The 56,559-nt window shown below is 63.8% G+C and carries 53 protein-coding genes (1 of these 53 running past the window's edge); 27 read left to right on the top strand and 26 right to left on the bottom strand.

The window, feature by feature from the left end:
- On the top strand, positions 1–645 hold the end of the coding sequence (gene serS, locus AX756_RS05490) for a serine--tRNA ligase (protein WP_068309445.1). 648 nt of this gene lie to the left of the window's left edge; 645 of the gene's 1,293 nt are visible here — the last part of the coding sequence; its start codon lies off the left edge, out of view; the stop codon is at positions 643–645.
- A gap of 62 nt (positions 646–707) precedes the next feature.
- On the opposite strand, the gene AX756_RS05485 is transcribed toward serS, so the two are convergent.
- From AX756_RS05485 to AX756_RS05470, 4 genes are all read right to left on the bottom strand, one after another.
- A complete protein-coding gene (locus tag AX756_RS05485; protein ID WP_068309444.1) occupies positions 708–938 on the bottom strand; it encodes a hypothetical protein in 231 nt (76 codons plus the stop codon).
- 215 nt (positions 939–1,153) lie between these two features.
- A complete protein-coding gene (der, locus tag AX756_RS05480) occupies positions 1,154–2,620 on the bottom strand; it encodes a ribosome biogenesis GTPase Der (protein ID WP_068309443.1) in 1,467 nt (488 codons plus the stop codon).
- A gap of 200 nt (positions 2,621–2,820) precedes the next feature.
- Entirely contained in the window at positions 2,821–4,140 is a 1,320-nt protein-coding gene (locus AX756_RS05475) for a PQQ-like beta-propeller repeat protein (RefSeq protein ID WP_068309442.1), read from the bottom strand.
- Positions 4,141–4,245: 105 nt separating this feature from the next.
- On the bottom strand, positions 4,246–4,905 hold the full coding sequence (locus AX756_RS05470; RefSeq protein WP_068309441.1) for a hypothetical protein: 660 nt from the start codon (positions 4,903–4,905) through the stop codon (positions 4,246–4,248).
- A 247-nt stretch (positions 4,906–5,152) separates the two neighbouring features.
- Here AX756_RS05470 and AX756_RS05465 point away from each other — a divergent pair, with 247 nt between their 5' ends.
- The 3 genes from AX756_RS05465 to AX756_RS05455 all read left to right on the top strand — a co-directional run bounded on the left by AX756_RS05465 (position 5,153) and on the right by AX756_RS05455 (position 11,153).
- Entirely contained in the window at positions 5,153–6,424 is a 1,272-nt protein-coding gene (locus AX756_RS05465) for an efflux RND transporter periplasmic adaptor subunit (RefSeq protein WP_068309440.1), read from the top strand.
- A 22-nt stretch (positions 6,425–6,446) separates the two neighbouring features.
- A complete protein-coding gene (locus AX756_RS05460; protein WP_068309439.1) occupies positions 6,447–10,160 on the top strand; it encodes an efflux RND transporter permease subunit in 3,714 nt (1,237 codons plus the stop codon).
- Positions 10,161–10,445: 285 nt separating this feature from the next.
- Entirely contained in the window at positions 10,446–11,153 is a 708-nt protein-coding gene (locus tag AX756_RS05455) for an outer membrane protein (RefSeq protein WP_068309438.1), read from the top strand.
- Between the two features lie 252 nt (positions 11,154–11,405).
- Here the strand turns inward: AX756_RS05455 and AX756_RS05450 are convergent, their stop codons facing one another.
- The 3 genes from AX756_RS05450 to AX756_RS05440 all read right to left on the bottom strand — a co-directional run bounded on the left by AX756_RS05450 (position 11,406) and on the right by AX756_RS05440 (position 14,511).
- Positions 11,406–12,569, bottom strand: a complete 1,164-nt coding sequence (locus AX756_RS05450; protein ID WP_068309569.1) for a M20 aminoacylase family protein — start codon at positions 12,567–12,569, stop codon at positions 11,406–11,408.
- A 20-nt stretch (positions 12,570–12,589) separates the two neighbouring features.
- A complete protein-coding gene (locus AX756_RS05445) occupies positions 12,590–13,060 on the bottom strand; it encodes a MarR family winged helix-turn-helix transcriptional regulator (RefSeq protein WP_068309437.1) in 471 nt (156 codons plus the stop codon).
- Positions 13,061–13,212: 152 nt separating this feature from the next.
- Complete coding sequence (locus AX756_RS05440) at positions 13,213–14,511, bottom strand: DUF3422 family protein (protein WP_068309436.1); 1,299 nt, start codon at positions 14,509–14,511, stop codon at positions 13,213–13,215.
- A gap of 153 nt (positions 14,512–14,664) precedes the next feature.
- Here AX756_RS05440 and AX756_RS05435 point away from each other — a divergent pair, with 153 nt between their 5' ends.
- The 7 genes from AX756_RS05435 (at position 14,665) to rsmA (ending at position 23,441) form a co-directional block, all read left to right on the top strand.
- Positions 14,665–15,627: an NAD(P)-dependent oxidoreductase gene (locus AX756_RS05435; protein WP_068309435.1), complete on the top strand. Its 963-nt coding sequence runs from the start codon at positions 14,665–14,667 to the stop codon at positions 15,625–15,627.
- Between the two features lie 215 nt (positions 15,628–15,842).
- A complete protein-coding gene (gene lptF / locus AX756_RS05430; protein WP_082738949.1) occupies positions 15,843–16,973 on the top strand; it encodes an LPS export ABC transporter permease LptF in 1,131 nt (376 codons plus the stop codon).
- Positions 16,970–18,076: an LPS export ABC transporter permease LptG gene (gene lptG / locus AX756_RS05425; protein WP_068309432.1), complete on the top strand. Its 1,107-nt coding sequence runs from the start codon at positions 16,970–16,972 to the stop codon at positions 18,074–18,076. Before lptF ends, lptG begins: the two co-directional genes overlap by 4 nt.
- Positions 18,076–20,244, top strand: coding sequence for an LPS-assembly protein LptD (locus AX756_RS05420; RefSeq protein ID WP_068309430.1), 2,169 nt, complete (start codon positions 18,076–18,078; stop codon positions 20,242–20,244). Before lptG ends, AX756_RS05420 begins: the two co-directional genes overlap by 1 nt.
- A gap of 87 nt (positions 20,245–20,331) precedes the next feature.
- The gene (locus tag AX756_RS05415) at positions 20,332–21,573 is read left to right on the top strand and encodes a peptidylprolyl isomerase (protein ID WP_068309428.1); all 1,242 of its coding nucleotides are present in this window, start codon (positions 20,332–20,334) and stop codon (positions 21,571–21,573) included.
- A complete protein-coding gene (gene pdxA, locus AX756_RS05410; RefSeq protein ID WP_068309426.1) occupies positions 21,573–22,553 on the top strand; it encodes a 4-hydroxythreonine-4-phosphate dehydrogenase PdxA in 981 nt (326 codons plus the stop codon). The genes AX756_RS05415 and pdxA overlap by 1 nt, the downstream gene beginning before the upstream one ends.
- A 33-nt stretch (positions 22,554–22,586) precedes the next feature.
- Entirely contained in the window at positions 22,587–23,441 is an 855-nt protein-coding gene (gene rsmA / locus AX756_RS05405; RefSeq protein ID WP_068309424.1) for a 16S rRNA (adenine(1518)-N(6)/adenine(1519)-N(6))-dimethyltransferase RsmA, read from the top strand.
- Positions 23,442–23,694: 253 nt separating this feature from the next.
- Here the strand turns inward: rsmA and AX756_RS05400 are convergent, their stop codons facing one another.
- The gene (locus AX756_RS05400; protein ID WP_068309422.1) at positions 23,695–24,168 is read right to left on the bottom strand and encodes a DUF4188 domain-containing protein; all 474 of its coding nucleotides are present in this window, start codon (positions 24,166–24,168) and stop codon (positions 23,695–23,697) included.
- A gap of 453 nt (positions 24,169–24,621) precedes the next feature.
- Entirely contained in the window at positions 24,622–25,638 is a 1,017-nt protein-coding gene (locus AX756_RS05395) for a DUF808 domain-containing protein (RefSeq protein ID WP_068309420.1), read from the bottom strand.
- Positions 25,639–25,783: 145 nt separating this feature from the next.
- Here AX756_RS05395 and AX756_RS26005 point away from each other — a divergent pair, with 145 nt between their 5' ends.
- The gene (locus tag AX756_RS26005; protein ID WP_170307687.1) at positions 25,784–25,924 is read left to right on the top strand and encodes a hypothetical protein; all 141 of its coding nucleotides are present in this window, start codon (positions 25,784–25,786) and stop codon (positions 25,922–25,924) included.
- A 12-nt stretch (positions 25,925–25,936) separates the two neighbouring features.
- Here the strand turns inward: AX756_RS26005 and coaD are convergent, their stop codons facing one another.
- The 3 genes from coaD to AX756_RS05380 form a co-directional block, all read right to left on the bottom strand.
- Positions 25,937–26,437: a pantetheine-phosphate adenylyltransferase gene (gene coaD / locus AX756_RS05390; RefSeq protein ID WP_068309568.1), complete on the bottom strand. Its 501-nt coding sequence runs from the start codon at positions 26,435–26,437 to the stop codon at positions 25,937–25,939.
- A gap of 286 nt (positions 26,438–26,723) precedes the next feature.
- Positions 26,724–27,158, bottom strand: coding sequence for a CBS domain-containing protein (locus AX756_RS05385; protein ID WP_068309418.1), 435 nt, complete (start codon positions 27,156–27,158; stop codon positions 26,724–26,726).
- A complete protein-coding gene (locus tag AX756_RS05380; RefSeq protein WP_082738961.1) occupies positions 27,155–28,123 on the bottom strand; it encodes a LysR family transcriptional regulator in 969 nt (322 codons plus the stop codon). Before AX756_RS05380 ends, AX756_RS05385 begins: the two co-directional genes overlap by 4 nt.
- A 100-nt stretch (positions 28,124–28,223) precedes the next feature.
- Between AX756_RS05380 and AX756_RS05375 the strand changes: the two genes are divergently transcribed.
- The 9 genes from AX756_RS05375 (at position 28,224) to AX756_RS05335 (ending at position 37,323) form a co-directional block, all read left to right on the top strand.
- Positions 28,224–29,723 (top strand): CoA-acylating methylmalonate-semialdehyde dehydrogenase, encoded by a 1,500-nt coding sequence (locus AX756_RS05375; protein WP_068309567.1) that lies wholly within the window; start codon positions 28,224–28,226, stop codon positions 29,721–29,723.
- Positions 29,724–30,045: 322 nt separating this feature from the next.
- Positions 30,046–31,188 (top strand): acyl-CoA dehydrogenase family protein, encoded by a 1,143-nt coding sequence (locus tag AX756_RS05370; RefSeq protein ID WP_068309415.1) that lies wholly within the window; start codon positions 30,046–30,048, stop codon positions 31,186–31,188.
- Complete coding sequence (locus AX756_RS05365; protein ID WP_068309413.1) at positions 31,185–32,252, top strand: enoyl-CoA hydratase/isomerase family protein; 1,068 nt, start codon at positions 31,185–31,187, stop codon at positions 32,250–32,252. Before AX756_RS05370 ends, AX756_RS05365 begins: the two co-directional genes overlap by 4 nt.
- On the top strand, positions 32,249–33,124 hold the full coding sequence (gene mmsB, locus AX756_RS05360) for a 3-hydroxyisobutyrate dehydrogenase (RefSeq protein ID WP_068309412.1): 876 nt from the start codon (positions 32,249–32,251) through the stop codon (positions 33,122–33,124). The genes AX756_RS05365 and mmsB overlap by 4 nt, the downstream gene beginning before the upstream one ends.
- A gap of 220 nt (positions 33,125–33,344) precedes the next feature.
- Complete coding sequence (locus AX756_RS05355; RefSeq protein WP_068309410.1) at positions 33,345–34,448, top strand: AI-2E family transporter; 1,104 nt, start codon at positions 33,345–33,347, stop codon at positions 34,446–34,448.
- Positions 34,449–34,797: 349 nt separating this feature from the next.
- Positions 34,798–35,040 (top strand): twin-arginine translocase TatA/TatE family subunit, encoded by a 243-nt coding sequence (locus tag AX756_RS05350; protein ID WP_068309408.1) that lies wholly within the window; start codon positions 34,798–34,800, stop codon positions 35,038–35,040.
- 45 nt (positions 35,041–35,085) lie between these two features.
- Positions 35,086–35,580, top strand: coding sequence for a Sec-independent protein translocase protein TatB (tatB, locus tag AX756_RS05345; RefSeq protein ID WP_068309406.1), 495 nt, complete (start codon positions 35,086–35,088; stop codon positions 35,578–35,580).
- A gap of 10 nt (positions 35,581–35,590) precedes the next feature.
- Entirely contained in the window at positions 35,591–36,475 is an 885-nt protein-coding gene (gene tatC / locus AX756_RS05340; RefSeq protein WP_068309404.1) for a twin-arginine translocase subunit TatC, read from the top strand.
- Complete coding sequence (locus tag AX756_RS05335) at positions 36,475–37,323, top strand: ATP-binding protein (protein ID WP_068309403.1); 849 nt, start codon at positions 36,475–36,477, stop codon at positions 37,321–37,323. The genes tatC and AX756_RS05335 overlap by 1 nt, the downstream gene beginning before the upstream one ends.
- On the opposite strand, the gene AX756_RS05330 is transcribed toward AX756_RS05335, so the two are convergent.
- The 6 genes from AX756_RS05330 to AX756_RS05305 all read right to left on the bottom strand — a co-directional run bounded on the left by AX756_RS05330 (position 37,313) and on the right by AX756_RS05305 (position 41,844).
- Positions 37,313–38,050 (bottom strand): hypothetical protein, encoded by a 738-nt coding sequence (locus tag AX756_RS05330; RefSeq protein ID WP_068309566.1) that lies wholly within the window; start codon positions 38,048–38,050, stop codon positions 37,313–37,315. The two genes, AX756_RS05335 and AX756_RS05330, sit on opposite strands and share 11 nt — an antisense overlap.
- A 27-nt stretch (positions 38,051–38,077) precedes the next feature.
- Positions 38,078–39,229 (bottom strand): peptidoglycan DD-metalloendopeptidase family protein, encoded by a 1,152-nt coding sequence (locus AX756_RS05325; protein ID WP_068309402.1) that lies wholly within the window; start codon positions 39,227–39,229, stop codon positions 38,078–38,080.
- A gap of 87 nt (positions 39,230–39,316) precedes the next feature.
- The gene (locus AX756_RS05320) at positions 39,317–39,958 is read right to left on the bottom strand and encodes a protein-L-isoaspartate(D-aspartate) O-methyltransferase (RefSeq protein WP_068309399.1); all 642 of its coding nucleotides are present in this window, start codon (positions 39,956–39,958) and stop codon (positions 39,317–39,319) included.
- The gene (gene surE / locus AX756_RS05315) at positions 39,955–40,743 is read right to left on the bottom strand and encodes a 5'/3'-nucleotidase SurE (protein WP_068309397.1); all 789 of its coding nucleotides are present in this window, start codon (positions 40,741–40,743) and stop codon (positions 39,955–39,957) included. Before surE ends, AX756_RS05320 begins: the two co-directional genes overlap by 4 nt.
- A gap of 143 nt (positions 40,744–40,886) precedes the next feature.
- Positions 40,887–41,540 (bottom strand): SDR family oxidoreductase, encoded by a 654-nt coding sequence (locus AX756_RS05310; RefSeq protein WP_068309396.1) that lies wholly within the window; start codon positions 41,538–41,540, stop codon positions 40,887–40,889.
- A gap of 52 nt (positions 41,541–41,592) precedes the next feature.
- Positions 41,593–41,844, bottom strand: coding sequence for a hypothetical protein (locus tag AX756_RS05305; RefSeq protein ID WP_068309395.1), 252 nt, complete (start codon positions 41,842–41,844; stop codon positions 41,593–41,595).
- Positions 41,845–42,223: 379 nt separating this feature from the next.
- Between AX756_RS05305 and AX756_RS05300 the strand changes: the two genes are divergently transcribed.
- Entirely contained in the window at positions 42,224–44,035 is a 1,812-nt protein-coding gene (locus tag AX756_RS05300) for an SLC13 family permease (RefSeq protein WP_068309393.1), read from the top strand.
- Positions 44,036–44,305: 270 nt separating this feature from the next.
- Here the strand turns inward: AX756_RS05300 and purF are convergent, their stop codons facing one another.
- The 5 genes from purF to AX756_RS05275 all read right to left on the bottom strand — a co-directional run bounded on the left by purF (position 44,306) and on the right by AX756_RS05275 (position 49,436).
- A complete protein-coding gene (gene purF / locus AX756_RS05295; protein ID WP_068309390.1) occupies positions 44,306–45,793 on the bottom strand; it encodes an amidophosphoribosyltransferase in 1,488 nt (495 codons plus the stop codon).
- A gap of 247 nt (positions 45,794–46,040) precedes the next feature.
- Positions 46,041–46,643, bottom strand: a complete 603-nt coding sequence (locus AX756_RS05290) for a CvpA family protein (protein WP_068309388.1) — start codon at positions 46,641–46,643, stop codon at positions 46,041–46,043.
- A 41-nt stretch (positions 46,644–46,684) separates the two neighbouring features.
- Positions 46,685–48,046, bottom strand: a complete 1,362-nt coding sequence (gene radA / locus AX756_RS05285) for a DNA repair protein RadA (protein ID WP_068309387.1) — start codon at positions 48,044–48,046, stop codon at positions 46,685–46,687.
- Positions 48,047–48,089: 43 nt separating this feature from the next.
- Complete coding sequence (locus tag AX756_RS05280; protein WP_068309565.1) at positions 48,090–48,530, bottom strand: paraquat-inducible protein A; 441 nt, start codon at positions 48,528–48,530, stop codon at positions 48,090–48,092.
- Between the two features lie 126 nt (positions 48,531–48,656).
- Positions 48,657–49,436: an SDR family oxidoreductase gene (locus AX756_RS05275; RefSeq protein WP_068309386.1), complete on the bottom strand. Its 780-nt coding sequence runs from the start codon at positions 49,434–49,436 to the stop codon at positions 48,657–48,659.
- A 150-nt stretch (positions 49,437–49,586) separates the two neighbouring features.
- Here AX756_RS05275 and AX756_RS05270 point away from each other — a divergent pair, with 150 nt between their 5' ends.
- Positions 49,587–50,615 (top strand): Hint domain-containing protein, encoded by a 1,029-nt coding sequence (locus AX756_RS05270; protein ID WP_068309384.1) that lies wholly within the window; start codon positions 49,587–49,589, stop codon positions 50,613–50,615.
- 20 nt (positions 50,616–50,635) lie between these two features.
- Here AX756_RS05270 and AX756_RS05265 read toward each other — a convergent pair whose 3' ends face one another.
- Complete coding sequence (locus AX756_RS05265) at positions 50,636–51,259, bottom strand: ParA family protein (protein ID WP_068309382.1); 624 nt, start codon at positions 51,257–51,259, stop codon at positions 50,636–50,638.
- A gap of 395 nt (positions 51,260–51,654) precedes the next feature.
- On the opposite strand from AX756_RS05265, the gene AX756_RS05255 reads away from it, so the two are divergent.
- A complete protein-coding gene (locus tag AX756_RS05255) occupies positions 51,655–51,954 on the top strand; it encodes a hypothetical protein (protein WP_068309380.1) in 300 nt (99 codons plus the stop codon).
- A gap of 90 nt (positions 51,955–52,044) precedes the next feature.
- On the opposite strand, the gene AX756_RS05250 is transcribed toward AX756_RS05255, so the two are convergent.
- Both AX756_RS05250 and AX756_RS05245 read right to left on the bottom strand, forming a co-directional pair.
- Entirely contained in the window at positions 52,045–52,707 is a 663-nt protein-coding gene (locus AX756_RS05250; RefSeq protein WP_068309378.1) for a L,D-transpeptidase, read from the bottom strand.
- Positions 52,708–53,054: 347 nt separating this feature from the next.
- A complete protein-coding gene (locus tag AX756_RS05245; protein ID WP_068309376.1) occupies positions 53,055–54,020 on the bottom strand; it encodes a glycosyltransferase family A protein in 966 nt (321 codons plus the stop codon).
- Between the two features lie 122 nt (positions 54,021–54,142).
- Between AX756_RS05245 and AX756_RS05240 the strand changes: the two genes are divergently transcribed.
- From AX756_RS05240 to AX756_RS05230, 3 genes are all read left to right on the top strand, one after another.
- A complete protein-coding gene (locus tag AX756_RS05240; RefSeq protein ID WP_068309373.1) occupies positions 54,143–55,276 on the top strand; it encodes a carboxylate-amine ligase in 1,134 nt (377 codons plus the stop codon).
- Between the two features lie 77 nt (positions 55,277–55,353).
- Complete coding sequence (locus AX756_RS05235) at positions 55,354–55,791, top strand: hypothetical protein (RefSeq protein ID WP_068309371.1); 438 nt, start codon at positions 55,354–55,356, stop codon at positions 55,789–55,791.
- 16 nt (positions 55,792–55,807) lie between these two features.
- Positions 55,808–56,479 (top strand): DUF2161 domain-containing phosphodiesterase, encoded by a 672-nt coding sequence (locus AX756_RS05230; protein ID WP_068309370.1) that lies wholly within the window; start codon positions 55,808–55,810, stop codon positions 56,477–56,479.
- The last annotated feature ends 80 nt before the right edge of the window (positions 56,480–56,559 follow it).

Here is a 56,559-nt window from a genome sequence, read left to right as displayed (position 1 = left end):
GAAGATTCCTACCTGCTGCGCGAGGGCTGGTGGCTGATCCCGACCTCCGAGGTGACGCTGACCAATATCGTTAATGACGTGATCGTCGAGGAGGGCTACCTGCCCCGTCGTTTCACGGCCCATTCGCTTTGCTTCCGCTCGGAAGCCGGCAGCGCGGGCCGCGATACCTCCGGCATGCTCCGCCAGCACCAGTTCGAGAAGGTCGAGATGGTCTCCGTGACCCATCCCGACAAGAGCATGGAAGAGCATGAGCGGATGACGCGTTGTGCCGAGGTGATCCTGGAGAAGCTCGGCATTCCCTATCGCACGATCGTGCTGTGCACTGGCGATATGGGGTTTGGTGCGCGCAAGACGCATGACATCGAGGCCTGGCTGCCGGGGCAGAACATGTATCGCGAAATTTCCTCGGTCTCCGTCTGCGGCGATTTCCAGGCGCGCCGGATGAATGCCCGTTTCCGCCCCGAGGGCGGCGGCAAGCCGGAATTCGTCCATACGCTGAACGGCTCCGGCCTTGCCGTGGGGCGCTGCCTGATCGCGGTTCTGGAGAACGGTCAGCGGGAAGACGGATCGGTCGATCTGCCGGAAGCGTTGTATCCCTGGCTCGGTGGCAAGCGCCGCATCACGGCCGAGGGCACGCTCGTCTGAGAACAAAAGAGCCCCCGGAGAGCGATTTCCGGGGGCTCGTTTTCGATCCTTCCGAGCGGTAATTACTCGGCGATCATGCCATCTTCCTTGGCAGCGGCCAGTTCCTCGGCGCTGATCATGCCATCGGCATCGCCATCGAGTTCGGCAAACAGTTCTTTGCTGAGATCCGGATAGGCAGCCTGCATTTCCGCGAGCGAGTAGACACCGTCACCGTCGGCATCGTCGACCATGGTTTGAGCCATCGCCGGAAGGGCAAGAGCAAGCAGAGCAACGACGAAAGCGCTTTTCCGCATTTTTGGTTTTCTCCATGAAGACCCGCTATCTTGCGAGTGCAAAAAGAAGGTTCAATTACCTCCAAGCGGAGAAATGATAGCGAAACACGCCGGTTTCAAGGGGATCGCACGCCCCGTTCGAAATATTTCTCAGGCAGATTTTTGCGTTTATTTTCTAAGCCTTGCAACAAAACGTTCGCACTTCCGCAGAACCGACATCTTGTAGATCCATTTCCTCAGCGTTCGTCTGCCCGCCCCTTGCCCATATGCTTGCGTAGCCGGGACGGCGTGGACTTCTTCTTGTCCTTGTACGGGTTTTTGTCCGACTGGCTTCGGAAGGTCAGGCGGATCGGCGTACCCGGCATGTCGAAATCTTCCCGCAGCCCGTTGACCAGATAGCGTTTATAGCTTTCCGGCAGTTTTTCGGGGAAAGAGGCCATCACCACGAACCCCGGCGGGCGCGTCTTCACTTGGGTCATGTAGCGCAGCTTGATCCTGCGGCCGCCCGGTGCGGGGGGCGGATGGGCTTCGAGCATGCCCGTAAGCCATTGGTTGAGCCTCGCCGTCGGCACCCGGCGATTCCATACTTCATGCGCCCGCACGATCGCGTCATGCAGCCGGTCCAGGCCGCGGCCCGTCTTGGCGGAAACCGTGATCAGCGGCGCGCCCTTGAGCTGCGGCAGCAGGCGGTTGAATTCCTCCTTCAGCTCCGCCAGCTTTTCCTGTTTCTCGTCTTCGAGATCCCACTTGTTCACGGCCACCACGACCGCCCTGCCCTCGCGCTCGGCCAAGTCGGCGATGCGCAGGTCCTGCTGCTCGAAGGGGATTTCCACGTCGAGCAGGACGACGACCACCTCGGCGAATTTCACCGCGCGCAGCCCGTCGGAGACCGAGAGCTTCTCCAGCTTCTCCTGCACCTTCGCTTTTTTGCGCATTCCGGCGGTGTCGAAGATACGCATCGGCGTGCCCTTCCACTCAACCGGAATTGAAATAGCATCGCGCGTGATGCCCGCCTCGGGGCCGGTCAGCAGCCGGTCCTCGCCGAGGATCCTGTTGATCAGCGTGGATTTTCCAGCATTCGGGCGCCCGACCACGGCCACCTGCAAAGGCTTCGACCGAGAGAAAAGCGGCCCTTCGCCCTCGGCGGCCTCTTCCTCGGTCAGCTCGATATCGGTCGCCGGCGCCTGTTCGAAGGCACGCGCCTCGAAGGCATCGGCCAGCGGCATCAGCACGGCGTGGAGATCGGCCATGCCCTCGCCATGCTCGGCCGAAATCCGGATCGGATCGCCGAGCCCGAGCGCATAGGCCTCCAGAACGCCCGCATCGCTGGCATTGCTCTCGGACTTGTTCGCGGCCAGCAACACATGGGCCGACTTCTTGCGCAGGATCTCGGCAAAGATCTCGTCGGCCGGGGTGACGCCTTGGCGGGCATCGAGCATGAACAGGCAGATATCGGCCATCTCCACCGCCCGTTCGGTCAATCGACGCATACGGCCCTGCAGGGACTCGTCTGTCGCTTCCTCAAGCCCGGCCGTGTCAATGACAGTAAAGCGCAGGTCTCCAAGCCGGGCCTCGCCTTCGCGCAGGTCACGGGTCACGCCGGGCTGGTCGTCCACGAGGGCAAGACGTTTGCCGACGAGACGATTGAACAGGGTCGATTTGCCCACGTTTGGGCGGCCCACGAGGGCCAGGGTGAAGCTCATAATGCGCTCACAGACAGGAGAATCGGATCAGACCCGCTCCTTTAGACGGTTTCTTCGGCTGGTTGAAGCCTTTTCAAGGCAAGGCCCTGGCGGACACTGCGCCACCCGGCGGAACAGAAACAAGGGCTTTGACCGCGAAGTCGTCCGCCGGAGGCACGATCCGCAGGATCGTTGGCGCGCGCGCAGCGCGCGCGCCCAGCTTAGCGGTAGGCGAGCAGCTGCCCCTTGGTGTTGACGAGGTAGAGCGTCTGGTTGACCACAACCGGGTTGGTCGCCGCCCCGCCAGGGATCTCCACGGAGGACAGGAGGTTGCCGTTGCGGGGATCGAAGCTGCGCAGGTAGCCATCATCGGAGGCCACCAGCAGGCGCCCGCCGGCGAGGACCGGACCGAAACTCGCATAGACATCGCGGTATTTGCGCGGTTTCTTCTTCTTGAAGCCGGGCAGGTCCACGGCCCAGAGGAGCTCGCCATTGGAAGCGTCGAGCCGAACAAGCTGCAGCAGGTCGCTCACCGCGAAGACCGATCCCCCGTCGACCCAGACCGGGCTCAACGCGCCTTCGTTCGCTGTCCAGATCCGCGAGCCGCTGCTGGCGTCGAGCGCGGCGATCCGTCCGGAGGGCGTGCCGACATAGACCGTTCCACCGACGATGACCGGATCCGACGAGATGTCGGTGATCAGGGAATAGGCGCGCCCGCGACGGCGGCCCGCAAGCGTCGTGCCCCAAGTGCGTGTCCCGTCACCCGTCTGCGCGCCGAGCAATTCCGCCGAGCCGAAGGGGAAGATCGCGATCCGGCCATCCACCGCCGGACCGGAGCCGTTCACCGTGGCCGAGGCCGATGGGCTGGCCTGCAACTGCCATGCGAGGCGTCCGGTATCCGCGCGCACGGCGAAGGCGCGGTTGTCTCGGCTGCTGACATAGATCATCCCGTCCCGCACCGTCGGTGCGCCGGCGACAGGTGCCTCGAAAGCCTGCACCCAGATCGTGTTGCCGGTTGCCGGATCAAGCGCATGCAGTTCGCCGAAGCCGGAGGTCACATAGAGCCTGCCTCCGCCATAGGCGAGCCCACCGCCGGAGCCGTCCTTCTTGCGTTCGGAGCCCGGGGTAAGATCCTTGCTCCATTGCGCCGCGCCGCCGGTCGAAAACGCGCTCAGCTGGCTCCGCGAATCGAGCGTAAAGATACGGCCACCCGCTACGATCGGGTCCGCCGTGATACGGGCCTTGCGGCTGTTGCCTGTCCCGATGCTCGCCGTCCAGATCCTGGTCAGATTGGACGAGAGTGCAGGATGCTGAATGCGGTGGGTGGCCGAGCCGCCGCGATGGGTCCATTCTGAGGGGTTGGTCTGCGCGGAGGCCGAGAAGGCGACATCGTTCTGCACGACCGAGCCTTCGGGCAAGGGTTCGACCGCGGCCGCCGTTGTCTCGCCGCCTGCCGACGCCGCGAGCGGCGTGCGTACATCGAATCGTTCGCCCGGAAGGGGCGGATCGTCGCCGCAGCTGGCCAGTATCAGGGCAATCATCGCCCATCCCGCCGCAGATCCCAGTACCCTCACAGCTCGTTCCCCCGTACAATTCCGTGCTTGCAGGGCAACTGCCCCGCCGCCGCTCCGGTTGCGGTTGCTGTCCTAGCCCGCAACATCCCCGATTTCGGCGCCAAGCGCCAACATCAACTGTGTCACACGATCAAGCAAGCCCCGTGTCAACTGCGGCTCCTGCAAAAGCGCCCTTGCGGCCTCGATCGCGGCCTCGGTCTCACCATTTGCCGCGAGCGTGAGCACCTGTTGTTCCAGCGCCAGCGGCCGATAGGGCGCGCCGGGTGTGGCCAGACGATCCAGGAGCTGCGCGCGCAGCTCCGGCGTGACGCTGTCACCGCCCAAAAGGACGATCTTGAACGCGGCGAGGTCCGAATAAACAGCGGGAATATCCGGGTTGCTTGCCAACGGGGTCAAGGTGGCCACCGCGGCTTCCGGGTCGTCGGTCGCCGCCTGCTCTGCTGCCACCAGAAGCTCGATCACGGTTTCGACCTCGCCACCGGCCTCGATCTCGCCAAGCGCGCCAATGCGTGCCGGGGCACCGGGCAGTTCGAGCGCTGCGATGATCGAATCCCCGAGCGCCTCCGCCGCGGAGGTCGCGCTGGCCTTGCGGTATTCGTTCACGGCCGCGCCGCCAACGATAAGCACCACCGCCATAATGCCGATCCAACCGTATTTCCGGAAAGTCCTGAAGAGCTTCTCCCGGCGAACTTCTTCGTTCACCTCGTCGATAAAGCTGTCGGCTTCGCTCATGCGTCCCTGCCCGTTCTATGCGCCTTGGCGCCTTTATGGCATCTGCAGGCTATTTGCAGCGCCTTGAAAACGCCTTCTCTTACCCCGAAGCCCTTGCAATTGCCAAGACCTGCAAATCGTCCCGGCAATTGCCTCGGAACGGGAGGTGATGCACATTTGTTTGGTGTCGACCCTTGCCTTCGAACCGCTTTGAATACAACTCTGCGCGGAGGTTTATCGAATTGCGACGACCGGAAAGGCGGATTTCATGAAGTGGTTTTCCTTCCTGATCGCGGCGATCGTGGCCGGTGTGGTCTACATGTTGATCATGGAGCGCGACGCGGTGTTCGAATTTGCCGGCATTGAGACCGGTCGCCCGGCGGCGCCCGCTGCAGCGCCGGACGCCACAAGTGACGTTGCGGAAACAATCGAGAATACCGACGACGGCCCCAAGAGGGTATCGATCGTGGCGATGGCTTCCACCGCGCAGGTCATCGACAGCGCCGTCATCTTGCGCGGCCGCACGGAAGCCACGCGCCAGGTTGTCGTGGCCGCGGAAACCTCCGGGCCGATCGTCTCCGAGCCCCTGCGCAAGGGCACGATGGTCGAAGCCGGAGACCTGCTCTGCGAGATCGATCCCGGACCGCGCATCGCACAACTCAGCGAAGCCAAGGCGCTGCTGGCCTCGGCGAAGGCAGGGCCACCGGTCGCACGGGCTCGGGTCATCGAGGCCGAGGCGCTGCTGGCGGAGGCTGAAATCAACAACCGCGCCGCCACGAAACTGATCGAGGGCGGCTTTGCCTCCGAAACGCGCGTTGCCTCGACCCAAGCCGCCGTTTCGGCCGCAAAGGCAAATGTCGAATCGGCCCATTCCGGGCTGGAGGCGGCCACCTCCAATGTCGAAGCCGCAGCCGCAGCGGTGGCGCTGGCCGAAAAGGAAATGGAGCGCGTCACACTGAAGGCGCCCTTTGCCGGGTTGCTCGAAACCGACACCGCCGAGCTTGGCGCGCTGATGCAACCGGGGGCGTCCTGCGCGACCATCATCCAGCTCCACCCGATGAAGCTGGTGGGTTTTGTGCCCGAGACGCAGGTCGACAAGGTCACCGTGGGCGCGCCTGCCGGCGCACGGCTCGTCTCGGGAGCGGAGGTTTCCGGCGCCGTCACCTTCCTGTCGCGCTCCGCCGATCCCCAGACGCGCACCTTCCGGGTCGAGATCGAAGTTCCCAACACCGACCTGCGCATCCGAGACGGCCAGACGGCGGATATCGCCATCTCCGCGACCGGGGAAACCGCACACCTGCTGCCCGCCTCGGCGCTGACGCTGGATGACGCGGGCGTGCTCGGCCTGCGCATTGTCGAGCAATCCGATACCGGCCCGGTCGCCGCCTTCGTCCCGGTGCGGTTCCTGCGCGACACGCCCGAGGGCGTCTATGTCGCCGGGCTGCCCACTGATATTGACGTGATTGTCGTTGGCCAAGAATACGTGACCGACGGCGTTCCGCTCAAGGTCAGCTATCAGGAAGAGGGTCTGGGCCAGTGATCCGGCGCAGGGGAGCATATCCATGAGAGGCATTGTCGACTGGGCCTCCCACCACACGCGCATGGCAGTTGGGATCATCCTTCTGGCGCTGGTGACCGGCGCGCAGACATATATCAACCTACCCAAGGAGGGCGAGCCGGATATCGAGATCCCGGCCGTCTTTATCTCCGTTCCCTTCCCCGGCATCTCGGCCGCCGACGCCGAGAAGCTGCTGGTCAAGCCGATGGAAACCGAGATGGCCGATCTCGACGGGCTGGACCGGATGACCGGCACCGCCGTCGAGGGCTATGCCAACCTGGTGATGGAGTTCGATTTCGGCTGGGACAAGTCCGCCACGCTCGCCGATGTGCGCGCGGCGATGACCAAGGCCGAGAGCAATTTTCCCGACGGCGCCGAGAACTACACGGTGGAGGAGTTCAACTTCTCCGAGTTCCCGATCATCATCGTCAACCTGACCGGCCGCCTGCCAGAACGGACATTGCTACGCATTGCCAATGACTTGCAGTCCAAACTTGAAGGGCTTGAGCCGATTCTGGAGGCCGCGCTGACCGGTCACCGCGACGAGATGGTCGAAGTGATCATCGACCCGCTCAAGCTGGAAGCCTACAACGTCACCGCCAGCGAGTTGATCCAGGCGGTGGTCAACAACAACCAGCTGATCGCCGCCGGCGAGATCGAAGCCGATGCCGGCGCCTTCGCGGTCAAGATCCCCTCCTCCTTCGATACGACGAGCGACATCTACGGCTTGCCGGTCAAGGTGAACGGCGATTCCGTTGTCACGCTGGGCGACCTGGCGACAATCTCGCTCACCTTCGAGGACCGCGTCGGCACCGCGCGCTTCGACGGCGAGAAGACCGTCGCGCTGCAGGTGGTCAAGCGCAAGGGCTACAACATCATCGACACCGCCGCGCTGGTGCGCGAGACGGTGCAGCTCGAACGCGCCAAATGGCCGCCGGAGCTGCAGGACGCCATTGTCGTCGGCACCTCCAACGACCAGTCGGTGCAGGTCGAATCCATGGTGCGGCAGCTCGAGGGCTCGGTGCTCACCGCCATCCTCCTCGTCATGATCGTGGTGCTGGCCGCACTCGGACCGCGCCCCTCGCTGCTGGTGGGCTTCTCCATTCCCACGTCCTTCCTGCTCTGCTTCGGCTTCCTTGCGGCGATGGATGTGACGATCTCGAACATGGTGATGTTCGGCCTGATCCTCTCGGTCGGCATGCTCGTCGACGGGGCCATTGTCGTGGTCGAATATGCCGACAAGCGCATCCAGCAGGGCACGGGGCCGATGCACGCCTATGTCGAGGCCGCCAAGCGGATGTTCTGGCCCATCGTCAGCTCCACCGCGACCACGCTCTGCGCCTTCCTGCCGATGCTGTTCTGGCCCGGCGTCTCGGGCGAATTCATGAAGATGCTGCCGATCACGCTGATCTTCGTGCTCTCGGCCTCGCTCGTGGTGGCGCTGGTCTTCCTGCCGGTGGTGGGCGGCATCACCGGGCGGCTTGCACGCTCCTTCCACCACCTCGCCGAAGCGCTGCGCCGCTGGCCCTGGATCCTCAGGGCGGCGCTGGTGGCGCCCTCGATGTACCTGATCTTCGTTGGCGCCATGCAGGTGCTGAACCCAGGCTATTTCCTGTCGCCCGACATGTCCGCCACCATGGCGCGTCTTGCCGGTGTCGGCATCCTCTTCTTCGGCGCGTTCGCAACTTCGATCACCGCCGACGCGGCCAAGCCGCAATGGCGCCGCAAGCGGGTGAAAGCCGGCTATCAACGCACCGCTTTCGGCTATTTCATCAAGTTCCTCACCGCCAACCCGATCATGCCGCTGGTCACCGTCGGCGCGGTCGCCTTCTTCATCGTCTCGACCTTCACCTATTTCGGCGACAACAACAACGGCACCGAGTTCTTCGTCGAGAACGAGCCGGAACAGTCGATCATCTATGTCCGCGCCCGAGGCAACCTGTCGCTCGGCGAGAAGGACGCGATCGTGGCGCAGGTCGAGCAGATCGCGCTGCAGGAGCCGGGCGTCGATTCCGTCTTTGCCTTTGCCGGCGAAGGCGGGCTGAACGCCAATACCGGCGGCGCCTCCTCCCCGCGCGACACGATCGGCCAGATCCAGATCGAATTGATCCGCTGGGAAAACCGCAAGGACAATCCGGAACTGGACGGCGATCTCGTGCTGGAGCGTCTGCGCACCAAGTTGGACCAGATCCCCGGCATCTATGTCGAAGTGCTGGATCTCGCCATGGGCCCGGGCGCGGGCAAGCCGATCCACCTGCGCCTGACCGGCGACGATTGGGAGCCGCTCACCGAGGCCGCGCTTGCGGCGCGGACGAAATTCGAGGAAATGCCCGGTCTCTTCGATATCGAGGACACGTTGCCCCTGCCCGGCATCGACTGGCAGATCGACGTGGACGTGGAGAAGGCCGGCCGCTACGGCGCCAATGTCGCCACTGTCGGCGGGATGGTGCAGCTTATCACCCGCGGTATCCTGCTCGACACGATGCGCGTGGACAGCTCCGACGAGGAGATCGACATCCGCGTCCGCCTGCCCGAACAGGACCGCCTGCTGACCACGCTGGACAGCCTCAAGGTGCGCACGCCGGATGGGCTCATACCGCTCTCCAATTTCATCACCCGCCAGCCGGTGCCGAAACTGTCGCGGATCGATCGGGTGGACTCGCAGCGCTATTTCGACGTGAAGGCCGATGTGACCTCCGGGCTGGTCAAGCTTGTGAACACCGATGGCGAGATCGTCGAGATCATGCCGGCCACGACCGCCCAGACAAACGCGGCGATGCGGATCAGCGAGCAGGGCCTGACCGTCGCCCCGATCACCGCCACCGAACGCATTACGCTGCTGACCGAATGGATGGAAAACGAACAGCCCTTCGGCCCCGATATCGGCTGGCAGTGGACTGGCGACGAGGAAGAACAGCAGGAAAGCCAGGAATTCCTGTCCAAGGCTTTCGGCGCCGCGCTCGGGCTGATGTTCATCATCCTGCTGACGCAGTTCAACTCGATCTACAACTCCGTGCTGGTTCTGCTCGCCGTGGTGCTCTCCACCTCGGGCGTGCTGATCGGCATGCTGGTGATGGACCAGACCTTCTCCATCATCATGACCGGCACCGGCATCGTGGCACTGGCGGGCATCGTGGTGAACAACAATATCGTGCTGATCGACACCTACCAGGAGTTCAGCCAGTACATGCCGCGGATCGAGGCGATCATCCGCACGGCGGAGCAGCGCCTGCGGCCGGTGCTTCTGACCACCTCGACCACGATTGCCGGCCTGACGCCGATGATGCTGGGCATCAGCCTCGACTTCTTCAACGGCGGCTACACGCTCGACAGCCCCACCGCGCTCTGGTGGAAGCAGCTGGCAACGGCGGTGGTCTTCGGCCTTGGCACCGCGACCGTTCTGACCCTGATCGTCACCCCCGCCCTGCTCGCCTTGCGCGTCTGGTTCTGGGACGGTGCCTATCGCAGCGTCGCCACCTTGCGCGCGTTGAGCTTCGGACGCAGCAGCCGGGCCGCGCGCGATGCGCGCCTCACTCGCACGGCGCGCCGTGTTCACAGCCCTGAACTGATCTGGCTGCCGGAAGACCCCGGGGCAGAAGACAGCGCGCCGCCTGCTCCAACACCGGCGACCGAACCGGACCGGGCAGAAAACGCGCCCGAACAAACCGACGGCGAAGCCTCCCCCGCCGGCAAGCCGCCCCTGCGCGCAGCGGAGTAACTGCTTCGCCAGGCGCGCCCATCGCGCGCCTGGTCTTGCGCATGGGAGGGCAATCTAGCTATCTGTAATTATTATACTTTTACGGAGCACCCCGGTTTCGTTTCACCTGACACAAATATACGGCAAAAATGCATGATTTGGGCAACACTGCGAGTCGCCGATCCGCCCGCCGAATCATGTCGCTTGCGACGCGCCCCCGCTGCTCTCTACGTCTGATGCCAGCAAGTGGCCGACCAAATCCGGCGCACTTGTACGAGCAAGATAAAAAAGACGACAGGCAACATCATGAACACATCGCAAATCGCACTCGCGGTCGCGTTGACTGCTTTCTGCGGCCCGGCCCTGGCTGGCGGGCTTGCGCCGAGCGCGCCCGAACCGCAGCCGCTGATCGAGGTCAACTCCGGCCCCACCGGATTCGAAGGCGCCTATATCGGTGCCAGCCTCGGCTACAACTTCCCCGGCGACGACAAGGTTGGCGTGAAGGGCCCCGGCATTTCCGGAACCGACAATATCGGCGATCTGGACATGGGCGGCGGGTCTGTTGCGGTACAGGCCGGCTATCGCTGGGACCTGAACCCCGCCATCATTGGTGTCGAGCTTGGCGCAACCTTTGGCGATATCGGCGCCGATTTCGACAATGACGACGGCGAGGGCGAGAACACGCTCGACTATGCCGTCTCCCTTCGCGGATCGCTTGGCTGGGAAGCCACCACCGACACATTGCTCTACGGTTTCGCAGGCGCATCGCACGGGAAATTCGACTACTCGGTCGATCGCGCAGCCGGCGGCGACATTTCCGAGGAATACGGCCGCACCGGCTATCTCGGCGGGGTTGGCGTGGAGCGGAACATCTCCGGCAACTGGTCCCTCCGGGGCGAATACCAATACACCAATTACGGCAACGAGAAGCTGAGCAATGCCGACTACTCGACCGAGGCAACGCCGGATTACCACTCGGTCACCCTGGGCCTGAACTACCGCTTCGGCGGCTGATCAACGCGGCTGGAAACCGGAACGGAGCCTGAAACGGCGGCAATCTGCAATCTGGAGCTTGTCGTCGTTATGGCCCGCGCGGGAAGGATCCTGCGGAGGCATTTGGAAAAGAGGAAGCCGGTTCGGGCCATTCACCTTTCTCCAAATATCCCGCGGGAAGGCTTGCAAGAGCGTGGGGGCAAAGCCCCCTCTTCCAACATCAGAAACGCAGGCGAAACGCCGAGAGCCGACCGCGCAATTATGCCCGGTGTCTCAGCCCACAGGCATCCGCTGTTCGACGATTTCCGCCCACCAGGAACAGCCCGCCGGAATGGCCTCGTCCGAGAAATTGTATTCCGCATGGTGCACCATGGCCGTATCGCCATTGCCCACGAGGATATAGGCACCGGGCCGTTCTTCGAGCATGAAGGAGAAATCCTCGCCGCCCATGATCAACGGCGCCTCCCGGCACTCTCCGGCAACCGAGGCCGCCACCGCTGCGGCGAACTCTGTCTGTTCGGCCCAATTCACCATTACCGGGTAATTCCGATAGTATTTTAGTTTGGCCTGACCGCCGAAGGTTGCGGCGGTGCCTTCAGTGATTTCCTTCAACCGTTTCTCGCCCAGGTCGCGCAATTCCGACTTCAGCGTGCGAATGGTCCCCTTCAGCACGACCTTTTGCGGGATCACGTTAAAGGCGGTGGAGGACGTCTCGAAGCTCGTGATCGAGACGACCATCTGCTCCACCGGGTTGGCATTGCGCGAAACGATGGATTGCAGTGCGACCACCAGATGAGATGCCATCAGCGTGGTGTCGATCGTCTCGTGCGGCTTGGCAGCGTGACCGCCCTTGCCTTCCAACTCGATCTGGAAGTGATCGGCCGAGGCAAAGAACGGTCCCGGCCGGATGGCGAAGGTTCCCACCTCGATGCCCGGCCAGTTATGCATGCCATAGACTTCCTGGATGCCGAAACGCTCCATCAACCCGTCATCGCACATGGCCTTGCCGCCGGCGCCACCCTCTTCGGCGGGCTGGAAGATCACCACCGCCGTTCCGTCGAAATTCCGCGTCTCGGCGATGTACTTGGCCGCCCCCAGAAGCATCGCCGTGTGCCCGTCATGGCCGCAGGCATGCATCGCGCCGGGGTTTTGCGAGGCATAGGGCAGCCCGGTTTCCTCGACGATGGGCAGCGCGTCCATATCAGCGCGCAACCCGATCACCCGGCCTTGCGTGTCCTTGCGTCCGCGAATGACGCCCACGACACCGGTGCGGCCGATACCGCTCACCACCTCGTCGCAACCGAACGCCTTCAACTGCTCGGCCACGAAAGCCGAGGTGCGATGGGTTTCGTAGAGCAGTTCGGGATGGGCGTGCAGGTCCCTCCGCCATGCCGTGATTTCATCGTGAAGCTCAGCCAGGCGGTTCTTGACGGGCATGCGGGCCATCCTTGGGGTGATTAAAGGGCGCTCCGATCGCGTCGGAGGATTTGCGGCAGCGGATGATCGTACACGTCGAGAAAACGTTCAAGCAGTTCGGAAAGCTTTTCCCATTCCGCCCCGCCCATGCGGGCACGGACTTCCTCGTCGATCTCCTGGGCCATGGGCGCGCAGTCCGAAACGATCTCCCTGCCCTTGTCTGTCAGCGTCAGGCTGATCGCACGGCGGTCGGTTTCGGGAATGTCCCGCAGTACGAGCCCCTCGCGCACCAGGCGATCGACATAGCGGCCGAACGTGGTCGCATCGTAGCCGAGGGAATCGGCGCAGAGCCCTTGCCGGATGCCGGGATTGCACCCGATCACGAACAGCACCCCGAGATAGGGCGCTTTGATCTCGGTTTCGCTTCCGACCCTGCCATCGAGGCGTTGCGCGAAACGCGCGGCGACTTGCAGGAAGAGACCGGGGAAGGAGTCAGAGGAGGATATCGACATGAGAGGATCTTTGGGCCATTCGACAGGTTCGGTCGTTCGGTATGACCAAATGATCAAAAACTCAATGCGACCGACAGCCCAATTTTCGCTTTAATTCCCGAGACCTACCCAAAAGGACAAGGTTGGAACGAAAAAAACGTAATGACGTCTCGTCAATGCACGCCCTTTCGAATGCGGCGGATCATCATGAAGACCAGCAGCACGACAACCGGGGTCAAGAGCGCGGTGGCCAGCCCCTTGGACAGGCCGAGCAGTTCAAAAAGTGGATATGTGGCATAGCTGACGAGGTTCAGCGCGTAGTAGCTGATGGCGACGACCGAGAGCCCTTCCACCGTCTCCTGCAACCGCAAGGCAAGGTCGGCCCGGCGATCCATGCTTTCCAGAAGGCGCTGGTTCTGCGCCTGTCGTTCCACGTCGACCCGCGTGCGCAACAGGTCGCCCGCCCGCGCGGCGCGTTCGGCCATCGCCCGAAGCCGCTGCTCGGTGGAACGCACGGTCCGCATGGCCGGATCGTAGCGCCGGGTCATGAACTCGGTGAAGGTCTGCCGCCCTTCGAAACGAGACTCGCGCAGCACGTCGATGCGGTCATGCAGGATCGCCTCGTAGGCCGCTGTTGCCCCGAACCGGAAGGAGGAACTGGCCAGAAGGCTTTCCAGCTCGGCGGAGATTTCCAGAAGCTGGTCCAGCGACTCGTCAGCCGGGCTGTTCTCGCCGGTCAGATCGCTCATCAGGTGAGTCAGGCGGGCATCGAGCGTGCCCATCCGCTCGCTCAGCTCGCGCGCACGCGGCAGGCCGAGCAGCGACATCGCCTTGTAGATCTCGATCTCGGTCAGCCGCTGCACGATCCGCCCGGTCCGGCGCTGGCTGATATCGGGACGCACGAACACCGCGAAGCGCATGTGACCGGCTGTATCGATGCGGAAATCGCCCGCCAGCACGGCGGCGTCGTCCAGAACCTGTGCCGCCGCGACGCTCTCGGAGACGAACCATTCGGAGAGCTTGAGGCCGACTCCGGCGTCGTCCTCCTCCAGCCTCTCGATCCGGATCATCGCCGAGGTCATCCGCGCGCCCGGCGCCTCGGCCAGCCAGTCGGCCGGCAGCAGCTCATAGGCCGTGGGATCGAAGGGGCGCTCCTCCAGCCCGTCGATGAAGAGCGTGTAAGTGGTGAACTCGGTATGGCATTCCCATTTCAGCTTGTGCCGCCCCAACTCGCCGAACCAATGCGTCGCGCCGGGCTTCGGATGATCGGCCCCGAAGCGGTCCAGCAGCGCGATCAGGTGGGCACGGTCCAGCGATTTGTCGCGCGCGGCCGCGTCGCGCGGCGCCTTGAGCGCGAGAAACAGCGCGTGCGCAGGCGCATCCAGCGAGGGAAAGGGCCGCGCATGCATTTCATTGGCCAGCTCGAAGCGGCGGGGATGATCGGCCAGGGGGGCACGTGTCTCGGGTGTCATGGCGCCAATAAACCCTCTGGCGACAAGGCTGTAAAAAGAATTCTGGGCATTCCTTGGCATACCGCCGCAGCGACGGCCGGATGTCGCAGACAGGCGGTTTTCGGGCCGGCATTGCCCCTTTGATCGGGAGAAACAGTCAGGGAGACGCCAATCATGAAGATCGGTTTCATCGGGTTGGGCAATGTCGGCGGCAAACTTGCCGGCAGCCTGCTGCGCAATGGCCATGAATTGGTGGTGCGCGATCTGGACGCCACGGCGATGGCGCCATTCGTTGCGCGCGGTGCAGCGGCGGGCGACAGCCCCGCGCAGATGGCACGCGATTGCGAGCTTCTTATCACCTGCCTGCCCAGCCCGTCGGCATGTGCCGCCGTGATGGAAGGGCCCGACGGGCTGCTGGAAGGGCTTGGCGCGGGCAAGATCTGGGCCGAGATGTCCACCACGGATTCGGGCGAGATCGTGCGCCTCTCCGCGTTGGTTCGGGCCACGGGCGCCGAAGCGATCGAATGTCCCGTCTCGGGGGGCTGCCACCGCGCCGATACGGGCAATATCTCGATCTTCGCCGGTTGCACGCGCGAAAGTTTCGAGCGCGTCCTGCCCGTTCTGACCACGCTTGGCCGGCGTGTTCTGCACACGGGCGATATCGGCACCGCCTCGGTGCTCAAGGTGATGACCAATTACCTAGCCACCGCTAACCTGGTGACGCTCTGCGAGGCGCTGGTCACCTGCAAGGCGGCCGGGATGGACCTTGCCACGACCTACGAGGCGATCCGGATTTCCTCGGGCAATTCCTTCGTGCATGAAACCGAGAGTCAGGTGATCCTGAACGGCTCGCGGGACATTTCCTTCACCATGGACCTTGTGAACAAGGATATCGGCCTATTCCAGGCGCTGGCCGAGATGCACGGGGTGCCGCTTGAGGTCTCGCCGCTGCTCAACCGGATCTTTCAGGATGGCGAGGCGCGCTATGGCGGCCGGGAGCTGTCGCCCAACATCATCCGGCGCCTCGAAGAGGCCACCGGCCTCGACATCCGCGCGCCGGGCTTCCCCGCCGAAATGGTCGATGACGAGCCCGAGGAGCGGGGATACGAAGTGCGCCCGAGGGGCCGGGATGGCTGAGCGCGGGCGCCGGGTGCGCTCCGGCCATGGACTGTTTTGGTTCCTCCGAGCGCCCCCGATCCGCCAAGGGCAGATGCATCCGTGTAACGTTCAGGAAAATTAACACTTCAAAACGGCGGAAAACCAAGCAAACTGACGCAATCCGAAATCGGCAGGTTCCTTCGCCGCGACGAATTCTGTAACTCGAAGAGAAACCGTCAAACAGGCCGTGCAGCGTGAGAAGATTCGACCGATATTTTACCTATCAGCTGATGGTACTCTTCGGCTTTTTTTCCATGGTGCTGGTCTCTGTCTACTGGATCAACCGGGCGGTGATCCTGTTCGATCAGATTCTCTCCGACGGCCAGTCCGCGGGAACCTTTTTCACCCTGACCCTCTACACCCTGCCCAATGTCGTGCGCATGGTGCTGCCGATCTCGGCCTTCGTCGCCTCGGTCTATGTCACCAACCGGCTGACCACCGAGAGCGAACTGGTCATCACCCAGGCCGTCGGCATGTCGCCCTCGCGCATGGCGCGGCCGGTTTTCATCTTCGGGCTGTTCGCCTCGCTGCTGATGGCCGTTCTGGTGCATTTCCTTGTGCCGACCAGCCGCATCCAGATGGCCGAACAGATGGAAGAACTGGAGGCCGATATCGCCACGCAGATGCTGACGGAGGGGCGTTTCCTGCATCCGGCCCGCGGCATTACCTTCTACATCCGTTCCATCGAGCGTGACGGCGAAATGCGGGATGTGTACCTGTCCGACGCCCGCACCAAGGGCACCCGCACCGATTACCTCGCGCCCAAGGCCTACCTGGTGCAGGATGACAGCGGCCCCAAGCTGGTCATGCTGGACGGCGCGGCCCACACGTTCGACAAGCAGGACAGGCGCCTGTCCATCACCACTTTCGACAGCTTCACCTATAATGTCGGCGCGCTGATGACCAGTTCGGGACGCGGCAAGCGCGACTTGCGGGAATTCGACACGCTGACGCTGTTCAACCCGACCGAGGAAGACCTCGACAGCGCGCGCGGCGACAGGGCACGTTTCCTCTACGAGGGGCATTTGCGCATCGCGCAGCCCTTCAACCCGCTCATCGTCTCCCTCATGGGCTTTTCCGCGCTGATGCTGGGCGGGTTCAGCCGGTTCGGCGTCTGGCCGCAGATCGGGCTGGCGGTGGCCTTGATCATCCTGTTGCAGGCCGCCGAGAACGTCACCGCCGATATCGCGCGGCGCGATGCCACTCTCTGGCCGCTGGTCTACCTGCCCAGTCTCCTCGGAGTGCTGGCAACCTCGACCATGCTGTGGATGGCCAGCCGGCCATCGCTTCTGAAACGTGTCAAACGTCCGGAGGCGACCGCATGAAGCTGCAATTCTACGTCGCCCGGAAATTCCTGTGGATCACCGTCGGCCTGTTCGCGACCTTCGCCATCTTCATGATCCTGCTCGACATGGTCGAACAGATGCGCCAGTTCGACGCCGCTGAGCTGTCCTTTGGCGGCGCGTTGCTGCTGTCGAGCCTGTCGGTGCCGGAAACTCTCTATCTCATCCTGCCGCTGATCGTGATGCTGTCCACGCTGGCGCTGTTTTTGTCGTTGGCGCGCACCTCCGAGCTGGTGGTCATCCGTGCCGCCGGCCGCTCGGCGATCCGGGCGATCATTGCCCCTGTCATGGCCGCCTTCATGATTGGCGTTCTCGGCGTTGTCATCATGAACCCCATCGTGGCCGCGACCAAACATGCCTACGAGCAGCGCGCGGCAGAATTCTCGGGCAAGGGCGGCTCGACCTTTTCCGTCAGCCGCGAAGGGCTCTGGCTCCGGCAGGGCGATGCCGATGGGCAGACGGTCATCCATGCCGAGCGCGCCAATCACGATGGCTCGGAACTCTACAACGTCACCTTCGTCACCTTCGGGCCGGACGAGGACGGCAACAGCACGGCGCAGCGCCGGGCGGACGCGAAGTCGGCCGCGCTCGAGTTGACCGGCTGGAACCTGACCGATGTGAAGGTCTGGTGGCTGGAGGAAGAGAACCCGGAATCCGGCGCGGTGTTGCACGACACGCTGTATATCCCCTCGAACCTGACCCAGGAACAGATCCGCGACAGCTTCGGATCGCCCTCCTCGGTGCCGATCTGGGATCTGCCGGCCTTCATCGAGGATCTCGACAATGCCGGCTTCTCGGCGCGCACCCATCGCGTCTGGTTCCAGATGGAACTGGCGCTGCCCTTCTTCATCGCCTCCATGGTGCTGATCGGCGCGGGCTTCACCATGCGCCATACCCGTTTCGGCCGCACCGGCCTCATGGTCCTGCTGGCTTTGCTGATGGGCTTCGGCGCCTTCTTCATCCGCAACTTCGCCCAGATTCTTGGCCAGAACGGGGATATCCCGGTTATGTTGGCGGCCTGGGCCCCACCGGCCATCGCGTTCCTGATGTCGCTGGGGTTACTGCTCCACACGGAGGACGGCTGATGGGCAGGAGGAAAGACAGCCGGGTTCGCCATATCGCGGGCGCAGCGTTGGCGCTCGCCGTCCTGAGCGGTGCGTCGGCGGCACCGGCGCAGGAAGCGCAAGCCCTGCCCTCGACCCTGATCGCAGACCGTGTTTCCATAGACGCCAATGGCGTTCTGGTGGCCAGCGGCAATGTCGAGGCGATGCAGGGCACGTATCACCTCAAGGCCAGCCAGATCACCTACGACCCGAACAGCGAGACCCTCGATATCGCGGGGCCGATCATCCTTCAGGACGGGCCGAACTCGGTGGTGCTGGCCGACAGCGCGCAGCTTTCAACGGACCTGCGCGAGGGCTTGCTCGACTCCGCCCGCGTGGTTCTGGACCAGCAATTGCAGATCTCGGCTGTGGAGCTGCACCGCGTCTCCGGCCGCTACAACCAGCTCTACAACACTGTCGCCTCCTCCTGCGAGGTCTGCGCCAAACGCCCGATCCCGGTCTGGCAGATCCGCTCGAAACGGGTCGTGCACGATCAGGAAGAAAAGCAGATCTATTTCGATCACGCCTTTTTCGAAGTTCTGGGTGTGCCCGTCTTCTATGCGCCGCAGCTCCGCCTGCCGGATCCGACACTGGAACGCGCCCGCGGCTTCCTGACGCCGTCGATCCGCAACACCAGCGACCTCGGCACCGGGATCAAGCTGCCCTATTTCATTCCGCTGGGCCGAAGCAAGGACGTGACGCTCACGCCCTATGTCTCCGCCGGGGCCGGATATACGCAGACATTGGAACTGCGCTACCGGCAGGCCTTCCGCCGCGGGTATTTCGAGATGAACGGGGCGGTGAGCAATGACAGCCTGCTCGAAGACGAGCTGCGCGCCTATGTTGTCGGCAATGGCTATTTCAGCCTCCCGCGCGACTTTTTCCTGAGCTTCGATATCGAAAAGGCGAGCGACGAGGATTACCTCAACGACTATGATTACAATTCCGGCAAGGACCGGCTCGACAGTGCCGTGGCCGTGCAACGGATCCGCAAGGACAAGCTCTTCAAGGCCGAGGTCATCTTCTACGAGTCGCTGCGCTCGGAGGACAATAACGAGTACCAGCCCTACCGGGTGACCGATATCAACTTCGACCGACGGCTGGTGCCCGCGCAAATCGGCGGCATTCTCAACCTCGGCTTCGATCTTCACGGCCACCAGCGCCGATCCGAAGAGGACGTGCTCGGCCGCGACGTGGCCCGGCTCTCCGGAACCGTCGACTGGAAGCGAAACTGGGTCGGCCCCGCGGGGCTGCTCTTTGGCACCGAGCTCGGCTCTTTCCTCGACCACACCGAGGTCTCGCATGACAGCAATTTCGACTCCTCCGTGACCGAATTCGCCCCCTATGGCGTGGCGGAGATGCGCTGGCCCCTGATTCGACAGGGCAGCCGCGCCACCCATGTGATCGAACCGGTGATGCAGCTCGTCTGGAGCCGCGAAAACGACGAGGACACGCCCACCGACGAGAGCACCCAGCTGGAATTCGACTCCGGCAACCTGTTCTCGCTCTCTCGCTTCCCCGCTGCCGACGAACGCGAAGAGGGGCTTCGGGCCAATCTCGGCATCAGCTGGACACGGTCGGACCCTACCGGCTGGTCCATGCGCTGGACCTTTGGGCGCATCCTGCGCTCGGAGGATCTCGGCCAGTTCGACGGCTATGGTATTTTCGAGGGAACGAAATCCGACTGGCTGGGCGAGGTCCTGTTCGACCTTCCAAATCGGCTGTCCATCGCCAACCGCGCCACTTTCGACGATGATCTCGCTTTTTCCCGCAACGAGCTGCGGCTCGATTGGGACAGGGACAATTTCGACATCGGCACGAGCTTTATCTGGCTGGAAGATAACATCACCGAGTCCCGCTACTACGAAACGCAGGAATGGTCCATCGAGGCGGATTGGGACGTGAACGATCGGCTCTCCACGACGCTCGACTGGCGTTACGACATGACGTTGGACCGGGCCGCCTCGACCGAGATCGGCCTCGAGTACCGGACCGAATGCGTGGATTACGATTTCGCCTTCGAGCAGAGCTACAGCGATTACGACCAGACATCGCCGGATACGAGTTTCACCTTCCAGGTCAATCTGGCCGGTATCGGAAATACGGGAAAGGGCCGCACGCGGCCGGTCAGGCTGGGCTGTCGTGGCTAGAGCGGCTTGTCGGGCCGCGCTGGCTGTCCTAGAACGCGGGAGACCACGGCGGAATGCCGGCGGCAGGCAGGAGCGAGGCAAAGCGCAATGATCCGAGACATTTTTGCGGGTGGAGCAAAGTTGGCAGCGCTGGCACTGGCGGCGGGCCTGTCGCTGACAGCGGGTCAGGGTGTTGCGCAATCCGGCAATCCCTTTGCCCCGGTCGTCTATGTCAATGACCGCGCGATCACCAATTTCGAGGTCAGCCAGCGCATGACGCTTCTGGGACTGTTCCGCACCCCGGGCGATATCCGGCAAGTCGCGCTCGACCAGCTGATCGACGACCGCCTTCGGCTCGACGCAGCGGAATCCGTGGGGATTATCCTTCCGCAGGAAGCGATAAACGCCGGCATCGCCGAATTTGCCGAGCGTGCCAACATGGAACCGGAGCAATTCATCGAGGCCCTCGAAGGCGCCGGCGTTGCCCAGGAGACCATGCGCGATTTCGTGAAGGCCGGGCTTGGCTGGCGCGAATTGGTGCGCGGCCTGTATGGCCAGCGTGCCCAGATCACCGAGGCCGAGGTTGATCGGGCTCTGGCGGAGAACGGTATCGGCGGCGCCGAGGTCGAGCTGGCCGAGATCCGGCTGTCCGCCGGAACGAGCCAGCAACGCGCCCGCGCCCAACGGCTCGCGCTGGACCTGAGCCAGACGATCCGAGGCCGCGAGCAGTTCGCCGCCGCCGCGGAACGGTATTCGGACGCCGGCTCCGCATCGAATGGCGGACGGACCGGCAGGATTGTCAATGTCGACACGCTCTCGCCCGAACTGCGCGAAGAGGTCCTGTCGATGTCGGTGGGCGGCGTGAGCGAGCCGATCGACGAAGGCAGCACTATCGCGGTCTACCAGTTGCTTGGCCTGCGCGAGACGGAGGGGAAAACACCCGCCGACCGCACCATAGAATACGCCGAGTACCTGATCCCGGGCGGACGCAGCGAGGCCGCCCTGAAAGAGGCCGCAAAGGTGGCCGGCAAGGTTGACCGCTGCGACGATTTCTACGGGATCAATCGCAAGAACGCCCCAGAGCGCCTGATGATCCATACCAAGCCGGTGAACGAAGTTCCCGGCGACGTGGCACAGGAGCTGGCCAAGATGGACGAGGGTGAGGTTTCAACCTCGCTGACCCGTGGCGGCAACTTGTTGATGGTCATGCTGTGTTCGCGCACGCCAGCCGTCGAGGATGCCGCGAACCGCACGTTCGTACGGCGCCAGCTGTTCTCGCAGCGCCTCGCCGTCTATGGCAACGGCTACTTGGCCGAGCTCAAGGCGGGTGCCATCATTCGGTACCCGTGATGGCGCCCCCCCTGCCCCCGGTCATGACCTGCGGCGAGCCGGCGGGCGTCGGCCCGGAAATCGCGGCGCACGCCTGGAACGAACTGCGCGACAGCCTGCCTTTCGCCTGGCTGGGCGACCCTGCGCATCTGCCCATGGGCACCGATTGGATCGAAATCGCGGAACCGGCGGAGGCGCTCTCGGTCTCGGCCACGGCGTTGCCGGTCCTCGTGCATCGCTTTCCCGGCCCCGCCATTCCGGGTGAACCCAAGGCCAGCAATGCCGCCGAGGTGATCGCGGTGATCGCCCGCGCGGTCGAGCTTGCCCAGCAGGGCCGCGCCGGTGCCGTCGTGACCGCTCCGATCAACAAGAAGGCGCTGCAGGACGGGGCCGGCTTCGCTTATCCCGGCCACACGGAATATCTCGCGGCACTTGGCGGCGTAGATCACGTCGTGATGATGCTCGCCTGCGAGGCGTTGCGCGTCGTGCCGACAACCATCCATATCGCGCTGAACGAGGTCCCCGCTGCTTTCACGCCCGCGCTGCTCGCCCGCACGATCCGCATCACCGCGCGCGCCTTGCAACAGGATTTCGGCATTGCCGCACCCCGGCTAGCTGTCGCAGGGCTCAACCCCCATGCCGGTGAAGGCGGCGCGATGGGCTACGAGGAGCTGGAATGGATCTCGCCGCTGCTCGACGAATTGCGCGGCGAAGGTTTTGACCTGATTGGCCCGCTGCCGTCGGACACGATGTTCCACCCCGAAGCCCGCGCCCGCTACGACGCCGCCATCTGCGCCTATCACGACCAAGCCCTGATCCCGATCAAGACGCTGGATTTTGCCCGGGGCGTGAACGTGACGCTCGGCCTGCCGTTCATCCGCACTTCGCCCGATCACGGCACCGCCTTTGACATCGCCGGCAAGGGCATCGCCGATATCCGCTCTACCGTCGAAGCGCTGCGCATGGCCGACCAAATGGCCGCGCGCCGGGCAACGCTGTGAGCCCGCGGCCGGTCGAAGCGAGGAAGGATTCCGATGAGCGCGATTGACGGCCTGCCACCGCTGCGCGAGGTGATCACCACCCACGGCCTCGCGGCCAAGAAATCGCTGGGACAGAATTTCCTGCTCGATCTGAACCTCACCGCCCGGATCGCCCGCATCCCCGGAGATCTTTCGCAAGCCAGCGTGCTGGAAGTCGGCCCCGGCCCCGGCGGGCTGACCCGCGGGTTGTTGGCCGAAGGGGCCGGCCACGTGCTTGCCATCGAGAAGGATTCCCGTTGCCTGCCCGCGCTTAACGAAATTTCAGACGCCTATCCCGGACGGTTGGAAATTCTCGAAGGCGACGCGCTGGAAATCGATCCACTGGCCCATCTGCAAGCCCCGATCCATGTCGTGGCCAATCTTCCCTACAACGTGGGCACGGAGCTGCTCATCCGCTGGTTGACGCCGGATAGCTGGCCGCCCTATTGGGCCTCACTGACGCTGATGTTTCAGCAAGAGGTGGCCGAGCGGATCGTGGCCCAGCCCGGCGACAAGGCCTATGGCCGCCTCGCGGTGCTCGCGCAATGGCGCTGCGAGACACGTATCGCCCTGCGCCTGCCGCCCGAGGCATTCACGCCGCCGCCCAAGGTGCATTCGGCCGTGGTCCATCTGCGCCCGCGCCCCGCACCGCTCTTTGACGCCGACCCTGAGATTCTCAGCCACGTCGTCGCCGTTGCCTTCAACCAGCGCCGCAAGATGCTGCGCTCCGCGTTGAAGGGATTGGGCGGAGACGTGGAAGCGCTGCTGTCGGAGGCCAGCATCGTGCCGACGGAACGCGCCGAAAGGGTCTCAATCGAACGCTTCGCCGCGCTCGCCCGCGCGTTTGCGGCGCGACAGGCCGCCTCTTAGCGCAAAAATAGACGGAAGAATCGGCATATTGTGTTGGTCCGCCATGCGGGACTAGAACGCCGTTCGAACTTGCCGGGCCAGTGCTCCCTTCCTGCTCAAAGCTGCCGCTCGGCGTAGCTCGACGTATGCGGCAGAGCGGGTCTAAACCGACATTGAACCCGCTGCGCTCTCAGGAACGTCGTGTTTTTGGTCTGAACCGGGAAAGCTGTGTGGGAGACCGGGACGTGGTGGTTGATGGACAATCCGTGCGGGGTCAGCGCCCGAGGCGTTGTTTGGCAGCATCGCGATTGCCAGTTGCGGGTACGAGTTCCGCGACCTTCCCGAGCCCAAAGGCTGGCATTCCGGAGTAGATCGCCTCATAGGCCCCAGCTTTCACCAGATAGGTTTCATGCCATATCCCAACATCGCCGCGCCGTTTCTTGTAGCGGCGATTGAACTCGACCCACTCGGGGAAGTGCTCCCGGTCCTTTGAGCGGGCGTATGCTTCGAGATGCTCGAAACTCCGCCAGTATTGGACATTGATCAAGCTGCTAAGGGTTTGACATCCAAGAAACCCGGTTTCCTCGCTCGACATGATCGAGAGTTCCTTGAGCATCTTCGGCATGGTCTTCGAGAACCATAGAATATCCCGGATTCGCCACCACTTGTTTATCCGAGCCCCGATCAGAAACACGACGAAATCGCCCTCGATGTGTGCGGCAAGTCTTTCGGCTTTGATGTCTGACATGTGTCTATAGCTCCGATCCGAGGCCGCCAATGCATCCGAGTGGTTTATGGCATTCCCGCGATGCTAGTGAGGAACGCACAGGCTCACAACAAAAACGATGTCCGTTGGAGAGAGGCACGTCGAGGGTTGAAAGCGGACCGCACTTTGTTCAGCCGACCCGGCAACGAAGTCTCAGACAACCGCAAGGTCTGTGTGGCTGCCGAAGGTCGTGGCAGTGGCGAGCGGGCAATTTGGGCTCGAAGCCGACATCAGCCCTGGCAATGTCGTCTTCAACCCGAAGCTTCCCAACGCGAAATGCGGACGCCCCCACATAAGGAGGCGCCCCCCGCGCTCCAGGACGCGCTCCCCCTAGGATATTTCCAGCAGAAGAATGTAGGCAATCGCGTTTGCTTCTGACCCAAAACATCCCCTGCGGAGCAAAAGTCCGAAGGATCGTTCCGAAAAGACCCGAGCCTAGTGCTGCTGTTCCCGCTTCCCGGAAAACAGGCTGAAGATCGGTGCGAGGAGATAGGTCGCTACCGGAACCAGAAGCAGGCCCAGCAACAGACCGAAAATACCGTCCAGCACGGCTGTCACCAGCCATTTGACGAAGCCGGACCAGCTCTCGGCCACGACATGGGCGGCGGCATAAGCGAGATCGTGGATCTCGTGTCCGATGAGTCCGAACCCGATTTCCTCAAGGCCATGCACGACGATGCTGCCACCGACCCAGAGCATTGCCAGAGTTCCGACAAGCGTCAGCAGTTTCATGAAACCGGGCATGCCATGCACGATCCCGCGCCCGATGGAGCGTGTCACACCCAGCCGACCGTGATCCGCCATGGCAACGCCAATGTCATCGGCCTTCACGATAAGCGCAACCGAGCCATAGACCAGCGCAGTAATGCCCACCGCGACCAGCGCCAGGGTGAGCGCCTCGGTCCAGAAGCCGGAATCGGGAATGGCGGAGAGCGCGATGGTCATGATCTCGGCCGAAAGGATGAAGTCGGTCTTGATGGCGCCGGCGACCCGGCTTTCCTCCAGCCCCGCCGCGTCTTCCAGATCCTCCAGATGGCCCGCGTCATGGTGATGCGGCATCAGCCAGTGCAGCACCTTTTCCGCCCCTTCGAAACAGAGGTACCCCCCGCCCAGCATCAGCAGAGGCGCGATCGCCCAGGGCGCGAAGTTGCTCAGAAGTAGCGCCGCAGGCAGCAATATCAGCAGCTTGTTCTTGATCGACCCGAAGGCGATGCGGCCGACAATGGGCAATTCGCGTTCGGCGGAGAATCCCATCGTGTATTTCGGCGTCACGGCAGCATCGTCGATCACCGCGCCGGCGGCCTTGGTGCCGGCCTTCATTGCATCGTCGATCACGCCCCCGGCCACCTTGGCCGTGGTCTTGGCCGCCTGCCCGGCGATATCGTCCACCGAGGCCGCAGCGACCTTGGCCAGTGCTGCAACATCGTCCAGAAGGGCAAGCAATCCACTCATGACAACCTCTTTCGGCCTGATCCGCTCCGTCGCAGGTTACAGGCATTTATCCCGTATTAGAAACAGCCCAATTGCGCTGGCGAATTGAACTCCCCCAAGCCAACCGTTAAGCCGACCGCAGAATATCTGTGACAAGGAAGCCCCCATGAGCAATCGCAGCTGGTTCATCCTGGCCCTTGTCATCGCCGCCCTGATCGGACTGAACTTCCTGTTCGGATGGCAGATGCACATATTTCTCGGCCGGAAATTCGACGCTCTGATCGAATGGATGGCCTTCTGGCGGTGAAGCGTCGGAAACTCAGCAATCCGTGCCGAGTTTTTCCCGAAGGGCGGTACGCACGTCCGGGGGCACGAATTTCGACACATTGCCGCCGAGCCGCGCGATCTCCTTGACCAGCTTGGAGGCAATCGCCTGGTGCTGAGCCTCGGCCATCAGGAACACCGTCTCGATGGAATCGTCCAGTCGGCGGTTCATTCCAACCATCTGGAATTCATACTCGAAATCGGCCACCGCGCGCAGGCCGCGAATGATCATCCTGGCGCCGACATCGCGGGCGCAATCGATCAACAGGTTCTCGAACGGATGCGCCACGATCTCGCAGCCGGTTTCCTCGGAAATTCGGGTGCACTCGGCCTCAATCATGCTGACGCGCTCTTCAAGGCTGAACAGCGGCCCCTTGTCCCGGTTGATCGCAACCCCGATGACGAGCCGATCCACCAGCACCGTGGCCCGGCGAATGATGTCGATATGGCCCATCGTGACGGGGTCGAAGGTTCCGGGGTAAAGTCCCACGCGCATCGCCATGGCTCCTGATCTCCTCCGTCCCGCCCCCGGCCACTTCCTTTGGCCAGAAATGGGCGCCTACGAATCTTTCGCGTGGCCTTAACATGCCGCATTGCAGCGATCTAGACCATTCTTCCCCGGACATCCGGAAGGTTCCAGCCTTGCAACAGGCCTATTCCTATTGGATTTTTCTGGTCCGACGCCGCTTTGGACGCCCGGGCCGGGTTTCACACACCCCGCCCGGCTGGCAAAACCGCCCCGTCGAGGGCGCCGACCGGCCCCCTCGCCCGGAGTGGTTCCGTCAGTAGCCCATGATCATGCCTTCGAGCGCATCTTTCTCCATGGCAAGCTCCGTCAGCCGCGCCTTGACCACGTCGCCCAGGGTGATGATCCCGATCATCGTGCCATCCGCGACCACGGGCATGTGGCGAAAACGCCCTTCGGTCATGCGGCCCAGAACGGATTCGGCCTCGTCGCCCAGCCCGCAGGTCTCGATCATCTTCGTCATCATGTCATCGACCGTGTCGGCCATGCAGCTCGCCCCGCGCTTGCCGAGCTCCCGCACGATATCGCGCTCCGACAGGATCCCCTCAAAGTGCAATCCATCCTCTGAAATCACGACAGAACCGATCCGCTTCTCCGAAAGCACGGCGGCGGCGGCCTCCACGCTGGTGCCCGGGGCGACGGTAATGACGCCTTCGGTTCCCTTGGACTTAAGAATTTGTTGAACAATCATACCGCTGTGTCCTCCCTGCGAATGCCTTGCGTTTCTCTTTCTCCAGCGTCCTCCGAGGGAGCGCGTCCTGTCAATGCCTCTCGCACGCGGATCATTTCCCGGCGCATACCGCCCACCAGCAGTTCCGCGAAGGCCGAGAGGCGCTGCACACGGGCATCATCGGCGTGCCGGATAAGGTAGAAGCTGCGCGTGAGCGCGAAGGCCTTCGGCAAGACGCGTTCGAGGATCCGGTCTCCGAGCAGCGCGAAATCATGGGTCACCGCAACGCCGGCGCCCTGCCGCGCCATCTGGTATTGCACCGCCACCGAGTTGCTGGCCAGCACCGGGCGATCCGCGCCGAGGTCGTGGAAATACTCCAACTCCTTGTCGAAAATCATCTCGGGGATATAGCCGATCAGCCGATGCGCCTTGAGATCTTCCAGCGTCGCAATCGGCGCGGCCGAGGCCAGGTAATCGCGCGAAGCGGCCAGAACCAGTTGGTAATCGACGATCTTCTGCACCGTGAGGCGGCCGGCCTCGGGGCGGCTCACGCCAATGGCCATGTCGGCCTCGCGGCGGTTGAGATTGAACAGCCGCGGCAACGCCACGATCTGCACTTCCAGCTCCGGGTGGGTTGCCACGATCCGCGAGACGACCTTTGGCAGCAGAAAATTGGCACAGCCATCGGGTGCACCGATCCGCACCACGCCCGAGAGCCGGTCCCCCTGCCCGCGCACCGCGTCCTCGGCATGGGTCATCGCCTGCTCGGCCTCCTGCGCATGCGGCAGCAGCCGCTCGCCCGCACCGGTCAGCGCGTAGCCGTTTGAGGATTTCAGGAACAGCGCCGCGCCCAGCCCGTCCTCGAGCCGCGACACCCGCCGCCCGATCGTCGCCGGATCCAGTTTCAGCGCGTTTCCCGCCGCCGACAGGCTGCCCTGCCGCGCGACAGCAAGGAACACGCGCAGATCGTCCCAACTTGCCGCCATCTCCCGTCCCTTGCAAAAATGCAAAATGATTTTGGCAACCTGCCGCTTCTCACTGCATTTGCGCAAGGGTATTGTTGCGCCAACAGTCAAGGAGGACCCCATGGATCAAATCGGTCACTACATCAACGGCGCCCGCGTTGCCGGCGCTTCCGGCCGCACGGCGGATGTCTTCAACCCGGCCACCGGCGAGGTTCAGGCACAGGTCGCGCTGGCCTCGAAAGCCGAGGTCGACGCGATCATCGCCAAGGCCGCCGCCGCCCAACCCGCATGGGGGGCCACCAACCCGCAGCGCCGCGCCCGCGTGATGATGAAGGTCGTGGACCTGCTCAACCGCGACATGGACAAGTTGGCCGAGGCGCTCTCGCGTGAGCATGGCAAGACCTTCCCCGATGCCAAGGGCGACGTGCAGCGCGGCCTGGAAGTGATCGAGTTCTGCATCGGCGCGCCGCATCTGCTCAAGGGCGAGTATACCGACGGCGCCGGCCCCGGCATCGACATGTATTCCATGCGCCAGCCGCTGGGCGTCGTGGCCGGCATCACGCCGTTCAACTTCCCCGCCATGATCCCGCTGTGGAAAGCCGGCCCGGCGCTCGCCTCCGGCAATGCCTTCATCCTGAAGCCTTCCGAGCGTGACCCCTCCGTGCCGCTGATGCTGGCCGAGATCTTCAAGGAGGCCGGCCTGCCCGATGGCTGTTTCCAGGTCATCAATGGCGACAAGGAAGCGGTGGACGCGATCCTCGACAACGAGACCATCCAGGCGATCGGCTTCGTAGGTTCCACGCCCATCGCGCAATACATCTACAGCCGCGGCTGCGCCAACGGAAAGCGCGTGCAGTGCTTCGGCGGCGCCAAGAACCACATGATCGTCATGCCGGACGCGGACATGGAACAGGCCGCCGACGCGCTAGTGGGCGCGGGCTACGGCGCGGCAGGAGAGCGCTGCATGGCGATCTCGGTGGCCGTGCCGGTGGGTGACGAGACGGCGGACCGCCTGATCGCCGCGCTGAAGCCGCGCATCGAGTCGCTGAAAGTGGGCCCCTACACCGCCGGTGACGATGTCGACTTCGGTCCGCTGGTGACCGCCGCCGCCAAGGCGAACGTGCAGCGTCTGGTCCAGACCGGCATCGACCAGGGCGCCGAGCTTGTCATCGACGGGCGCGACTTCTCGCTGCAAGGCTACGAGGACGGCTTCTTCGTCGGCCCGCATCTCTTCGACCGCGTGACCAAGGACATGGACATCTACAAGACCGAGATCTTCGGCCCGGTCCTGTCCACCGTGCGCGCAGAGACCTACGAGGAAGCCATCGGGCTCGCCATGGACCACGAATATGGCAACGGCACCGCGATCTTCACCCGCGATGGCGACACCGCGCGCGATTTCGCCAGCCGGATCAATATCGGCATGGTCGGCATCAACGTTCCGATCCCGGTTCCGCTGGCCTACCACTCCTTCGGCGGCTGGAAGAAATCCGGCTTCGGCGACCTGAACCAGCACGGCACGGACGGGTTCAAGTTCTACACTCGCACCAAGACCGTTACCGCCCGCTGGCCCTCGGGCATCAAGGAAGGCGCGGCGCTGAACTTCAAGGCAATGGACTGAATAGACAAGCCGAACAGATAAAAAGGGGTAACCCGACCAGACTGGCCGGGTTACCCGTTGTCCGATTTCTTGTACGATCCTTTGGATCGTGCCTCCGGCGGGAATGTTTCCAAATAGATGATGATGCGAGATTTCGCATCATTTCTTGTGACTGAAAAAACCGTGGGGGAGCGTTCGCCAGAGCGCGAGGGCGAAGCCGCCTCCGTCCTCGACGTCCTGGCCTCCTCTCCCTCAAGTTCGCGGCATTTTCTCTTGCCAAATTCCCGGGGCATGTAGAAATTGAACGGATATTCAATTTCCAGCGGCTTTGGGGAGGAAGCTCATGGATTTCGCGCTCACCGAGGAACAGGTGGCAATCTTCGATATGGCCCGCGCCTTCGGCGAGGAACATGTCGCGCCAAATGCAGCAGATTGGGACAACGCGGGCACGATCCCGAAGGAGCTTTGGCCAAAGCTGGCCGAACTGGGCTTCGGCGGGCTCTATGTCAGCGAAGAATCCGGCGGCACAGGGCTCGGCCGCCTCGATGCGACGCTTGTCTTCGAGGCGCTGTCGATGTCCTGCGCCTCCGTCGCGGCCTTCCTGTCGATCCACAACATGTGCGCGAAGATGATCGACAGCTTCGGCTCAGATGCGCTTAAGGAACGCTTCCTGCCCGGCGCGCTCTCGATGGAAACCGTCTTTTCCTATTGCCTGACCGAACCCGGATCGGGATCAGACGCCGCGGCGCTCAAGACGAAAGCCGAAGCCACCGCGAATGGCTACACGCTCACCGGCACCAAGGCCTTCATCTCCGGCGGTGGCTATTCGGACGCCTATATCGTGATGGCGCGCACCGGCGGGGACGGCGCGAAAGGCATCTCGGCTCTGGTGATCGAAGACGGCGCGCAAGGGCTATCCTACGGTGGGCTCGAGGCCAAGATGGGCTGGAAGAGCCAGCCAACCCGTCAAGTCCAGATGGATGGTGTCAATTTGCCCGCCGAAAACCTGTTGGGCGAGGAGGGCAAGGGCTTTTCCTATGCCATGGCCGGGCTCGATGGTGGACGGCTCAATATCTCCGCCTGCTCTCTTGGCGCCGCCCAGGCCGCGCTCGACGCCACGCTGCATTACATGTCGGAGCGAAAGGCCTTCGGCCAGACGATTGACCAGTTCCAGGCGCTGCAATTCCGTCTCGCTGACATGGAGATCGAGCTTCAGGCCGCCCGCACCTTCCTGCGGCAGGCGGCGTGGAAGCTCGACACGGGCGCGCCGGACGCCACCAAGTACTGTGCCATGGCCAAGAAATTCGTGACCGAGGCCGGCAGCCGGGTGGCAGATCAATGCCTGCAATTGCATGGCGGCTACGGGTATCTTGCGGATTACGGCATTGAGAAGATTGTCCGCGATCTGCGGGTGCACCAGATCCTTGAAGGCACCAACGAGATCATGCGCATGATCGTCGCGCGCCAGATGATAGGCAACAAATGAGCGATATCTCAATTCGCAAACAGGGCCGGACGGGGCGCATCACGCTCACCCGGCCCAAGGCGCTCAACGCGCTCACCTATGAGATGTGTCGCGCCATCGACGCGGCGCTGAAAGACTGGGCCGAGGATGACACGGTCGCCATGATCGTTCTCGATGCCGAGGGCGAAAAGGCCTTCTGCGCCGGCGGCGATATTGCCGAGATGTATGCCACCGGCACCGCGGGCGACTACGATTATGGCCGCCGCTTCTGGCAGGACGAATACCGATTGAACGCGCGGCTGTTCGAGTTCCCGAAACCCGTGGCCTCCTTCCTGCAGGGCTATACCATGGGCGGCGGCGTCGGCATTGGCTGCCACGGCTCACACCGCGTTGTCTGCGAGAACAGCCGTATCGCCATGCCCGAATGCGGCATCGGGTTGATACCGGATGTTGGTGGTTCGCTGATCCTCGGCCGCGCCCCGGGGCGGCTCGGGGAATATCTCGGCACGACCGGCACGCGCATGGGGCCAGGGGACGCGATCCTGGCCGGGTTTGCCGATTACTTCGTTCCGTTTGACAAGTGGCCTGAATTGATCGCCGCGTTGGAAGAAAGCGGCGACTGGACGCTCATCGACGCCGCCGCCGCGACGCCGCCTGAAGGGAAACTCCCGGCGTTGCGCGACGAGATCGACACCCATTTTGCGGGCGAAACGCTGGGCGACATTCTGCGTTCTCTGCGAAGCGCGGGGAGCGACTTCGCAACCGAAACGCTGGCGACACTGGAGCGGAACTCGCCTCTGGCAATGGCCTGTGCCGTGGAGATGGCGCACCGGCTTGGCGAGACATCGACTATCCGGCAGGCACTCGGTCTGGAATACCGTTTCACGCACCGGGCGATGGAGCAGTCCGATTTTCTCGAAGGCATCCGCGCCGCGATCATCGACAAGGATCGCAGCCCGAATTGGCGCCACTCCCTCGACGAGGTGGACAGCGCCATGGTGAGCCGGATGCTGTTGCCGCTCGGGGGCGACGCACTCACATTTGACGACGGACAGGACGAACAGGCGGGGGAGGACATGCCATGAAGGTCGGATTTATCGGACTGGGAAATATGGGCGCGCCGATGGCGGCCAACCTGGCGGCGGCCGGGCACGAGGTGGTGGGGTTCGACCTCGCCGCTCCCTGCCCCGACGGTGTCGCGAAAGCCGAAAGCGCCGAGGAAGCCGTTGCCGGCGCCGATGTGGTCGTGACCATGCTGCCCAATGGCGCGATCCTGCGCGCCGTGGCTGAGCAGATCCACCCCGCGATGGACCCTGGCGCGGTGCATCTCGACTGCTCCACCGTGGATGTCGAAAGCGCCCGCGCGGTCGCGGACGCGGCCACCGTGGCCGGGCTCGACGCAGTCGATGCGCCCGTTTCGGGCGGGGTCGGCGGCGCGGCCGCTGGCACGCTCACCTTCATGGCCGGCGGCACGCCCAGAGCCTTCGCCCGCGTCGCGCCGCTTTTCGACGTGATGGGCCAGAAGGCCGTGCATTGCGGCGAGGCCGGGGCCGGACAGGCAGCCAAGATCTGCAACAACATGATCCTCGGCATCACCATGATCGGCACCTGCGAGGCCTTCGCGCTGGCCGACAAGCTGGGCCTCGACCGGCAGAAGATGTTCGACGTCGTCTCGACCTCCTCGGGCTATTCCTGGGTCATGAACGCCTATTGCCCCGCGCCGGGCGTCGGGCCGCAATCGCCCGCCGATAACGACTATCGGCCCGGCTTTGCCTCCGAATTGATGCTGAAAGACCTGCGCCTGAGCCAACAGGCCGCGGAGATGGCGGATGCCGACACCCCGTTGGGAGAGGCAGCAACCGCGCTTTACGAGTCTTTCGTGGAGCGCGAGGACGGCGCGGGAAAGGATTTCTCGGCAATGCTGCCACGCTTCGCACACCGCGCGCGTTCGAAGTAGTCCCCCCGAGACAGGTGGTCTACGTGCCTTGGAGGAGCGTCATGCCAATTGCCGGGCTCGCGCATTGCGCGCGAATGATCCTGCGTATCGTGCCTCCGGCGGGGATATTTTCAGCCAGAAGAAACTGTTAGGGGCGCTCTTTCATCTTCTGACCGGAAATATCCAGGGGCTTCTTCTGCCACGCATTTCGACCTAGGATTGCGGCAACGCCGGAGGCCGCATGTCCGACCCTGCCAATAGACCATCCTTTCCCAACCCGGACACGCTTCGCTGGTCCGCCCTGATCCTGGTAACGGCGCTGATCACGCTGATGTTCTTCGGCATGATCAAATCCTTCCTGATCTCGCTCATCATGGCGGCAATCGTGGCGGAACTGTCCCGCCCGCTTTTCCGGCGCATTCGCGCGACGTTGTGGGGCCGGCGCAACCTGGCTGCCGCTGTGACTGTTGTCCTGATCGTCGTGCTGGTGATTATTCCGGTCGTGTTCATCGCCTCCATGGCGGCCGAGCAGGCATTTGCCCTCTCCCGTTCCATTGTCAATATCGTCAACTCGGTGACCGAAAACGGGGCCAGCGTGACGATCCCCGACTGGGTGCCCTATCAGGACAGTCTCGACGATCTTGGCCCCGAGATCGCCAACAAGATCGCCGATCTGGTCACCGCGCTTGCCCGCTATACGGTGAGCACGCTTTCCCAGCTGACCCGCGGCACGGCGCTCTTCTTCCTCGACACCTTCATCTTCCTCTACGCGCTCTTCTTCTTCCTGCAGATGGAGACGCCGGTCATGAAACAGATCCTGCGCTTCACCGGGCTGACACCGGCCACGCAGCGCAAGATCGCGGACCGCGCCGTCTCCGTCAGCCGCGCCACAATCAAGGGCACACTGGTGATCGGGGTGGTCCAGGGCGTGCTGGGCGGAATCGGATTCTTCTTCGCCGGCATACAGGGGGCCACCTTCTGGGGCGTGGTCATGGGCATCGTCTCGATCATTCCCGGCATCGGCCCGAGCCTCGTTCTGGCTATCGGCGTGGTCTATCTCGCCGCCATCGGCCAATCCGGCGCCGCCATCGGGCTTGCTCTCTGGGCCGGCCTCGTGGTGACGACGATCGACAATATACTGCGCCCGATCCTCGTGGGCCGGGATACGCAGATGCATGACATCCTGATCCTCGTCAGCACTTTCGGAGGCCTGGGCATGTTCGGTGCGGTGGGGCTGATCCTCGGCCCGGTCGTGGCGGGTCTCTTCGTGACGATCTGGACCACGCTGTCCGAATCTGTGCTCACCCCACAGGCAAGTGACGACGATCAGGCTGCGAACATCTGAGCCCACTGCAAGTCGAGAGCCACTTCCGAAAGCCGATATGCAGCCTGCAAACGCCCTCGAATTCCACGACGTTCCCCGCCGTGCCAGCGACGTCACCGCCGCTCGGGCTCTGCCCGGCAGCAGCCCCCCGGATTCGCACAGCAGGGATGGAATTTTCAAATCCGCCGGCCAAAATACCCAGAACTACGCAATTCCGTTTCAATTATGCGCCCCTTACCGCAAGAAAAATTCATCCCTTTGGCGCGTTTGGGGCTTTGCTCTGCCGGCTGAAACCCATAAGTAAATCCAGAAGCGGAAAGTTTGCGACAGCCGGGCCCGTTGCCGTGGTCCGAAGTCAGGGAGAAAAGGAATGCTGAACAATATCGGCCCCATGGGCCTGCTGCTGATCGCCGTGGTCGTCATCGTGCTCTTCGGGCGAGGCAAGGTCTCCTCGCTGATGGGTGAGGTCGGCAAGGGCATCACCGCCTTCAAGAGGGGCGTGAGCGAGGGCAAGGAAGAGATCGAGAAGGAAAAGGCCGAGGCCGCGCTCGATGTTACTCCGGAATCGATGGACGCTGCCCCCGAAGAGACCGCCGAGAAAGACAAGGCCTGATACTGGCCTTGCCGGGCACGGGAATGCAAACGAGGCTGACAGGCGATGCTTGATCTCGGATGGACCGAACTGCTTTTGATCGGCATCGTGGCGCTGATCGTGGTGGGCCCGAAGGACCTGCCGGTGATGTTCCGCACGCTGGGCAAGTTCACGGCGCGGCTGCGCGCGATGGCGCGCGATTTCACCCGCGCAATGGAGGATGCCGCCGACGAGGCCGGCGTCAAGGATATCGCCAAGGATCTCAAGAAGGCGACCGATCCGAAATCCATGGGGATGGACGCGCTGAAAGATGCCGCCGATCTCGACTTCGACCCATTCGGAGAAGATGACGAGGTTGCCGACGAAGCCGCAACCAAGCCCGCCCGAGGCCCCGAAACCCAGAAACTGACCGAGGAACGCGCCGAGGCCGCCCGCAAGATCCGCGAAAGTGCTGCCGCCAAGGCCACTGCGCGGCTCGAAGCCGAGGCTGCCGCCCGCGCCGAGGCCGAAGCGGCCCAGGCCGCCGCCAAGGCGCCTGAGGCCGACACCCCCAAGGCATGAGCTGACCCGCATGAGCGACCGCCCCGAAGCCGACGACATCGAAGATAGTTCCGCCCCGCTGATCGAGCACCTGGCGGAGTTGCGCACGCGGCTTATCCGCTCCGTGCTGGCCTTTACCGTGGCCATGATCCTGTGCTTCACCGTGGCCGAGCCGATCCTCAACTTCCTCGTAGAGCCGATCGCCCAGATCCTGCGTGCACGTGGCGAGAATCCGCAGCTCATCTTCACCGCGCCGCAGGAGAAATTCTTCGTCCTGATCCGGATCTCGATGATCTTCGGCCTGGCGTTGTCCTTCCCCTATATCGGCTACCAGCTCTGGCGCTTCGTCGCGCCCGGCCTCTACAAGTCCGAAAAGAACGCCTTCCTGCCCTTCCTCGTGGCCTCGCCGGTCCTGTTCACGATGGGCGCCGCCTTCGCGCATTTCATCGTCACCCCGCTGGCAATGAACTTCTTCATCGGCTTCTCCGACGCGATCCCCGCGCTGGCCGCCATACTCACGGGCGAGAACATCCCCGCGGATGTGGAAAACGCAGAGCTGCGCACCGTCTTTCTCGGCTCGGTCCGCGAGAGCCTCGACCTGTCGCTGAAATTCATCATCGCCTTCGGCCTCTGCTTCCAGCTTCCCGTCCTGCTGACCCTGATGGGCAAGGCCGGGCTGGTCTCGGTCGAGGGTCTGCGCAATGTCCGAAAATACGCAATCGTCGGCATCCTGGTGCTCGCCGCCCTTGTGACGCCGCCCGATGTCATCACCCAGATTATCCTCTTCGTGGTGGTCTATTCGCTCTACGAGGTCTCGATCCTGCTGGTCGCCCGCGTCGAGAAAAAGCGCAATGACGAGCTGCGCGAAATGGGCCTCATGGATGATGACGACGAGGAAGACAAAGAGACGGCCTGATGGATTTCACCGCCGAGGAACTCGACCGTATCGCCGCCGCGCTGGAACGCATCGCACCGCCGGCTGCCGCCGCTCCGGATTTTGCCTCCGCCGAGGCCTTTGTCTGGCAGACAGCGCCCGACCGGCTCGCGCCGGTGGCCGAGGTGAGCCGGGTGGATCTGTCACTTCTGATCGGTATCGAACGGGCCCGTGACATCCTGCTGGAAAACACGCGCCAGTTCGCCCGTGGCCTTCCCGCCAACAACGCCTTGCTCTGGGGCGCGCGCGGCATGGGAAAATCGAGCCTTGTGAAGGCGGTACATGCCGAAATTCGCGCGGAAGGCGAAGACCTCAAGATCGTGGAGCTGCAACGCGAAGACCTGCCGACGCTGCAACGGCTGCTGACGCTTCTGCGTTCGGCACCGGACAGGCGTTTCCTGCTTTTCTGCGACGACCTCTCCTTCAGCCATGATGACCAGCACTACAAGTCGCTCAAGGCGGTTCTGGATGGCGGCATCGAGGGGCGGCCGGAGAACGTTCTCTTCTATGCCACCTCCAACCGCCGTCACCTGATGCCGCGTGACATGATCGAGAACGAACGCGGTTCCGCCATCAACCCCTCGGAAGCGGTGGAGGAAAAGGTATCGCTCAGCGACCGTTTCGGCCTCTGGCTGGGCTTCCACCCCTGTTCGCAGGACGACTATCTCGACATGATCCGAGGCTATTGCGCCGCACACCGGCTCAAGATCGCCGATGAGACCCTGCGTGCCGAGGCCATCGAGTGGCAGGCAACGCGTGGCTCGCGGTCGGGACGGGTGGCGTGGCAGTTCTTTGTCGATCTGGCCGGGCGGCACGGCGTCAGGATCTGACGCCCGCCCCCATCGCGTCAAAGGCGTCCCGCCAGGCGAGGTCGATCGCGTCGATCCGGTCCAGATCGAACCGTTCGGCCTGTTCCCAATAGCGCCCCGAAGGCACGGTGTAATCCGTTTCCCGCTCCAGCCGTTCGGCGGTTTCGGCGACGCCGTCGGGAAGGTCGGGCAATTGAGCCGTCTCCACACCTGCCAACTGCGCACGCGGGAAAACCAGCCGGCTTTCGTCTTGCGAGAGGTTCACGCAGGCGCATCCCTGCCCCGCCGCCTTGAACCAGAGCCGCGCCGCCTTGCCTTCCAGCGAGCGCAGCGTCGGATCCGCCCGCAGCGGGTCGGCGGTTCCGGTGCCATAGAAATGCGTCTTGCCCGTCGCCGGATAGACCATGTCGCAGCCGATGAAGGCCAGCACGCGCGGGCGCAGCGCGTCCAGCGCCCAGTAGGCGGCGGTAAAGGCCATCGTGCCCCCGGCATAGACCACGCCGCCGAACCGGTTATTCGACGGCACATACGCGCTGTAGAGCACCTCCCGCTGGCCGGTCCGCAACGCCTCGGGCCGGCGTTCGGGCGGAAAATCTTCCGGGTAGATGTGATGCGTCCAATCCGGGCGGAGTTGCCAGGCGTTGTTGATCGCAACCACCGCATCGAATGGATGCCCGCCCCAGTCGCGTGAAAGCAGTGCGCCGGGGCCGCTGCCGATGATCAGGACGAGATCGTGCGTCGCACTCATCGCACCATGAACCACGCGCGGGGGCACTTACTTGAGATAGTCGGACGGATCGACAGCCTCGACACCATCGCGCACCTCGAAATGCAAATAGGGATTGTCGGAGGCGCGCACGGTGGCGATGGCCTGCCCGCGCGACACGCTCTGGCCTTTCTGGACCTTCAGATTGTCGACATTGGCATAGACCGTCAGCAACCCGCCCTCATGGCGCAGCACCAGGATCGGCACTTGGTCGGTATCCTCGGTTATCGCGGCCACGGTACCGGCGGCGGCGGCAGAGACATTCGCGCCGGAGGAGGCGGAAATGTCGATCCCGTCATTCTTGCCCTTGCGGAAATCGCGGACGATCGAGCCCTGAACCGGCAGGCTCATGCGGGCGCTGTTGGAGGCTGCGGCGGTGGCATCGGCGCCAAGATCGGGCGATTCCGGCACCCCGGGCGCCTCGGCCGTTTCGGTGGCCAACGGCACGGTGTCCTCGTCGGGAAGCGGCTCGGAGGCGCTCGGCGGCGTCGGTGTCGGGCTACCCTCGCCGGGCTGGGTGGTGGAGGTTTCGGTCTCCGGATTCGCCGGCTGGGCAACAACGACCGGGATCAGCAGGTACTGGCCCTGGCGCACCGAGAGATCCGGGCCAAGCCCGTTCCAGTCGCCAATGGATTTGGCCGATACGCCATAGAGACGCGCGATGGAGTAGGTTGTTTCCCCCGCCTCGACCTTGTGGCGCACCGGCTCCTCGCCCACCTGGGTGGAGATAGTCCCCGCGGCGGGTGCGGCCGAAGGGGACGCGCGGTTGATGGCATCGCCAGCCAGTGTCGCGATATCGACGCCACCGGTGGCCGGCAACGCAGCGCCCTCGGGCACGCGGCGCGGCAGGGCCAGCACTTCGCCCTCGTTGAGCACGGCATCGGCGGGAATACCATTATAGCGGGCCAGCTCGTCGGCCGTCATGCCGATCCGGCCGGCCACATCGGCCGGGGTATCGCCACGGCGCGCCACGGCAACTTGGTAGCTGGGATAGGATATGACCCCGCGCGCGTCGGGCTGCGGTTTCGGCGCGGTCACCGGCTGCAGCGCCGAGGTGGTGTCGAACCCCTGGCCGAGATCCCGCATATCCAGATCCAGCCCGGTTGTATCACAGGCTGCCAACACCAATGCACTCGCACAAAGGGTCATGAAGGTCCGCATCTGCTCTGGCTCCTCGAATACCGGGCCCTCTTTACGGAGCCTCCGGGGACTATCTGGGTGGCGGCCAAACCCGGCCGCCGGCAACATTCACTCTCGCCCGAGGCCTTCCAGCAAGGGCACGAAACGGACCTTGAGAAGCTCGTCATAGTCGAACCCCTCCTCCGTCCGCCGCACCCGGATCAGGCTTTGCACGGCATCGGACTGGCCCACGGGCACGACCATGATACCGCCGATCCTGAGCTGCGCCAAGAGCGGCCCGGGCGGGTCCTCGGCGGCGGCGGTCACGATAATACGATCAAAGGGCGCGTGTTCGGGCAAACCGTGGCTGCCATCGGTGCAAAAGGTGATGATATTGGTCAGCCCGAGCTGGTCGAACAACGTCTGCGCCTGCTGGGTCAGCCGCTTGAAACGGTCCACGGTATAGACCCGGCGGGCAAGCTGCGACAGGATCGCCGCCTGGTAGCCCGAGCCGGTTCCCAACTCCAGCACCTTGTCGCGCGGGCCCACTTCCAGCGCCTGGGTCATGATCCCGACAACGGATGGCTGCGAGATCGTCTGCCCGCAAATGATCGGCAGCGGTGTGTCGTCATAGGCGCGATCGGCAAAGATCCCCTGCACGAAGAGCCCGCGGTCGATCTTTTCCATCGCCGTCAGCACGGCCTTGTCCGTCACGCCCTTGGAGCGGACCGCGAAGAGCAGCCGCATCTTCTGTTCGTCGCTCCAGCTCATTCCAGAACGGCCTTCAGCCCTGCGAGCTGATCATGCGCCGTCAGGTCGGCCCGCATTGGCGTGATCGAGATATAGCCATCGATATTGGCCTGCACATCGGTGCCCGGCCCGGTGGCAACATCCTGCTTCGCGCCCTCGACCCACAGGAAACGCCGCCCGTTGGGTGCGCGGGTCGGCTTCACGGAGAACCGCGTGCCGGGCCGGAAGCCCTGGGCGGTGACGGCGCGCCCCTTGACCTCGGCGGCCGGCAAGGGCGGGAAATTGACCGAGTAGAAGGTGCAGTAACCGCCCTTGTCGCCCCACTCTCCCTTTTGCAGCAGGTCGCGGACAAGCGCTGCGCCATGCACGGTGGCGGCCTCGTATTCATCCTCAAGATCGACATTTCCGGGGCCGTAGAATTGCGACAGCGCGATTGCCGGAAGCCCCTGCAACGCGGCCTCCATCGCGCCGCCCACGGTGCCGGAATAGAGCGTGTTCTCGCCCGAATTGTTGCCCCGGTTGACGCCGGAAAGAACCAGATCCGGCCTGCCGTCCGTCATCACGTCATATATCCCGGCCAGCACGCAATCGGCGGGGCTGCCCTCGGCGGCGTAGCGGCGCTCGCCCAGCTTGGCGATCATCGTGGGGTGGGTGTAGCTGATGCAATGGCCGACGCCGGATTGCTCGAAAGCGGGCGCGACGGTCCAGACCTCGCCCTCGGAGCCCGCGACCTCATGCGCGATCCTGTAGAGCACATCGAGCCCGGCCGCGTTTATTCCGTCGTCATTGGTTATCAGAATACGCATGAACCGCCCTCGATTATTCTGTTTTCTGCTTTAGAGCGGCACGCAGGGAGGAGCAAGCTGCGGGGCATGGGAAAGCCCCGCGCACGCGGCCTCGGTACGGGAGTGTTGCCGTTGCGCTTTTTTTGCAAGGCGCAAGGGCGCGGTCAGTCCGCCTGCCGGATCAGGTCGACCAGCCGCGCGCCCTCGCGCGGGATCTCGACCAAGGCGCTCTTGTCCTCGCCAGGGAAAAAGCGCGCCCGAACGGCCGTCGGCACGGCCTGCGGCTGCAGGATCGTCACGCGTGGGCCGTGGCGGCGGGTTTCGGCCTGCCAACTGCGCACCAGCGCCATCTGCGCGGCCTTGGTGGCCCCGTAGCAGCCAAAGAAGGGCTGGCCGGCGCGATCATCGTCGAGAAAGACCGCCTTCGCGCCCTCGCGCGCCTGCAGAAGCGGCGAGACATAGGCGATCAGGCGGCGTGTCGCCTCGATATTCACGGCCACGGAACTGTCCCAGCTCTTGCCCTCGATCATGTTCGTTGGCGTCAGCGGCGCGGCATAGATCGCCGTGTGCACCCACAGATCGAGCCCGCCCCACCGCTCATGCACGGAACGGCACAGATGCTGCATCGCGCCGTCATCGGTCACATCGAGCGGCGCAAGCGTCGCCTCGCCGCCCCGGGCCTTGATCCGGTCGTCGAGATCCTCCAGCCCGCCCACGGTGCGTGAGACAGCCAGGACGTGATAGTCGGGCGCGAGCGCTTCGGCCATGGCACAGCCAAGGCCACGGGAGGCGCCGGTAACAAGGGCAAGTTTGGTCATGCGCGCATCTGCACCGGGCAACGGGCGGAGGTCAAGTGAAAGGGCGCAGGCCTCACCCCGCAGGCATTTCCAGTTTCCGGGTGCCCGACCCGGTTTGCAGGAACATCTCGCCATTGCCGATGGCCACGATCCGTCGGCCGGCCACCTTTTCGCCCATCTTCACCTTCTCGATCCGGCCGGAGGAATGGCGCACCAGGGCATGGCGCTCGGCATCCGTGCCAAATGTGCCGATCAGGGCAAGCCGATCGAGCTCGATCTCGTTTTTCTGCGTGGCCGCACTGGCGACCTTCGTATTCTCGGACATCACGATCCTCGTTGCGCATTGTCCAGCCAGCGACCGGCCCATTCAGGCAGGGACGGTTTGGCGAAACAAAGCGATGATGAAAAAACTTCCCGGGCGCGTGCTCAAACGCGGTTTAGCGGGATCGCCGCGGACCTATCCGGCCCGGCCCGCAGTTGGAAGTCACGAGATCGCGCGGGCCGCGTGATGAGCCGGAACCCGCCCGGCAGCGAACCGAACTGGGCGGTTTGTCGCGCAGGCCGCTTGCCCGGGATCAGGCGGATCGTTCCGGGCGGTTGCAATTCTTCCTTACGGAATGGCTGACCTTTTTGCCCCTGCACGCTACAAGGGATCAAGCACGGCCCAGGCCGTTTCCGGCCCGCGACAGCCCTTGGAGGCCCCCATGCAAGGCGATGCAACACTTGTTTTCTACTTGATCGGACTGACCGCGATCATGATGGCGTCGAACAAGGTCCGCTATGATCTGATCGCGCTGATCGTGCTTGTCACGCTCGCCCTCACCGGCATCCTGACCCCGGCCGAGGCGGTCTCGGGCTTCGGCGCCACGATCATCATCATGGTGGCCGGCCTCTTCGTGGTCGGCGAAATGCTCGACCGGACGGGCGTGGCGCGCACCGTGGGCGACCTGATTCTGAAACAGGGCAAGGGCGACGAAGTACGGCTGATGATCCCGCTCTGCGTCGGCGCGGCGCTGCTGGGATCGGTCATGTCCTCGACAGCGGTGGTGGCGATCTTCATTCCCATCGTGATGCGGATCGCGCGCGACACCGGAATCAACGCGGCGCGGCTCTTGATGCCCATGTCCTATGGCGCGCTGCTCTCGGGGATGCTGACGCTGATCGGCACACCGGGCAACCTGGCCGTGTCGGACGCGCTGCGCGATGCCACCGGCGAACCGCTGGGCTTTTTCAGCTTCTCGCTGGTGGGCCTGATCGTGCTGGCCGGAACAGTGCTGTTCTTTGCCTTTGTCGGGCGTCACCTTCTGGGACCGAAATATGCAGATGGCGGTGACCAGCCGCGCAGCCGCAGCCGCAGCTTTGCCGAGATGTACCGCGACCATGGCGTCGAGCGGGTCGAGGTAATCCGGCTCTCGCAAGCCTATGAAGGGGCCGCCGCGCGCGAGTTCGAGCTCTCCGCGCCACGGATCCTCGCCCGCCGCCGCCGCGGCCCACGCGGCAACGCCAATACGACGCTCTATTCGGCGGGAATGGATTTCCAGCCGGGCGACCTGATCGTGGTGACGGGGACCGAAGCCCAAATCGCTGCCTTCCGCGACCGGCCCGGGCTCGATCATGTCGGCAGCTTCTATGACGACATGAACGCCTGGATCGACACCCTGGGCATCATGGAAGTGATGATCCACCCCGAGGCGAGCGTGCTGGGCCAGACCATCGAGGACCTGGAATTCCGCTCCACCTACGGGCTGGAGGTTCTGGCGCTCAAGCGCGGCTCAGAGCCGGTTCTGGACTTCGAGCTGGAGAAACTGCGCAAGAGCGACCGGTTGCTGGTGGCTGGCAAATGGACACGGCTCGACCGGATCAACCGCCGAAGCCGCGATTTCGTGATCCTCGAAGAGCCGCATGAGCGCTCGCTCTCGGTGCCCAATTCGAACAAGCTCTGGATCGCGATGATCATCCTCTTCGCGATGATCGGGGTCTCGCTCGGCGGCATGTCGATCACCATCGCCGTCATACTCGCAGCCATCGCCGCCGTTCTGACCGGAACCGTATCGACCAACCAGGCCTATCGCTCGATCAAGCTGGACACGCTGGTGCTGATCGCGGGCATGCTGCCGCTGGCCACCGCGCTCGACAAGACGGGCGGCACGGACATGATCGTGAACGGGCTGATCGGCATCGCCGGCGAGGAAAACCCGCGCGCGGTGATGTTTGCCATGTTCTTCCTGACAATGACGCTGAGCTGGATCCTGTCGAACACGGCAACGCTGGTGCTGGTGGCGCCCATCGCGGTCAACGCAGCTCTGTCGATGGGGGTGTCGCCGATGCCGATGGCCATCGCGGTGCTGGTGGCAGGCTCGGCCGGGTTCGCTTCGCCGGTCTCCTCGCCCGTGGTGACATTGGTGGTCAATCCGGGCGGCTACAAGTTCATCGACTTCCTGAAATGCGGCCTGCCGATGACATTATTGGTGGCTGCAACCACGCTTTTCCTGATTCCGATGATCTTCCCGTTCTGAAACGCCCCCCGGGGCCGGTAGCCGGACAGGGGCGCTCCCGCCCGTCCTCGCCGCATCGAAGATGCGCTCCTCCCGTTGGGGGTGGCGCGCGCTACGCGCGCGCCGTTGGGCCCATGCTGGAAACTGAAGTATGGCTCCGTGCCGCAGGCACACAGCGCGAAGCGCTGCCATCGCCGCATGAGCTTTGCTCAGCGGCAAGCCCCCTGCGTGGATGCGAAACCGTGCGGTCGGGCGGTCAGGCCCGGTGCCATGTCCGCGCCAATCCGGCTTTCACTCCGCCGCTGTCTTCAGCTTGAAGCCGCGCTCGATCATGTCGAAGGGCTCGACCGGGTATTCGCCCGAGAAGCACGCATCGCAATATTTCGGGCAATTGCTGTCGCGCCCTTCACCCTGGCCGACGGCCCGGTAGAGCCCGTCAAGGGAGATGAACTTGAGGCTGTCCACCGCGAGATGCTCTCGCATCTCCTCCTCGGACATGGTCGCGGCAAGCAGTTTCTCGCGCTTCGGCGTGTCCACGCCGTAGAAACAGGGCCAGGCTGTCGGCGGCGAGGCGATGCGGAAATGCACCTCCTTGGCACCGGCGTCGAGGATCATTTCCTTGATCTTGCGGCTCGTCGTGCCGCGCACCACCGAGTCGTCCACCAGGATCACCCGTTTGCCCGCGATCAACGCCCGGTTCACGTTCAGCTTGAGCCGCACACCCATGTTGCGGATCTGCTCGGAGGGCTCGATGAAGGTCCGGCCCATATACTGGTTGCGGATGATCCCCATCGCATAGGGGATACCGCTCTCCTGGCTGAAGCCGATCGCCGCGGGCGTGCCGCTGTCGGGCACCGGGCAGACCAGATCGGCATCGACCGGGTTCTCGCGCGCCAGTTCCACGCCGATCTGTCGGCGCGTCTCGTAAACCGAGCGGCCGCCGAGAATGGAATCGGGACGGGAGAAATAGACATGTTCGAAGATGCAGAAGCGCGATTGGCGCGTCTCGAAGGGGCGGTGGCTCGTCACGCCCTTCTCCGGCGAGATCACGACCATCTCGCCCGGCTCGATCTCGCGCACGAACTCGGCGCCAATGATATCCAGCGCGCAGGTCTCCGAGCTGATGACCCAGCCATCGCCGATCCGCCCCAGCACCAGCGGACGCACGCCCAGCGGGTCGCGCACACCGATCAGCTTGGTGCGGGTCATGGCAACCACCGAGAAAGCCCCCTCGACCCGGCGCAGCGCGTCCTTCATCCGCTCGGGAATGTCGCGCTGAAGCGAGCGGGCCATCAGGTGGATGATGCATTCGCTGTCCGAACCGGACTGGAAGATCGAGCCGCGTTCGATCAGCTCGCGCCGCAGCGCCTCAGCATTGGTGATGTTGCCGTTATGGGCAATCGCCGCGCCGCCCATGGAGAACTCACCGAAAAACGGCTGCACGTCGCGAATCTCGGTGCGCCCTTTCGAGCCGGCGGTGGAATAACGGACATGGCCGATCCCGAGCTCGCCCGGCAGCGTCTCCATCAGTTTCGCGCTGGTGAAATTGTCCCGTACATAGCCGAAGCGGCGCGCCGAGTGGAATCCCGTCCCGTGGTTATGAGTGACGATCCCGCCCGCCTCCTGGCCCCGATGCTGCAGCGCGTGCAGGCCGAGGGCGACGAAATTGGCGGCATCCACCACGCCGATGACACCGTAGACGCCGCATTCTTCGCGGAGCTTGTCATCATCGAACGGGTGGGCATGGAACGGCTTCGCGTTTTCGAGCGCGTCAGACATTTTACGGTGGGCTCCGAATCCGGCGGTGAGGTGCGCCGCCTCTTTACGGGCTTATACCTCAGGTGTCATCCCTTTGTCATGGTTCCCGGCCCGCAGGCTGCCTCACTGCCACCGGCGGGCTGCCGCTCACGGGGCCAGAACATCCGGCTGACTTTTTCAAATCCGTAATTCGAGGGGGAATCCGAACGAAAATCCCCGGCATGCCCAAGGACAGCCGGGGTAAATTCTCCGCGATGTGTCGAAAAGATCAGTTCGCGTTGGTCGGCGCGGGTGCGGCTGCGGGAGTGCTGCCGGTACCACAGGACTGGTCGATCAGCGATTCGAACTTGTCGGTGAGCCAGGCAAGCGCTGTCTCCTGATCCGCGATCTCGCCGCTCACGCTGTCCTTCATCGAGGCAAAGACCTGCGCCGAACGGCTCTGATCGACCATGTCGATGCCCTCCGCGCCCACGGCGAACTCGTAGATCACCAGCGCAATCACCACCAGCAGCATGCCGCGCAGCACGCCAAAGAGGAATCCGAGCCCCTGGTCGATCGCGTTGAGCGCCGAGCGTTGCACCAGCGATGAGAAGACCGGGGTAAAGAGCGCAAAGACAATCAGCGCAAGGGCGAAGACAGCGGCAAAGGCGGCGATGGTGGACGCCGTGCAATTGTCGAGGAAATCGCTCAGCACCGGGATCTCGCGCACCAGCGGTTCGGCCTGCGGCGCGAAGATATAGGCGAGTACGGCCGCGGCGATCCAGCCGGCAATGGCGAGCGCCTCGCGGACGAAGCCGCGCGAATAGGCGAGAATCGCCGAGAAGAGAATGATGACCGCAACGCCGCCGTCAACGATAGTGAAGCCTTCCATGCGCTTGCCTTCCTGCCCCGGGACAGTTTCTTTTGCGACGCCTAGCCCGCGCCGAATATTTCACCCACAAAGGTTGCCAGATCGTTCATCTGGCAGACCGTAACGCCCTTCGGAATGGATCCGGCGGACCGTTCCGGTAACGTCGCCTGCGAGAAACCAAGTTTTTGCGCCTCTTTCAACCTGTTTTCTGTCTGGCTGACCGGACGCAGGGCGCCACTGAGACTGATCTCGCCGAAGACGACCATGTCCGCGGGCAGGGCTGCATCCTCGCGCGCCGACAACAAAGCCGCCGCAACGGCGAGGTCCGCGGCGGGTTCGCTCACCCGCAAACCACCCGCGACGTTCAGGTAGACATCGAGCCCGGCAAAGGGGATGCCGCAGCGTGCCTCCAGCACCGCCAGGATCATCGCCAGCCGGCTGCCATCCCAGCCAACCACCGTCCGACGGGCCTGCGGCGTGGGCGACGGCGCGACAAGGGCCTGGAATTCCACCAGAACCGGGCGCGTGCCCTCGACACCGGCAAAGACCACCGCCCCTGGCGCCCGCGTCTCCCGGTCCGACAGGAAAAGCGCCGAAGGGTTGGCCACCTCGGCCAGCCCGCGCCCCGTCATCTCGAAAACGCCGATCTCGTCGGCAGGTCCGAAACGGTTTTTCACCGCCCGCAGAATGCGGAACTGGTGGCCGCGCTCGCCCTCGAAATAGAGCACCGTGTCCACCATGTGTTCCACCACGCGCGGACCGGCGATCTGGCCGTCCTTGGTGACATGGCCGACGAGCACAACCGACGTTCCGCGCCTTTTCGCAAAGCTCACCAATTCATGCGCGGCCGAGCGCACCTGGCTCACGGACCCCGGCGCGGCCTCCACATTGTCGGCCCACATGGTCTGAATCGAATCGATGATGGCAAGCTGCGGGCGTTCCCTGTCGAGCGTCGTCAGGATGTCGCGCAGGTTGGTCTCGGCGGCAAGCCGGACCTTCGCATCCCCCAGCCCCAGCCGCTGCGCGCGCATCCGCACCTGGGCACTGGCCTCCTCGCCCGACACGTAGACAACCGATAGCCCCGCCCCGGCGAACTTCGCCGCCGCCTGCAACAGGAGCGTCGACTTGCCGATACCCGGATCGCCGCCCACCAGCGTCGCCGAGGCCGGCACCAACCCGCCGCCCAGCACGCGGTCCAGTTCGTCCATCCCCGAACAGGTGCGCGGGGGGGGCGCTTCCTCGGCCGCAAGGTCCAACAGCTCGATCGACCGCCCCTTGCCGCCAAGCGTCTTCTTGCTGGGTCCGGCCGTAAGCGGCGCCTCCTCGACGATGGTGTTCCAGGCGCTGCAGGCGTCGCAACGCCCCGACCAGCGCGGGTGCTTTGCGCCACAGGACGAACAGGTAAAGGACTGGGTTTTTGCCATGCCTCTACCTGCCCCAGCCGGAGCGGCAGGACAAGAGCGGGCGTCAGGCCGACGGGCTGCGTTTCTCGGTCAGGAACCCGATGGCCAGCGAGGCCAGGATACAGGCGGTGAACAGGTAGAGCCCCCAAGCCGTCTCGACCGAGCCCACGCCGACCCCCTTGGCCAGCACGATATAGAGCGCGATCAGGAACACATCCGCCATGGCCAACTTGCCAAGGATATGCAGCGGCCCAAGCAGCCGACGCCGGCGCGCGATACCGAAATGCACCAACGCCAGCCCCACCGTCTTCATATACGGCGCGAACAGCGCGAAAAAGGTGACCGCCAGCGCCAGCGGCACATCGCTCCGCCAGAGCGATTGCAACCCCGAGATCACCGAAATCTCGCTCATCCCGAAAAGCGGCAGCAAGCCCGCCCGCATCAGCGGTGCAAACCACGCCACCGGATAAAGGATCAGCAGCGAGAGATTAGCGAATTTCAGAATGTTCATGGTCGCGGATATAGGCGCTTGAAGCCCCGGCCGAAACCCCGCGCCTCGTCGCTAGGGAAATTCACGCTTGGGTCGCTCCGGCAGGGGCGGCCCGGTCCGGAGCGACCCAAGCGCCAGCGCTTACATCGACAGGTTGGTCGCGCCGCCATCGAGCAGGATATTCTGCCCGACAATGAACTGCGCCTGCTGCGAACACAGGAACGCACAGGTCGCGCCGAAATCTTCCGGCGTACCGTATTTTCGAGCCGGAATCGTCGCGAGCCGCGCCGCCCGGGCCTCTTCCACGGTCATCCCGCCCTGTGCGGCCGCGCCCTTGTCCAGGCTCACCGCCCGGTCGGTGGCATGAATGCCCGGCAGCAGGTTGTTGATGGTCACCCCGCTCGGCGCCACCTGACGCGCGGTGCCTGCCACATAACCAGTCAGTCCTGCGCGCGCCGCGTTGGACAGGCCCAGCACCGGGATCGGCGCCTTGACCGACACGGAGGTGATATTGACTACCCTGCCCCAGCCGCGCTCCATCATACCCGGAACCATTGCCTTCATCAGCGCGATCGGCGCCAGCATGTTGGCATCCAGCGCCTTGATGAAATCCTCGCGTTCCCAGTCCGTCCACAGGCCCGGCGGCGGCCCGCCGGCATTGGTCACCAGGATCTCCACCTGGCCTGCCACCTCCAGAACCTTCGCACGCCCCGCCTCATCGGTGATATCGGCCGCAACCGCTTCGACCGACACGCCGTATTCGGCACAGAGCGCCGTCGCCGTCTCTTCCAGCGCCTCGGCACCGCGCGCATTCAGCACAAGCTCCACCCCGGCCGCGGCCAAAGCCTCCGCGCAGCCGCGCCCAAGCCCCTTGGAGGAAGCCGTCACCAGCGCCCGCTTTCCTGCGATTCCAAGATCCATCGTCTTTCCTTCCTTCTCTGCGCCCTCCTCGTGGATGGGTCTTGCGCGCGAGACTGCCGCGCATCGAAGCGGCCCGCAACCCCGAGGCGATTGACCCGCCCCCGTCCGGAGCGCTATCGGAGAGCATCCTACCCGAGCCGGACGGACATCATGACCGACGCAGCCCTGCCCCAAGCCGACTACCACTGCCATGTCTTTGCGGGCAGCGCCTTTCGCGTGGTTTCCGGCGCCAACCTGAGCGATCCGCTGCTTGGTGTCGAAGAACTCTGCCCCGGCGACGTCTACCGCCTGTCGCCCCGGGCCCAGGCGCTGCAGATCGGCGTGGCCGATTCCGGAAGCCCGGATGGCCGCGTCCTGCGCGCGGACGAAGGCCACCAGCGCCTCGCCCAGGGCAGCGAATTCGGCCTTCCCGGCGCGATGCTGCAACTCTCCGCCCGACTGACCTTCCTCGCTCCCGAAGGCCACCAGGTCGACCTGCTGCTGCTGACCTTGTCGACCCCTCAGGGGGACGTCTTTGCCGCGCTGCCACTGGAGCCGCTCGAACCGGGCCGCGACCACACGCTGATCGGCATCGATCCTGCCCCCGCGCCTGTACGGCTGGCCGATATCACCTCGCTCGCCTTCGGACGCGGCACCCATATCACGCTGGCCGATGGCCGGCAGGTGCCTGTCGAAGCGCTGGATATCGGCACCCGCATCCTGACACGCGATCACGGAGCCCAACCGCTGCGGCAGATCCTGCGCCGAACCGTGCGCGCCGTCGGCCCCTTTGCCCCGGTCGTGATCCCGCGCGATACGTTCGGCAATGATGGCGACCTGATCCTGTCGCAGCAGCAGCGGCTCTTCATCTATCAACGCGAGTCCGACCGGCTGACCGATACCGCCGAAATGCTGATAAAGGCCGGATATCTCGTTGATAACGAAAAGGTTTTCCTGCGTCCGGGCGGGTATTCGGATTTCTTCACGCTGGTCTTCGACCATCACGAGGTGATCTATGCCGAATGCATCCCGGTGGAGAGCCTTGAAGTGAACGCCGCCACCCGGCCGGCGCTTCCCGAGGACATCGCAGAGGCGCTTCCCGATCTGGATCACGCGCCGCATGTCGGAACCGAGGCGGACCGCAGGACAGCCCAGGCAACGCTTGAGAAGTTGCTCAAAGAACGCAACTCAAGCCGCTGATTTGGCTTTTATTTTACCAATCAGACCAGACTCTTGATCAAGGGCGTCCATTGCGCGCGCAGCGGGCGAAAGACTGCCTGTGGCTTGTCAAAGATCGAAAGTCCCTCCTCGGCCAGATCGCCATAGGCAACTCGCTCCGAAATCCGCGCCACCGGCTGCTGGCCGACCTTTTCGAAAAAGGCATCCAGCCGTGCATTGGCGCGCCCGCGCGGCTTCAAACGGTTGGCCAGAAGCTCGATCCCGACCTTGCCCTTGCGGATTCGCTTGATGTCCTGAAGATCCTTCAGGAATCGCTTCGAGCTGTCGGCATCGAAAAAGGAAGGCATCACCGGGCAGATCACCGCCTTGGCTTCGGCCACGAGCTTTTGCGAATCGTCGTCATAAAGCGCACCGGGCGCGTCGATCACCACCCAGTCGATCCCCTTGGGCACCTCGCCCAGCGATTTGTGCGAGGACCAGTCGAGATGGGTGATCTTCGTCACATTCCTGGGCCGACGCTTTAGCCAACGCGTGGTCGATTTCTGCAGATCGGCATCCGCCAGCGCCACTTTCCAACCGCCATCTGCCAGGGCGGCTGCAAGCGTGATCGCGGTGGTTGTCTTGCCGCATCCCCCCTTGCGATTGGCAATCAACACCGTTTTCATCTGCTCTCTCCCTCCCCGGGTTTTTTATGGCTATCCACGAACTGTTTGATAAAGCGCCGTATCTCTCGGGCAGCCGAAGTATCCAGATCTTCGCAGAGCGTCACAAAACGGTCCCTGTCCGCGACCGGAATCCGGATCAGAAGTTGCCCATCGTTCTTCTTTTTATTGCTCCTGCCCGACATGGTGCCCATGCTTCGTTCTTGTATCTACATTGTATATACAAAATCCGGCGGAGCAACCCGCCCAACGGCCAAGCCCCTTGCACCCCCCTGTCCAGTTTCTTTACAGATAAGCCCAAGATGCCGATTTCCGGCCGCCCCCTCCGCGCAGAGCAACAAGCCCGCCGGTCCGGGTCATACGGAACCGGCAAAAACGGAAACTGTGGAGTACCCTGTATGAAAACCGGACAGATTGTCCCCGCGATCGTGGCCGTTCTGGCTTTGAGCGCCTGCGCGGAAACAACCGTCACAACGGGCCCCGAGGGCGACATCGCCACTCTGCAGAACGTGCCCGAAGGCGTGATTGCGCTGGCCGCGCCCAATCAGGACCTGACCACCGTCCGCATTCAGCCCGAAGATGGCTGCTACTGGTACCGTTATTCCGGCCCGATCGAGACGACCTATCTGCCGCTGCGGGCCAAGGATGGCCGCCCGATCTGTTCGCGGGCGCCGGAAACGGCTCAAGCCAGCGGCTAACGCCCTCCGCTGGCCAAAACCTCGTCCAGAAACACCAAAGGCCCCGACGCGCGGGGCCTTTTCATTCCGTGTTGGTTCGTTCCGACGCGATCAGTTCGCGGCCGTAACGTAATCTTCTCCGGGATAAAGAATGGCCTTCGACCCCGTCGCCACATTGTCGTACAGCCCGATGATGTGAGCCATCACCATCCGCACACATCCCGAACTGGCCCGGCTGCCGATGGAGCCTGACAACGGGGTGCCATGGATTCGAAGCATCGTGTCGCGGTTGCCCACATAGAGGTAAAGCGCTCGCGATCCGAGCGGGTTGCTCGGCCCGCCGTCGCGCCCATCCTCGAATTGCTTGTAGATATGCGGCTCGCGCTCGACCATCTGCGCCGTCGGCGTCCAGGACGGCCATTTCGCCTTGCGCTTGATCGTGTAGGTGCCGGGCTCATAGAGATTGCCGCGCCCGATGGCGACGCCGTAGCGCATGGCGGTGCCGTTGTCCTGAACGTGGTAGAGATAGCGCGCAACGGCATCGACATGAATGTCGCCTGGGGTGAGGCCGGAATTGACCTCGACCACGCGCGGAAGGAAGCGTTGCTGAATCCCCCAGGGATTGGAAACCGCGGGGTCGTAATTGGCCGGTGTCACCTGTGCGTCCCAGGCCGACCATTGCGACGAGGTCGACGCATTGGCGACCCCCGGCAGCGCGATCGGGGCCGAGAAGAGCGCGGCGGAGGACATGATGAAGTGGCGCCGGGTCAGCATTTGGAAACTCCTTTGGGGCCAAGAAACAAACAACTCCGGGTCCTTTCGCACAACGCCCGTTGCCGAATCAAGTCTTGCAACGCTTCAAATGCCTCACAATGCGGTGTCTCGACCGAGACTCGCGATATTCAGCCGATCTGCATATTCCGCAGGTAAAACGCTCCTTCGGATCGTGCCTCCGGCGGCGGCACTTTCAGAAAGAGGAAGCCGAACGAGGTTCTCCCCTTCCTCGTTTTTCGAATACCCCGGGGGCAGCGTTCGCAACAGCGTGAGGGAAGCACGCCCGTTTTTCTTCGGCGAGATCCGCTTGCCCGAAACGGATGGAAGGCGCGATGGATGCTGCGTCGTTACCCGCGTTTCTCGGTGTGGAATTGTGCCGAGTTCGCGTCGTAATGGCTCGATCTCATACCGAAGGCGCCGCGCAGACGTCCCGCGGCGATACCGATCTTGTGCACCGCCTTGACCACGCCATAGCGCCCCGTGAACGGCACCGTCAGCAAATTCAACAGTCCGTCAAACAGCCGGAGCACGGCCTGGCCGATACAGGACAACTTGGATTTGTTCCCCAGCACCACCGCGTTGTTGGATTGGTCCCGTGCCCGCTTGAAGTGATAGCCCAGCGTCAGCCGTTTCTGCGGCATCGGATCGTCGACATACGCGCCGGGAACAAAGCCGATCCGTCCGCCAGCGGCGAGGAAGTCGCGGCTGTACCTGGTGTCGGAACCGCCGGTAAATTGCAGCGCTTCGTCGAAACGCACGCCCGTGCGCCGCTGCGCCTCCAGAGACAGGCACCAATTGTTGGTATAGATGTCGATCGCGCCGTCGCGCCCCTCCTCGGCACGGCGGCTCTTGGAGCGGATCCGGCCTTCCGCGCGTTTCTGGAGATGCTTCAGGACCGCCCGGTTCCATGCCGTCAACGTGCCCGCCGGCGCCACCAGCCGAACAGGCCCGCCCGCCAGCTCCAGCCCGCGCGCCTTCACACCCTCGATTAGCGTCACCAGCCAGTCCTCGGCCACGACCTCGTCGTCATCGACGAAGGTCAGGAAGTCGACACCCTCCGCGAGCGCCATGTCCAGCACCTTGTTGCGCCCCATCGGAATGCCCTGCCGCGGCTCCAATCCGAGCAAGACCGGCTCGGGCACCTGCTCCCGGAAAGCTTCCACCACTTCCGTGGACTGATGCGCATCGTCATTTTCGGCGAAGAGGAAGATCACCTCCACCCCTTCGGACCGCTGCATGGCCGCGAAACTGTCGAGCAATTCGCCGAACATCTTCGGCCGCCGCCGCGTGATCGCCCCGATTGCAACGCGCATTGAACTCTCCTGCTCTCGCATTCGCGCCCGCCTTATCCTGTTTGTCCAATCGTTCCAAGCGTCTCACCGCTTGCGCCGCCGGAAACGCTCTGCCACGCTGAGGCTGCACAGGGAGGAAAGTCATGTCGCGCACAGCCCCCGCCTTGACGCTCGGAATCGAGGAAGAATACCTGCTCGTCGATGCCGAGACGCTGGAACTTGTCAATGCGCCCAAGGCGCTGATCGAGGAATGCCAGGGCGCCATGCAGGGGCAGGTTTCGCCTGAATTCCTGCAATGCCAGATCGAGGTCGGCACCAAGGTCTGCAAGGACATCACCGCCGCGCGCGACGAGCTTAAGCGGCTGCGCTCGACCGTGGCCCGTTGCGCCAAGCGGCACGGGATGGCGCCGATTGCCGCGTCCTGCCACCCCTTCGCCGACTGGAAACAGCAAACCCATACCGACAAGAGCCGATATAACGAGTTGGAACAGGCGCTGGCGGGCGTGGCCCGGCGGCTGTTGATCTGCGGGATGCATATCCATGTCGGCGTCGAGAGCCCGGCGCTGCGGATCGACCTGATGAACCAGCTCAGCTATTTCCTGCCGCATCTGCTGGCCATGTCAGCCTCCTCGCCCTTCTGGCTGGGGCAGGATACCGGGCTGGCAAGCTACCGGCTCACCGTCTTCGACAACCTGCCCCGCACCGGCCTGCCGCCGCAGCTCAACTCCTGGGCCGAGTTCGAGCGGATGACCGGCGCGCTGGTGGATCTCGGCATTATCGAGGACAGCTCCAAGATCTGGTGGGATCTGCGCCCCTCCTCGCGCTTCCCGACCATCGAGACCCGGATCTGCGACGTTCCCACGAAACTGGAACACACGCTGACCATTGCCGCGCTGACGCAGTGCTTCACCCGCATGCTCTGGCGGTTGGCCGCGCGCAACCAGCGCTGGCGGCTCTATTCCAACGTCCTGATCGGCGAGAACCGCTGGCGCGCGCAGCGCTACGGGCTCAACGAGGGCATGATCGATTTCGGCCAGCGCGAGATTGTTCCCTTCGAGGTGCTGGCCGAGGAGATGTGCGAATTGCTGCAGGAGGATGCTGCCGCGCTCGACTGCGAAGCCGAGGTCGAGGGTGTGCTGAACCTGGTTCGGAACGGCAATTCGGCCGACCATCAGCGCGCCGTCTACAAGGAACGGATCGCGGCGGGCGATACGGGCGACGAGGCGACCCGGGCCGTTGTCCGGTACCTGATCGACGCCTTTCACGACGGGCTCTAGCGCGATCTTGACCTGCAACAAGGACAGAAACGCCGGTGGCGGCTATGAGGATCGGGCGGTCGCCCGGAGGTGTCCCAATGGCCGAAAACCTGCTCTTCTGGTTTGTCCAGCTTCCCGGTTGGGCGCTGTTTCTCTATCTCGCCTATGCCCAATGCCCGGCAGCGATCCGCTACGAATGGGGCGTGCGCATGGGCACACAGGAGCCGGAGACACAGATCACGCCGGTGGGCAGGGCCTTCTGGTGGGGGCTGGCGCTGGCCGATCTGGTCTTCTACACCCCGCTTCTCGGGCTTGGACTGGCTGGGCAGGCGCTCGGTGCAGGCTGGGCGGTTCCGGTGCTGGCCGCGGCGCTCGGTGTGACGGTCTACTGGCCCATTGCCAGCCTCGCGACGGTGGCCGCCGCGCGCGGCGCGCCGGGCTGGTCGCTGCCAAAGGAGCGCGACTACTGGATTGTTCTTCCCATCATGACGGGCTGGGCCGTGCTGGCGCTGCTCGGCCTCGTGCTGCTGGCGTGACCGGGAGCGGCGGCGCATGAGCGCGAAGCCACGCGAAGCCGAGCTTTATGCGCCGGTAAAGGCGCTGCTGGAAAGCCAGGGCTACGAGGTCAAGGCCGAGATCGGCGCGGCCGATGTCGTGGCCTGCCGCCCCGGCGAGGATGAACCGCTGGTGGTAGAGCTGAAAACCGGCTTCTCGCTCACCCTCTTTCACCAGGCCGTCGCTCGGCAATCGGTGAGCGACGTGGTCTACCTCGCGGTGCCACACGTTGCCGGGCGACGTTTCCAACGCTCACTGAAGGAGAATATCACGCTCTGCCGGCGGCTCGGCTTGGGCCTGATCACCGTCCGGCTGAAGGACGGACATGTGCAACTGCATCTGGACCCGGCCCCTTACAGCCCACGCAAATCGCCACGGAGCAAATCGCGCCTGCTGCGGGAGTTTGCCCGCCGCGAGGGCGATCCGAATACCGGCGGTTCCACCCGCCGCGGCCTTGTCACCGCCTATCGGCAGGACGCGATGCGGATTGCGGCCCATCTGGTCACGCATGGTCCGAGCCGTGGCGCCGAGGTGGCGCGGGCGACCGGCGTTGAAAACGCCACGCGGATGATGGCGGATGACCATTACGGATGGTTCGAACGGGTCGAACGCGGCATCTATGCACTAACCCCCAATGGGCAAAAAGCCGCCGCCGGGCTGCCGGAATAGCCACATCGCGGATCACGTCCGCGTGTGACCCATTGGCCGGGCTGGACCGGTTTCACAACTTCTGTCAAATCACTCTCAAA

The organism is Aliiruegeria sabulilitoris, from assembly GCF_001558155.1.
Taxonomy (GTDB): Bacteria; Pseudomonadota; Alphaproteobacteria; order Rhodobacterales; family Rhodobacteraceae; genus Tropicimonas; species Tropicimonas sabulilitoris.
Note: the sequence above shows the minus strand (reverse complement) of the source record. Positions and strands in the feature narration are given on the sequence as shown.

What these genes read in the sequence shown, in the direction of transcription:
- AX756_RS05485 (WP_068309444.1), bottom strand. Translation starts at nt 938, where the DNA reads ATGCGGAAAAGCGCTTTCGTCGTTGCTCTGCTTGCTCTTGCCCTTCCG.
- der (WP_068309443.1), bottom strand. Translation starts at nt 2,620, where the DNA reads ATGAGCTTCACCCTGGCCCTCGTGGGCCGCCCAAACGTGGGCAAATCG.
- AX756_RS05475 (WP_068309442.1), bottom strand. Translation starts at nt 4,140, where the DNA reads ATGATTGCCCTGATACTGGCCAGCTGCGGCGACGATCCGCCCCTTCCG.
- AX756_RS05470 (WP_068309441.1), bottom strand. Translation starts at nt 4,905, where the DNA reads ATGAGCGAAGCCGACAGCTTTATCGACGAGGTGAACGAAGAAGTTCGC.
- AX756_RS05465 (WP_068309440.1), top strand. Translation starts at nt 5,153, where the DNA reads ATGAAGTGGTTTTCCTTCCTGATCGCGGCGATCGTGGCCGGTGTGGTC.
- AX756_RS05460 (WP_068309439.1), top strand. Translation starts at nt 6,447, where the DNA reads ATGAGAGGCATTGTCGACTGGGCCTCCCACCACACGCGCATGGCAGTT.
- AX756_RS05455 (WP_068309438.1), top strand. Translation starts at nt 10,446, where the DNA reads ATGAACACATCGCAAATCGCACTCGCGGTCGCGTTGACTGCTTTCTGC.
- AX756_RS05450 (WP_068309569.1), bottom strand. Translation starts at nt 12,569, where the DNA reads ATGCCCGTCAAGAACCGCCTGGCTGAGCTTCACGATGAAATCACGGCA.
- AX756_RS05445 (WP_068309437.1), bottom strand. Translation starts at nt 13,060, where the DNA reads ATGTCGATATCCTCCTCTGACTCCTTCCCCGGTCTCTTCCTGCAAGTC.
- AX756_RS05440 (WP_068309436.1), bottom strand. Translation starts at nt 14,511, where the DNA reads ATGACACCCGAGACACGTGCCCCCCTGGCCGATCATCCCCGCCGCTTC.
- AX756_RS05435 (WP_068309435.1), top strand. Translation starts at nt 14,665, where the DNA reads ATGAAGATCGGTTTCATCGGGTTGGGCAATGTCGGCGGCAAACTTGCC.
- lptG (WP_068309432.1), top strand. Translation starts at nt 16,970, where the DNA reads ATGAAGCTGCAATTCTACGTCGCCCGGAAATTCCTGTGGATCACCGTC.
- AX756_RS05420 (WP_068309430.1), top strand. Translation starts at nt 18,076, where the DNA reads ATGGGCAGGAGGAAAGACAGCCGGGTTCGCCATATCGCGGGCGCAGCG.
- AX756_RS05415 (WP_068309428.1), top strand. Translation starts at nt 20,332, where the DNA reads ATGATCCGAGACATTTTTGCGGGTGGAGCAAAGTTGGCAGCGCTGGCA.
- pdxA (WP_068309426.1), top strand. Translation starts at nt 21,573, where the DNA reads ATGGCGCCCCCCCTGCCCCCGGTCATGACCTGCGGCGAGCCGGCGGGC.
- rsmA (WP_068309424.1), top strand. Translation starts at nt 22,587, where the DNA reads ATGAGCGCGATTGACGGCCTGCCACCGCTGCGCGAGGTGATCACCACC.
- AX756_RS05400 (WP_068309422.1), bottom strand. Translation starts at nt 24,168, where the DNA reads ATGTCAGACATCAAAGCCGAAAGACTTGCCGCACACATCGAGGGCGAT.
- AX756_RS05395 (WP_068309420.1), bottom strand. Translation starts at nt 25,638, where the DNA reads ATGAGTGGATTGCTTGCCCTTCTGGACGATGTTGCAGCACTGGCCAAG.
- AX756_RS26005 (WP_170307687.1), top strand. Translation starts at nt 25,784, where the DNA reads ATGAGCAATCGCAGCTGGTTCATCCTGGCCCTTGTCATCGCCGCCCTG.
- coaD (WP_068309568.1), bottom strand. Translation starts at nt 26,437, where the DNA reads ATGCGCGTGGGACTTTACCCCGGAACCTTCGACCCCGTCACGATGGGC.
- AX756_RS05385 (WP_068309418.1), bottom strand. Translation starts at nt 27,158, where the DNA reads ATGATTGTTCAACAAATTCTTAAGTCCAAGGGAACCGAAGGCGTCATT.
- AX756_RS05380 (WP_082738961.1), bottom strand. Translation starts at nt 28,123, where the DNA reads ATGGCGGCAAGTTGGGACGATCTGCGCGTGTTCCTTGCTGTCGCGCGG.
- AX756_RS05375 (WP_068309567.1), top strand. Translation starts at nt 28,224, where the DNA reads ATGGATCAAATCGGTCACTACATCAACGGCGCCCGCGTTGCCGGCGCT.
- AX756_RS05370 (WP_068309415.1), top strand. Translation starts at nt 30,046, where the DNA reads ATGGATTTCGCGCTCACCGAGGAACAGGTGGCAATCTTCGATATGGCC.
- AX756_RS05365 (WP_068309413.1), top strand. Translation starts at nt 31,185, where the DNA reads ATGAGCGATATCTCAATTCGCAAACAGGGCCGGACGGGGCGCATCACG.
- mmsB (WP_068309412.1), top strand. Translation starts at nt 32,249, where the DNA reads ATGAAGGTCGGATTTATCGGACTGGGAAATATGGGCGCGCCGATGGCG.
- AX756_RS05355 (WP_068309410.1), top strand. Translation starts at nt 33,345, where the DNA reads ATGTCCGACCCTGCCAATAGACCATCCTTTCCCAACCCGGACACGCTT.
- AX756_RS05350 (WP_068309408.1), top strand. Translation starts at nt 34,798, where the DNA reads ATGCTGAACAATATCGGCCCCATGGGCCTGCTGCTGATCGCCGTGGTC.
- tatB (WP_068309406.1), top strand. Translation starts at nt 35,086, where the DNA reads ATGCTTGATCTCGGATGGACCGAACTGCTTTTGATCGGCATCGTGGCG.
- tatC (WP_068309404.1), top strand. Translation starts at nt 35,591, where the DNA reads ATGAGCGACCGCCCCGAAGCCGACGACATCGAAGATAGTTCCGCCCCG.
- AX756_RS05335 (WP_068309403.1), top strand. Translation starts at nt 36,475, where the DNA reads ATGGATTTCACCGCCGAGGAACTCGACCGTATCGCCGCCGCGCTGGAA.
- AX756_RS05330 (WP_068309566.1), bottom strand. Translation starts at nt 38,050, where the DNA reads ATGAGTGCGACGCACGATCTCGTCCTGATCATCGGCAGCGGCCCCGGC.
- AX756_RS05325 (WP_068309402.1), bottom strand. Translation starts at nt 39,229, where the DNA reads ATGCGGACCTTCATGACCCTTTGTGCGAGTGCATTGGTGTTGGCAGCC.
- AX756_RS05320 (WP_068309399.1), bottom strand. Translation starts at nt 39,958, where the DNA reads ATGAGCTGGAGCGACGAACAGAAGATGCGGCTGCTCTTCGCGGTCCGC.
- surE (WP_068309397.1), bottom strand. Translation starts at nt 40,743, where the DNA reads ATGCGTATTCTGATAACCAATGACGACGGAATAAACGCGGCCGGGCTC.
- AX756_RS05310 (WP_068309396.1), bottom strand. Translation starts at nt 41,540, where the DNA reads ATGACCAAACTTGCCCTTGTTACCGGCGCCTCCCGTGGCCTTGGCTGT.
- AX756_RS05305 (WP_068309395.1), bottom strand. Translation starts at nt 41,844, where the DNA reads ATGTCCGAGAATACGAAGGTCGCCAGTGCGGCCACGCAGAAAAACGAG.
- AX756_RS05300 (WP_068309393.1), top strand. Translation starts at nt 42,224, where the DNA reads ATGCAAGGCGATGCAACACTTGTTTTCTACTTGATCGGACTGACCGCG.
- purF (WP_068309390.1), bottom strand. Translation starts at nt 45,793, where the DNA reads ATGTCTGACGCGCTCGAAAACGCGAAGCCGTTCCATGCCCACCCGTTC.
- AX756_RS05290 (WP_068309388.1), bottom strand. Translation starts at nt 46,643, where the DNA reads ATGGAAGGCTTCACTATCGTTGACGGCGGCGTTGCGGTCATCATTCTC.
- radA (WP_068309387.1), bottom strand. Translation starts at nt 48,046, where the DNA reads ATGGCAAAAACCCAGTCCTTTACCTGTTCGTCCTGTGGCGCAAAGCAC.
- AX756_RS05275 (WP_068309386.1), bottom strand. Translation starts at nt 49,436, where the DNA reads ATGGATCTTGGAATCGCAGGAAAGCGGGCGCTGGTGACGGCTTCCTCC.
- AX756_RS05270 (WP_068309384.1), top strand. Translation starts at nt 49,587, where the DNA reads ATGACCGACGCAGCCCTGCCCCAAGCCGACTACCACTGCCATGTCTTT.
- AX756_RS05265 (WP_068309382.1), bottom strand. Translation starts at nt 51,259, where the DNA reads ATGAAAACGGTGTTGATTGCCAATCGCAAGGGGGGATGCGGCAAGACA.
- AX756_RS05255 (WP_068309380.1), top strand. Translation starts at nt 51,655, where the DNA reads ATGAAAACCGGACAGATTGTCCCCGCGATCGTGGCCGTTCTGGCTTTG.
- AX756_RS05250 (WP_068309378.1), bottom strand. Translation starts at nt 52,707, where the DNA reads ATGCTGACCCGGCGCCACTTCATCATGTCCTCCGCCGCGCTCTTCTCG.
- AX756_RS05245 (WP_068309376.1), bottom strand. Translation starts at nt 54,020, where the DNA reads ATGCGCGTTGCAATCGGGGCGATCACGCGGCGGCGGCCGAAGATGTTC.
- AX756_RS05240 (WP_068309373.1), top strand. Translation starts at nt 54,143, where the DNA reads ATGTCGCGCACAGCCCCCGCCTTGACGCTCGGAATCGAGGAAGAATAC.
- AX756_RS05235 (WP_068309371.1), top strand. Translation starts at nt 55,354, where the DNA reads ATGGCCGAAAACCTGCTCTTCTGGTTTGTCCAGCTTCCCGGTTGGGCG.
- AX756_RS05230 (WP_068309370.1), top strand. Translation starts at nt 55,808, where the DNA reads ATGAGCGCGAAGCCACGCGAAGCCGAGCTTTATGCGCCGGTAAAGGCG.